General features: G+C 69.7%; 51 protein-coding genes (1 of these 51 running past the window's edge). 19 read left to right on the forward strand and 32 right to left on the reverse strand.

From position 1 onward, the window contains the following. Positions 1–361: 361 nt before the first annotated feature. Positions 362–1,495 carry a glycosyltransferase family 1 protein gene (locus GGR64_RS04405; RefSeq protein ID WP_184644129.1) on the forward strand — a complete coding sequence of 378 codons (1,134 nt, stop codon included), beginning with the start codon at positions 362–364 and terminating at the stop codon, positions 1,493–1,495. After that, on the forward strand, positions 1,479–2,003 hold the full coding sequence (locus GGR64_RS04410; protein ID WP_184448247.1) for a phosphatase PAP2 family protein: 525 nt from the start codon (positions 1,479–1,481) through the stop codon (positions 2,001–2,003). The genes GGR64_RS04405 and GGR64_RS04410 overlap by 17 nt, the downstream gene beginning before the upstream one ends. A 95-nt stretch (positions 2,004–2,098) precedes the next feature. Here GGR64_RS04410 and GGR64_RS04415 read toward each other — a convergent pair whose 3' ends face one another. Beyond that, positions 2,099–3,517, reverse strand: coding sequence for a CoA transferase (locus tag GGR64_RS04415; RefSeq protein ID WP_184448248.1), 1,419 nt, complete (start codon positions 3,515–3,517; stop codon positions 2,099–2,101). Between the two features lie 422 nt (positions 3,518–3,939). Here GGR64_RS04415 and lpxH point away from each other — a divergent pair, with 422 nt between their 5' ends. Further along, complete coding sequence (gene lpxH / locus GGR64_RS04420) at positions 3,940–4,677, forward strand: UDP-2,3-diacylglucosamine diphosphatase (protein ID WP_160966161.1); 738 nt, start codon at positions 3,940–3,942, stop codon at positions 4,675–4,677. Positions 4,678–4,732: 55 nt separating this feature from the next. Here lpxH and GGR64_RS04425 read toward each other — a convergent pair whose 3' ends face one another. The 9 genes from GGR64_RS04425 to GGR64_RS04470 all read right to left on the reverse strand — a co-directional run bounded on the left by GGR64_RS04425 (position 4,733) and on the right by GGR64_RS04470 (position 15,977). Continuing rightward, the gene (locus tag GGR64_RS04425; RefSeq protein ID WP_184644131.1) at positions 4,733–5,224 is read right to left on the reverse strand and encodes a hypothetical protein; all 492 of its coding nucleotides are present in this window, start codon (positions 5,222–5,224) and stop codon (positions 4,733–4,735) included. 141 nt (positions 5,225–5,365) lie between these two features. Beyond that, positions 5,366–6,610 (reverse strand): zinc-dependent metalloprotease, encoded by a 1,245-nt coding sequence (locus GGR64_RS04430; RefSeq protein ID WP_184644133.1) that lies wholly within the window; start codon positions 6,608–6,610, stop codon positions 5,366–5,368. Positions 6,611–6,843: 233 nt separating this feature from the next. Then, a complete protein-coding gene (locus GGR64_RS04435; RefSeq protein WP_184644135.1) occupies positions 6,844–7,650 on the reverse strand; it encodes a ferritin-like domain-containing protein in 807 nt (268 codons plus the stop codon). A 117-nt stretch (positions 7,651–7,767) separates the two neighbouring features. After that, positions 7,768–9,234 carry an amidophosphoribosyltransferase gene (purF, locus tag GGR64_RS04440; RefSeq protein ID WP_160966153.1) on the reverse strand — a complete coding sequence of 489 codons (1,467 nt, stop codon included), beginning with the start codon at positions 9,232–9,234 and terminating at the stop codon, positions 7,768–7,770. Positions 9,235–9,262: 28 nt separating this feature from the next. Continuing rightward, positions 9,263–10,024, reverse strand: a complete 762-nt coding sequence (locus tag GGR64_RS04445) for a CvpA family protein (RefSeq protein WP_160966151.1) — start codon at positions 10,022–10,024, stop codon at positions 9,263–9,265. 95 nt (positions 10,025–10,119) lie between these two features. Further along, positions 10,120–11,217, reverse strand: a complete 1,098-nt coding sequence (locus tag GGR64_RS04450) for an SPOR domain-containing protein (protein WP_184644137.1) — start codon at positions 11,215–11,217, stop codon at positions 10,120–10,122. A gap of 69 nt (positions 11,218–11,286) precedes the next feature. Beyond that, a complete protein-coding gene (gene folC / locus GGR64_RS04455) occupies positions 11,287–12,546 on the reverse strand; it encodes a bifunctional tetrahydrofolate synthase/dihydrofolate synthase (RefSeq protein WP_184644139.1) in 1,260 nt (419 codons plus the stop codon). A gap of 464 nt (positions 12,547–13,010) precedes the next feature. Beyond that, positions 13,011–13,655, reverse strand: a complete 645-nt coding sequence (locus GGR64_RS04465; RefSeq protein ID WP_160966147.1) for a histidine phosphatase family protein — start codon at positions 13,653–13,655, stop codon at positions 13,011–13,013. A gap of 162 nt (positions 13,656–13,817) precedes the next feature. Further along, entirely contained in the window at positions 13,818–15,977 is a 2,160-nt protein-coding gene (locus tag GGR64_RS04470) for a S46 family peptidase (protein ID WP_184644143.1), read from the reverse strand. Positions 15,978–16,159: 182 nt separating this feature from the next. On the opposite strand from GGR64_RS04470, the gene tdh reads away from it, so the two are divergent. Then, positions 16,160–17,191 carry an L-threonine 3-dehydrogenase gene (gene tdh, locus GGR64_RS04475; protein WP_160966143.1) on the forward strand — a complete coding sequence of 344 codons (1,032 nt, stop codon included), beginning with the start codon at positions 16,160–16,162 and terminating at the stop codon, positions 17,189–17,191. 85 nt (positions 17,192–17,276) lie between these two features. Here tdh and GGR64_RS04480 read toward each other — a convergent pair whose 3' ends face one another. Genes GGR64_RS04480 through GGR64_RS04510 form a run of 6 tightly spaced genes read right to left on the reverse strand, consistent with a single transcriptional unit; the run spans position 17,277 to position 22,412 of the window. Then, positions 17,277–17,975, reverse strand: coding sequence for a TorF family putative porin (locus GGR64_RS04480; protein WP_160966141.1), 699 nt, complete (start codon positions 17,973–17,975; stop codon positions 17,277–17,279). Between the two features lie 57 nt (positions 17,976–18,032). Next, complete coding sequence (locus tag GGR64_RS04485; protein ID WP_184644145.1) at positions 18,033–18,266, reverse strand: hypothetical protein; 234 nt, start codon at positions 18,264–18,266, stop codon at positions 18,033–18,035. Between the two features lie 14 nt (positions 18,267–18,280). Beyond that, positions 18,281–19,321 carry a sulfate/molybdate ABC transporter ATP-binding protein gene (locus GGR64_RS04490; RefSeq protein ID WP_184644147.1) on the reverse strand — a complete coding sequence of 347 codons (1,041 nt, stop codon included), beginning with the start codon at positions 19,319–19,321 and terminating at the stop codon, positions 18,281–18,283. Positions 19,322–19,328: 7 nt separating this feature from the next. Next, positions 19,329–20,285 carry a sulfate ABC transporter permease subunit CysW gene (cysW, locus tag GGR64_RS04495; protein ID WP_160966135.1) on the reverse strand — a complete coding sequence of 319 codons (957 nt, stop codon included), beginning with the start codon at positions 20,283–20,285 and terminating at the stop codon, positions 19,329–19,331. After that, positions 20,285–21,385 (reverse strand): ABC transporter permease subunit, encoded by a 1,101-nt coding sequence (locus tag GGR64_RS20790; protein ID WP_260302774.1) that lies wholly within the window; start codon positions 21,383–21,385, stop codon positions 20,285–20,287. Before GGR64_RS20790 ends, cysW begins: the two co-directional genes overlap by 1 nt. 4 nt (positions 21,386–21,389) lie before the next feature. Beyond that, positions 21,390–22,412: a sulfate ABC transporter substrate-binding protein gene (locus GGR64_RS04510; RefSeq protein WP_260302775.1), complete on the reverse strand. Its 1,023-nt coding sequence runs from the start codon at positions 22,410–22,412 to the stop codon at positions 21,390–21,392. 193 nt (positions 22,413–22,605) lie between these two features. Between GGR64_RS04510 and kbl the strand changes: the two genes are divergently transcribed. Both kbl and GGR64_RS04520 read left to right on the forward strand, forming a co-directional pair. Further along, positions 22,606–23,808, forward strand: coding sequence for a glycine C-acetyltransferase (gene kbl / locus GGR64_RS04515; RefSeq protein WP_184644149.1), 1,203 nt, complete (start codon positions 22,606–22,608; stop codon positions 23,806–23,808). Between the two features lies 1 nt (position 23,809). Next, positions 23,810–24,202 (forward strand): HNH endonuclease, encoded by a 393-nt coding sequence (locus tag GGR64_RS04520; RefSeq protein ID WP_160966129.1) that lies wholly within the window; start codon positions 23,810–23,812, stop codon positions 24,200–24,202. Here the strand turns inward: GGR64_RS04520 and GGR64_RS04525 are convergent. From GGR64_RS04525 to GGR64_RS04540, 4 genes are all read right to left on the reverse strand, one after another. Then, the gene (locus tag GGR64_RS04525; protein ID WP_326520299.1) at positions 24,153–24,941 is read right to left on the reverse strand and encodes a pseudouridine synthase; all 789 of its coding nucleotides are present in this window, start codon (positions 24,939–24,941) and stop codon (positions 24,153–24,155) included. The genes GGR64_RS04520 and GGR64_RS04525 overlap by 50 nt on opposite strands. A gap of 91 nt (positions 24,942–25,032) precedes the next feature. Then, on the reverse strand, positions 25,033–25,527 hold the full coding sequence (locus tag GGR64_RS04530) for a hypothetical protein (protein ID WP_160966125.1): 495 nt from the start codon (positions 25,525–25,527) through the stop codon (positions 25,033–25,035). A 292-nt stretch (positions 25,528–25,819) separates the two neighbouring features. Continuing rightward, on the reverse strand, positions 25,820–26,917 hold the full coding sequence (locus GGR64_RS04535; protein WP_160966123.1) for an OmpA family protein: 1,098 nt from the start codon (positions 26,915–26,917) through the stop codon (positions 25,820–25,822). A 277-nt stretch (positions 26,918–27,194) separates the two neighbouring features. Then, on the reverse strand, positions 27,195–28,106 hold the full coding sequence (locus GGR64_RS04540; protein WP_184448258.1) for a LysR family transcriptional regulator: 912 nt from the start codon (positions 28,104–28,106) through the stop codon (positions 27,195–27,197). Positions 28,107–28,205: 99 nt separating this feature from the next. Between GGR64_RS04540 and GGR64_RS04545 the strand changes: the two genes are divergently transcribed. The 5 genes from GGR64_RS04545 (at position 28,206) to GGR64_RS04565 (ending at position 35,541) form a co-directional block, all read left to right on the forward strand. Beyond that, the gene (locus GGR64_RS04545) at positions 28,206–29,456 is read left to right on the forward strand and encodes an MFS transporter (RefSeq protein ID WP_184644153.1); all 1,251 of its coding nucleotides are present in this window, start codon (positions 28,206–28,208) and stop codon (positions 29,454–29,456) included. After that, positions 29,453–30,757 carry an SGNH/GDSL hydrolase family protein gene (locus tag GGR64_RS04550; protein ID WP_184644154.1) on the forward strand — a complete coding sequence of 435 codons (1,305 nt, stop codon included), beginning with the start codon at positions 29,453–29,455 and terminating at the stop codon, positions 30,755–30,757. The genes GGR64_RS04545 and GGR64_RS04550 overlap by 4 nt, the downstream gene beginning before the upstream one ends. A gap of 42 nt (positions 30,758–30,799) precedes the next feature. After that, positions 30,800–31,834 carry an aldo/keto reductase gene (locus GGR64_RS04555; protein WP_184644157.1) on the forward strand — a complete coding sequence of 345 codons (1,035 nt, stop codon included), beginning with the start codon at positions 30,800–30,802 and terminating at the stop codon, positions 31,832–31,834. A gap of 42 nt (positions 31,835–31,876) precedes the next feature. Continuing rightward, the gene (locus tag GGR64_RS04560; RefSeq protein ID WP_184644159.1) at positions 31,877–32,899 is read left to right on the forward strand and encodes a zinc-binding alcohol dehydrogenase family protein; all 1,023 of its coding nucleotides are present in this window, start codon (positions 31,877–31,879) and stop codon (positions 32,897–32,899) included. 593 nt (positions 32,900–33,492) lie between these two features. Continuing rightward, entirely contained in the window at positions 33,493–35,541 is a 2,049-nt protein-coding gene (locus tag GGR64_RS04565) for an NADPH-dependent 2,4-dienoyl-CoA reductase (protein ID WP_184644161.1), read from the forward strand. 168 nt (positions 35,542–35,709) lie between these two features. Here GGR64_RS04565 and GGR64_RS04570 read toward each other — a convergent pair whose 3' ends face one another. Beyond that, positions 35,710–36,120, reverse strand: coding sequence for a Rap1a/Tai family immunity protein (locus GGR64_RS04570; protein ID WP_184644163.1), 411 nt, complete (start codon positions 36,118–36,120; stop codon positions 35,710–35,712). Between the two features lie 98 nt (positions 36,121–36,218). On the opposite strand from GGR64_RS04570, the gene GGR64_RS04575 reads away from it, so the two are divergent. After that, a complete protein-coding gene (locus tag GGR64_RS04575; protein WP_184644165.1) occupies positions 36,219–37,550 on the forward strand; it encodes an MFS transporter in 1,332 nt (443 codons plus the stop codon). Positions 37,551–37,680: 130 nt separating this feature from the next. On the opposite strand, the gene GGR64_RS04580 is transcribed toward GGR64_RS04575, so the two are convergent. Then, positions 37,681–38,802, reverse strand: a complete 1,122-nt coding sequence (locus GGR64_RS04580) for an ROK family protein (RefSeq protein WP_184644167.1) — start codon at positions 38,800–38,802, stop codon at positions 37,681–37,683. Positions 38,803–38,913: 111 nt separating this feature from the next. Between GGR64_RS04580 and GGR64_RS04585 the strand changes: the two genes are divergently transcribed. From GGR64_RS04585 to GGR64_RS04610, 6 genes are all read left to right on the forward strand, one after another. Further along, positions 38,914–41,412 carry a TonB-dependent receptor gene (locus GGR64_RS04585; RefSeq protein WP_184644169.1) on the forward strand — a complete coding sequence of 833 codons (2,499 nt, stop codon included), beginning with the start codon at positions 38,914–38,916 and terminating at the stop codon, positions 41,410–41,412. Positions 41,413–41,435: 23 nt separating this feature from the next. Continuing rightward, on the forward strand, positions 41,436–42,332 hold the full coding sequence (locus tag GGR64_RS04590; RefSeq protein WP_184644171.1) for a glycerophosphodiester phosphodiesterase family protein: 897 nt from the start codon (positions 41,436–41,438) through the stop codon (positions 42,330–42,332). Between the two features lie 211 nt (positions 42,333–42,543). Continuing rightward, positions 42,544–43,698 carry a glycerophosphodiester phosphodiesterase family protein gene (locus GGR64_RS04595; RefSeq protein WP_184644173.1) on the forward strand — a complete coding sequence of 385 codons (1,155 nt, stop codon included), beginning with the start codon at positions 42,544–42,546 and terminating at the stop codon, positions 43,696–43,698. A gap of 291 nt (positions 43,699–43,989) precedes the next feature. After that, a complete protein-coding gene (locus GGR64_RS04600; protein ID WP_260302788.1) occupies positions 43,990–45,279 on the forward strand; it encodes a hypothetical protein in 1,290 nt (429 codons plus the stop codon). Between the two features lie 299 nt (positions 45,280–45,578). After that, positions 45,579–46,040 carry a cell wall hydrolase gene (locus tag GGR64_RS04605; RefSeq protein WP_019797714.1) on the forward strand — a complete coding sequence of 154 codons (462 nt, stop codon included), beginning with the start codon at positions 45,579–45,581 and terminating at the stop codon, positions 46,038–46,040. A gap of 124 nt (positions 46,041–46,164) precedes the next feature. After that, positions 46,165–46,773: a glutathione S-transferase N-terminal domain-containing protein gene (locus GGR64_RS04610; protein WP_184644175.1), complete on the forward strand. Its 609-nt coding sequence runs from the start codon at positions 46,165–46,167 to the stop codon at positions 46,771–46,773. Positions 46,774–46,821: 48 nt separating this feature from the next. On the opposite strand, the gene prpE is transcribed toward GGR64_RS04610, so the two are convergent. From prpE to GGR64_RS04660, 10 genes are all read right to left on the reverse strand, one after another. Continuing rightward, complete coding sequence (gene prpE / locus GGR64_RS04615) at positions 46,822–48,693, reverse strand: propionate--CoA ligase (RefSeq protein ID WP_184644177.1); 1,872 nt, start codon at positions 48,691–48,693, stop codon at positions 46,822–46,824. 163 nt (positions 48,694–48,856) lie between these two features. Next, complete coding sequence (locus tag GGR64_RS04620; RefSeq protein WP_184448270.1) at positions 48,857–49,141, reverse strand: hypothetical protein; 285 nt, start codon at positions 49,139–49,141, stop codon at positions 48,857–48,859. A 62-nt stretch (positions 49,142–49,203) separates the two neighbouring features. Then, positions 49,204–49,470 carry a hypothetical protein gene (locus tag GGR64_RS04625; protein WP_160967047.1) on the reverse strand — a complete coding sequence of 89 codons (267 nt, stop codon included), beginning with the start codon at positions 49,468–49,470 and terminating at the stop codon, positions 49,204–49,206. A 70-nt stretch (positions 49,471–49,540) separates the two neighbouring features. After that, positions 49,541–49,849 (reverse strand): hypothetical protein, encoded by a 309-nt coding sequence (locus GGR64_RS04630; RefSeq protein ID WP_184644179.1) that lies wholly within the window; start codon positions 49,847–49,849, stop codon positions 49,541–49,543. Between the two features lie 22 nt (positions 49,850–49,871). Continuing rightward, the gene (locus tag GGR64_RS04635) at positions 49,872–52,385 is read right to left on the reverse strand and encodes a prolyl oligopeptidase family serine peptidase (RefSeq protein ID WP_184644181.1); all 2,514 of its coding nucleotides are present in this window, start codon (positions 52,383–52,385) and stop codon (positions 49,872–49,874) included. Positions 52,386–52,485: 100 nt separating this feature from the next. Then, positions 52,486–53,106 (reverse strand): glutathione transferase GstA, encoded by a 621-nt coding sequence (gstA, locus tag GGR64_RS04640; protein ID WP_160967041.1) that lies wholly within the window; start codon positions 53,104–53,106, stop codon positions 52,486–52,488. Between the two features lie 77 nt (positions 53,107–53,183). Next, the gene (locus GGR64_RS04645) at positions 53,184–54,062 is read right to left on the reverse strand and encodes a LysR family transcriptional regulator (RefSeq protein ID WP_184644183.1); all 879 of its coding nucleotides are present in this window, start codon (positions 54,060–54,062) and stop codon (positions 53,184–53,186) included. A 70-nt stretch (positions 54,063–54,132) separates the two neighbouring features. Next, positions 54,133–55,119, reverse strand: a complete 987-nt coding sequence (locus tag GGR64_RS04650; protein WP_184448276.1) for a malate dehydrogenase — start codon at positions 55,117–55,119, stop codon at positions 54,133–54,135. Positions 55,120–55,155: 36 nt separating this feature from the next. After that, complete coding sequence (locus tag GGR64_RS04655; RefSeq protein ID WP_184644185.1) at positions 55,156–55,533, reverse strand: glutaredoxin family protein; 378 nt, start codon at positions 55,531–55,533, stop codon at positions 55,156–55,158. Positions 55,534–55,623: 90 nt separating this feature from the next. Continuing rightward, positions 55,624–56,118: a peptidylprolyl isomerase gene (locus GGR64_RS04660; RefSeq protein WP_048490063.1), complete on the reverse strand. Its 495-nt coding sequence runs from the start codon at positions 56,116–56,118 to the stop codon at positions 55,624–55,626. A gap of 199 nt (positions 56,119–56,317) precedes the next feature. On the opposite strand from GGR64_RS04660, the gene typA reads away from it, so the two are divergent. Beyond that, positions 56,318–56,349, forward strand: partial view of a translational GTPase TypA gene (gene typA, locus GGR64_RS04665; RefSeq protein WP_160967035.1) — the beginning only. It continues 1,798 nt past the right edge of the window; only the first 32 of its 1,830 coding nucleotides appear in the window; it begins with the start codon at positions 56,318–56,320; the stop codon falls past the right edge of the window.

Consider the following 56,349-nt stretch of genomic DNA (forward strand, 5'->3'; position numbering starts at 1 on the left):
GACGGCAGCATGCTGTCCGCGGTCAAATCGCGGTCAAGCGATTTGATGAAAAAAGTGCCGGTTTTTGAAAGAAAAAGCCGCACTCCCTGAAGCCGCGACACCGCGGCTTTTTTGTGGGAGGGGCTTCAGCCCCGACGCCTTACCGATACCGCGTCGGGGCTGAAGCCCCTCCCACAGAAAAGCGGCACGGCGACGAACTTGCGAAAATCCCGAATCCCGAATCCCGAATCCCGAATCCCGGCTTTCAACAGCCGCAGGCTGGTCATCCCGAATCCCGGCTTCTGGCGTCATCGTTCCTACATGCGCTGGACATGTTCGCTTCACCGCCGTGCGCGAGGCTTTGCCAAACCGGAGCCCCCGCATGCGCTACGCGATCGTCACCGAGACGTATCCCCCTGAGGTCAACGGCGTGGCGCTGACCGTGCAGGGGCTGGAACTGGGGCTGCGCGCGCGCGGCCATAGCGTCGACGTGGTGCGCCCGCGCCAGGCCGGCGATGCCGACCCGGCGGATCTGCGGCTGGTGCGCGGTGCGGCGCTGCCGCGCTATCCCGGATTGAAGTTCGGCCTGCCCGCGCCGCGGCGCCTGACCCGGCTGTGGCAGGCGGCGCCGCCAGATGCGGTATACATCGCCACCGAGGGTCCGCTGGGCTGGTCGGCGCTGCGCAGCGCGCGGCGCCTGGGCATTCCGATCGCCACCGGCTTCCATACCCGCTTCGACGAGTACCTGCCGCAGTACGGCGCGGCCTGGCTGCAGTCGACCGCGCTGCGCTGGATGCGGCGCTTCCACAACCAGGCCCAGGCGACCCTGGTGCCGACCCGCGAACTGCGCGACTTCCTCGCCACCCAGGGCTTCGAGCGGGTACGCCTGCTGGCGCGCGCGGTGGACAGCAAGCAGTTCGAGCCGCAGCGCCGCGATCCGCAGTTGCGCCAGCAGTGGGGGCTGCAGGACGACGATTGCGCGGTGCTGTACGTGGGCCGCATCGCCTCGGAGAAGAACCTGCCGCTGGCGGTGCGCGCGTTCCGCCAGTTGCAGCAGCTGCGCCCGCGCGCACGCTTCGTCTGGGTCGGCGACGGCCCATTACGCGAGCGCCTGGCGCAGGAGAATCCCGACTTCATTTTCTGCGGCGTACAGCGCGGCGATGCGCTGGCGCGGCATTTCGCCAGCGGCGACCTGTTCCTGTTCCCCAGCCGCAGCGAGACCTTCGGCAACGTGACCCTGGAGGCGATGGCCAGCGGCCTGGCCACGGTCGCCTTCGACTACGGCGCGGCACGCGAGTACCTGCGCGACGGCAGCAATGGCGCAGCGGTGGCCGACGACGACGCCTTCATCGCCGCCGCCCTGCACCTGGGCAGCGACGAGACGCTGCGCCGGCGCCTGGGCGCGGCCGCCTGCGCGTCGATCCAGCAACTGCGCCCGGAGCGGGTGGTGGCCGATTTCGATGCCCTGCTCAACCAACTGGCGCAGACCCGGAGGACGCATGTCGACGCGGCTTGAGATCCTGCGCGGGCACGAGACCCGCTGGTGCCGGCGCGCCAACCACTGGTGCCGGCGGCGTTCGGTGCGGCGCTTCTTCTCGGTGATCAGTCGACTGGGCGACGGCGTGTTCTGGTATGCGCTGATGACCCTGCTGGTGCTGTGCGACGGCATGGACGGCGTGTTCGCCTCCGCGCACATGGCCGCCACCGGCGTGGTCGCGCTGAGCCTGTACAAGGGCCTGAAGCGCTGGACCCGGCGTCCGCGCCCGTACGCCGCCGACCTGCGCATCCGCGCCTGGGTGGCGCCGCTGGACGAATTCAGCTTCCCTTCCGGCCACACCCTGCACGCGGTGTCCTTCGGCATCGTCGCCCTCGCCTACTACCCGTGGCTGGCGCCGCTGCTGGTGCCGTTCATCGCCTGCGTGGCGCTGTCGCGGGTGGTGCTGGGCCTGCACTACCCCAGCGACGTCCTCGCCGCCACCGGCATTGGCGCGCTGCTGGCGGGCGTGTCGCTGTGGTTGGTTTAAAGCTGGGAGTGGGGAATCGGGAATAGGGAGTGGGAACAGCCGGCGCCGTCCGGCCCCATGCGCTCTCTCTCCATCCTGACGCTCTCAAGACTGCTTCATCGTGCCTTGGCCGAGTCGCTTGCCCATGCGCATGGAGACGCGCCAAGAGGCTCGGCGCCACGGGCGAGAGACGGGCGAAGGTCCGAGTAGTTGATCTGGGTTGGCAGGTACGTCGTTTCGCCGAACGGTCCCGGCACCGTCACACGTCGATTCTTCAGCCGCGCGGGATCGGGCGGCGGCAAGCCGATCACCTGTGCACGAGACAGCAGGCCGAGATCCTGGATCCACATGCAGACCCGCGCCAGGTCGAGATGGACATGGTAGGCGCCGCCTTCCACTGTGCGCCGCCGAAGGGCCTCGGTCACACCGGCCGCTCCCAAGATCGCGGCCAGATAGTCGTTCAGCAGATAGGTCGGCGGCAAGCGGGGGCCATCGAACGCCCCCTCCTCCGCCGAAAACCCCGTGGCGGCGCAGGCGAGCTGATCGAACCCGCCGCGCTGAGACCAAGGCCCCGCCTTGCCCCAGCCATGGAAGTCGAGCACGACAATCCCCGGCCGGCGCTCGGCAAGCGCGAGCGGCCCGTACCCCTTGCGATCGAGGGAAAGATAGCTTCCAACATAGATGTCGGCATCGCCCAACAGCCGTTCGAATGCCGCGCGTCCCGCCGGCTCGTTAAGGTCGCACCAGGCGCTTCGCTTTCCAATATTGGTCTCGACCTGCATCGCCTGCGGGTCGGGATAACGCGGTGTCGAAAGATGAAGGACCTCCGCTCCATGTTCAGCCATCAGTCGCGCCGCGATCGGCCCTGCTATGACATGGGTGTTGTCGAGGACGCGCAATCCATCCATCGGCAGCGCAGCCCTTCCCTCGGGCAGGGGCACCGGTGGGGTATCGCCGATCCTGGTGATCTCGATCAGCGGTCGGTCGGCAAGGTAGAGCCCTTGGGGATGGCTGCGCCATTCCGCCCGCGTCCGGACGGCAACGCATGTGCCCCCTACCCCGCTGATGGCGTCCTCCAATGCGAAAGCGTCCCAACGTGCGATCGCGTCGGCAAAATGCCGACGTGACGGAGGACAACCGAGCACCTGGCAGGCCAGCATCCGCAGATGCGGATAGGTCAACAGCAGATAAACGTAACGGCCGTCGCCTGCACGATAGAAGTCGCTGTCCGCGAACAGGGAGGGATCCTCGAAGAGTCGTTCGGCAGGCACGCCGTTCAAGGTCGTCAGGAACACCGCCATCAGCTGCGCGATCGCATCCTCGACGTCGACGGTGACGGTCTGTCGTGTCCCGCCCCTCAACTCGCCGAGACTGCTCATGCCCGCGCCCAGCAAGCCGAGGGCCGCGGCGGCACCGTCCCCAATACGATGGACCGATGGCGTCACCGGGTCGTGGCCCGTCAGGACCACCGTGGTGCCGGCGTCAATTCCGATGGAATCTCTCAGATCGGCGTAGACCCCCTGTACGGTCCTCATGACGACCTCCTTCAAACGTTGAAAGACGATTCACGGCCGGAGCGCGCGATGGCGCCAGCAATGCGGTCACGCTAACAAACATTTCTATGTTGATGGCGTGAGATGCGTCGGCGTATCAAACAGTGCCTTGGCCGCGCTCACCTCGGCAAACGAAGGCCCTGCACTACCGACCAGAATCGCAGCGCCGCACAAAGCGACAAGAGGACGGCAACGGGCCGCGACCCGGTAGAAAGAGGAACCGTAGTTCAACGTGAACGCTCACTGGTCGCCAGCCACCAGGGCGGTTTCGGTTCCAAGGCGGCGGCTGAAGCCGCTCCTACGCCAGGCACAACGACGCCAGTGCTCGCGGCTTCATCCAATCCCCAATCCCCAATCCCGATTCCCCAATCCCGATTCCCCAATCCCGGCCGTACAATGGCCGAATGACCACGCTGTTCATCTCCGACCTGCATCTGGATCCGGCACGGCCGGCGATCACCGCGCTGTTTCTCGACTTCCTGCGCGGGGAGGCGCGCCGGGCCGAAGCGCTGTACATCCTCGGCGACCTGTTCGAGGCCTGGATCGGCGACGACACGCCGTCCGAGGCGGCCGATGCGGTGGCGCTGGAGCTGCACGCGCTGCACGCGGCCGGGGTGCCGGTGTTCTTCATGCACGGCAACCGCGACTTCCTGCTCGGCGCCGACTACGCGCAGCGCGCCGGCCTGCGCCTGCTGCCCGATCCCTGCGTGATCGATCTGTACGGCGAGCCGACCCTGCTGCTGCACGGCGACCTGCTGTGCACCGACGACACCGCCTACCAGGCGTTCCGCGCGCAGACCCGCGACCCGGCGTTCCAGCAGCAGTTCCTGGCGCAGCCGCTGGCCGCGCGCATCGCCTACGCGCAGCAGGCGCGTGCCGCCAGCCAGGCGCGCCAGGCCGACCTGAAACAGGGCGACCGCACGCAGTTCGAGACCGTCACCGACGTGGCGCCGGCCGAGGTCGCCGCCACCTTCGCCCGCTATGGCGTGGCGCGGATGATCCATGGCCACACCCATCGGCCGGCGGTGCATGCGCTGGACGTGGAGGGTCGTGCCTGCACCCGCATCGTGCTCGGCGACTGGTACGAACAGGGCTCGGTGCTGCGCGTGGATGCGCAGGGCTGCCGACTGCAACAGCTCTAGTACACGTGTCCGGCGCGGCCGCGCGCAGCCCGGCGACGCGCACAAGACCCGCCGCTCAGGGCAAGCCGCCACCGGTTTGCTGCTGCCGCCATTGCGCGTAATCGACGAAGTCGCCGTCGACCACGTCGTACCAACGGATCGCGCCGGAGCGCTCGACGCGGAAGCGGTCGCGGACCGGCTCGGTCTGCGGGTCGCCCGGGCAACCGTCGCCATGTTTCTCGCGCACCGCGATCTCGATCGCCGCCGGCGCGGAGGCCTTGGGTGCGGCCGGTGCAGAGGCTGTCGCGGAGGCCGCCTCGTCCTGATCGTCCTCGATGGCATAGCCCAGGCACTGCAGGTCGGGATAGGCGTGATCGGCCGCCAGGCGCGCCTGCAGCAGATCCATCGCGCGGTTTTCGTCGAAGGTGTCGGCCGGCGGGGTCGCCCGCGGCGCGTCGGTCTTGGCCGTCGGCGACGGGCTATCGGCCTGCCGATCGGGGGCGGGGCCGCAGCCCGCGCTCAGCATCGCCAGCAGCAGTGTGGCCAGCAGTCGCATGCGCTTGAACATCGTCGATCCCAGGAAGTCGGTCGGCACCGACCGCGCCGGCGCCACTTCCCAGCATAGCGGAAGCGCACGCCACCGCGCCCGCTCCGCTCGTCTCCGTCACGCGTGGCGCAGGCGTGCGGCCTGCGCCACGCGCACGCCGGCTCAGCGGAACCCGGCCACCGTCGCCTTGGTGTTGACCAGCACGCGCTGGTTGTCGGCGGTGCTGGCGTTGCCCATCGGCACGCCGTTGTAGGACACGTTCGGGTTGGACCAGTAGTTCAGCCGCGGGCAACTGCTGGTGCAGTTGTAGGCCATGATCGTTCGCCAGCTGTTGCCGTAGCGATAACCGTGGCCATAGGCGTACGGCGAGGTGCTGGAGTCGGTGGCCACATCGTGGCGCGCGCTCTGCAGATGGCCGATCTCGTGGGCGAAGCTGTAGTAGCCGGTGGCGCAATCCCAGTACACCGCCGCGAACGCGGTGGCGGCGGTGGAACCGATGCCCGAGGCGAGGCCGCAATAGGCGGAATTGTCGATGATCAGCACGCCCACGTCGGCCGCGGTGCTGTTGCGCGAGGTATGGATGCTGTCCATGTAGCCGTCGCTAGTACCGCGGAAGCGGGTCAGGTCGGTGTTGAAGTCGCCGGACTCGGTGTAGTTGGTGGTCTCGTAGCCGGCCAGTTGCATGGTGATGCCGACGTTGCTGTTGGTGTAGCCCTGGTTGGACTCGGCCACCGCCAGTTGCACCAGCGACTGCATGTTGCCGCCGTAGCTGGTCACCGCCTTGTTGGTCGCCACCACCAGCACGCGAATGGTCGCGGGCGAACCGGACGAGGCGCCGGCGGCGGTCATGCGCTCGTCGATCACCGACTGCGGCATCTGCACGGTCGGCAGCAGGGCGTAGTCGGCCGGATGCTCGGCCGGCATGCGGCGTTCGTCGACTTCCACCAGCACATGGCCGCCGCCGGCGATCGGACGCAGGTGGAACAGCGTGCCGTTGCTGCGGATGCTGCCGGTGATGGTGTCGCCGCTGCGCACCAGGATCGCCGAGTTCAGCGGATCCAGGCCGGAGGGCGCGCGAGTCCGGGCCACCGCGGCATTGCCGAGGTTGCCGTACCAGATGCTGTTGCCGCCTTCCAACTGCTCGGTCTTCAACTGCGTGGCGGTGATGCGCTGGCCCAGCAGGTCCAGCTCGAGTTGCTTCTGCCCGGCGGTGACCGCGGCAGCGTTCACGCCAACGCGCTGCACCGCGCCGGTGGCGGGATTGGCCAGCAGGCGGCTCAGCGCCGGCTCGCCGGCGATGGACTTGGACACGTACTGGCTGCTCTGGAACAGAGGCGTTCCGGCCGCGGAGGCGGAACCGGCGACACACAGGGCAAGCATCGCGGTAAGGCTGCAGATCGACTTCATGTCGGACTCCTGGGTGGTGAGTAGGGACGAACGTCGCCCCGCGCGCGGCCGGAACGGGGGAGGCCGCGCGGGGGAGTTCGATTAGCCGCTCAGCCACCGTTCAGCGCAAGCAACAAATGCGGTCCAGGCATCAGTCGGAGATAGGCATCACGAAATCCACGCGACGCCTCTGGAATGTCGCCCACGTCGGCGCCTCGTTGCAGCACACGCCACGCCCTGTCGGCGGCGGCGCCTCAGCCGGCCTGTTGCTGCAGGGCCTGCAATTCGTCCTCGTCGAACCCGGCCAGCAGGCGCGCCTGCAGGTTGAACGGACCATGCAGGTAGCCGCCGGCGTATTCGCGCAGCAGGGCCGCGAAGCGGGCGCGCGGCTCGATCCCGGCCTGTGCGCAATACCAGCGGTACCAGCGCGAGCCGGCGGCCACGTGCGCCACTTCCTCGCGCAGGATGATCTCCAGGATGTCGGCGGTGGCGTTGTCGTCGAGCGCGCGCAGCTTGGCGATCATGCCCGGGGTCACGTCCAGGCCGCGCGCCTCCAGCACCCGCGGCACCAGCGCCATCCGTGCCAGGCCGTCGTGCGCGGTCTTCTCGCACATCTCCCACAGGCCGTTGTGCGCGGCGAAATCGCCGTAGGCGTGGCCCAGCGCGCGCAGGCGGTCGCGCAGCAGCACGAAATGGCGCGACTCGTCGTCCGCCACCGCCACCCAGTCGGCATAGAACGCCGGCGGCAGGCCGCGGAAGCGGTAGACCGCGTCCCAGGCCAGATCGATGGCGTTGAGTTCGATGTGGGCGATGGCATGGATGAAGGCGGCGCGGCCTTCGGCGCTGCCGAGGCCGCGGCGCGGCAGCTCGCGCGGATGCACCAACAGCGGTCGCGGTGGCCGCCCGGGCATGCGGATCGGCTCGGGCGCCGGCGCCTCGGTCGGCATCGCCAAGTCGCCATGACGCCAGGCCGCGGCATGGCGCTGGGTCAGCGCGACCTTCTCGTCGGGGTCGCCCGCGTCCAGGCAGGCGCGCGCGGCCTGGTACAGGTCGCCGTTCACGGCGCCGCCGGCGGTTGCGCGGCCGCGGTCACCAGCGGCGCGCGACAGCCGCCGCACAACGCGGCCAGGCCCGCCAGCGCGCGCATGCGTCGCGCCCGGGCGCGGCCGCCGCGGGGCTCAGGCACGGCGCTTGCGCTTGGCCTCGTCCGAGCGCAACTGCATGATCCGCTCGAAATAGCCGGGCTCGATGCCGGTGGTGTACTGGCCGTTGAAGCACGAGGAGTCGAACGCCTTCAGTTCCGGATTGCCCTCGCGCACCGCGGTCTCCAGATCTTCCAGATCCTGGTAGATCAGCCAGTCGCAGCCGAGGAATTCCTGGATCTCCTGCTCGCTGCGGCCATGCGCCACCAGTTCGTCGGCGGCCGGCATGTCGATGCCGTAGATGTTGGGATAGCGCACCGGCGGCGCCGCGCTGGCCAGGTACACCTTGCGCGCGCCGGCGTCGCGCGCCATCTGCACGATCTGCCGGCTGGTGGTGCCGCGCACGATCGAATCGTCGACCAGCAGCACCACCCGGTTGCGGAATTCCAGGTGGATCGGGTTGAGCTTGCGGCGCACCGACTTCACCCGCTCGCCCTGCCCCGGCATGATGAAGGTGCGTCCGATGTAGCGGTTCTTGACGAAGCCCTCGCGGTACTTCACCCCGAGCACGTTGGACATCTCCAAGGCGGCGTCGCGCGAGGTGTCCGGGATCGGGATGATGGTGTCGATGTCGTGGTCCGGGCGCAGGCGCAGGATCTTCTCGCCCAGCTTCATGCCCATGCGCATGCGCGCCTTGTGCACCGAGACGTTGTCGATCATTGAGTCCGGGCGCGCGAAGTACACGTACTCGAAGATGCACGGGGTGTGGTCGGTCGGCGAGGCGCAGACCTCGGAGAACAGCTCGCCGCGGCCGGTGATGACCAGCGCTTCGCCGGGGCGCACGTCGCGCACGCGGGTGAAGCCGAGGATGTCCAGCGCCGAGGACTCGGAGGCGACGATGTACTCGTCGCCCTCCACGCTCTCGCGCTTGCCCAGCACCAGCGGGCGGATGCCGTGCGGATCGCGGAACGCGACCAGGCCCAGGCCCAGCACCACGCTGACCACCGCGTAGCCGCCCTTACAGCGGCGGTGCACACCAGCCACGGCGCGGATCGCCGCCTCCGGGGTCAGCATGCGCTGCGCGTCCAGCTCGTAGGCGAACACGTTCAGCAGCACTTCGCTGTCCGAATCGGTGTTGATGTTGCGGCGGTCGGCCTCGAACACCTGCTGGCGCAAGGATTCGGTATTGACCAGATTGCCGTTGTGGGCCAGTGCGATGCCGTACGGCGAATTCACGTAGAACGGCTGCGCCTCGTCCATGCCTTCCGAGCCGGCGGTCGGATAACGGCAGTGGGCGATGCCGACGCGGCCTTCCAGCACCGCCATGCGCTTCTCGTCGAAGACGTCGCGGACCAGGCCGTTGGCCTTCTGCACGCGCAGGCGGGTGCCGTCGGCGGTGGCGATGCCCGCCGCGTCCTGACCGCGATGCTGCAGCACGGCCAGGCCGTCATAGAGTTGCCCGGCCACGTTCTGGGTGCCGACGATTCCGACGATGCCACACATGTCAACGCTCTCCGCGGCGGGGACGCCGCTATTGGGAAGGTGGCCGTGCCTGGCCGTTGGGTTCGACCCGTGCCGGGTCGGATTGCGCCGGACGCGCCTGCGCCGGATCGATGTTCGCGGGCATCAGTTGCGACGGATCGCTCCCGGGCTGCGCGGACCGCACCCCGGGACGTCCCAGGGCCTTGGACATCATCTCCTGCAGCCCACTGGCCTGCAGGGCGTTGCCCAGCGCGGCATTATCGCCTGCCGCGGGCAAGTTGCCCAAATCCATCTGCGACACGTTCAGTTGCGGCATCTGCGACAGGTTCAACTGCGGCATCTGCGGCATGCGCCAGTCCGGCATCTGCGCACGCATCCAGCCCACGCCGGGGCTGAGCACCGGCAGCACCATCGAATGCCGCCAGTCCGGCTCGCGGGTCAGCGGCGTGAAGCTCATCAGGAACGCCAGCACCGCGGCGAAGAAGCCGCCGCGCGCCGCGCCCAGGCCGAAGCCGAGCGCGCGGTCGGTGCCCGACAGCGCGGTCGAGCGCACCGCGGTGCGGATCACCATGCCGGTGATGCCGACCACCGCCATCACCGTCACGAAGGTCAGCGCGTAGCCGCCCAGGTAGTAGCTCATGCTCGGCCGTGAGCCGTTGGCCAACCACTGCCCGGCGTTGCCGCCGAACTGGAACGTGGCCCAGCCGGCCAGGAACCAGGACAGCGTGCCGACCACGATGCCGACGAACCCACGCAGGGCCCCGAGCAGGGCCGAGACCAGGATCACCGTCAACAGCACCATGTCGATCATGCGCGCCTCCCGCGGCCGAGCCGCTGCATCGCGCCGATCGCGCGTCGCGCCTGCCTTCCCTGGACCATCGTGCTACTCCATGGGCCGGGGCCCGATCAAGGATGTGGACGTACCATACCGCTGATACCGACCTTGGCCGCCACCTGGGCGCGCAACTGCTCTGCATCGGCGCGGTTGGCGACCGGCCCGACCCGCACCCGGTTCAGCGCGCCCTTGTCGGTGCGCACCTGTTCGACGAAGGCGCTGAAGCCGGCCGCGCGCACCTTGTCGCGCAGGGCATTGGCGTCCTCGGCCTTGCCGAACGCGCCCAGCTGCACGGCGAAGCCGGTACCGGAAGCGGCAGGCGCAGCCGGCACGCTCGGCGCTGGCTTGGCGGCCGCCGTGGTGGCCGGCGTGGCCGCAGGCTTGGTGGGTTCGGGCTTGGTCACGGCCGGCTTGGCCGGTTCCGGCTTGGGCGCCGGCGGCGTCGCCGGCTTGGCGGTGGCGACCGGCTTGGCCGGCTCCGGCGGCAGCGCCTCGGTCTTGGCCGGGGCGGCGGGCGCGGCGGCGGCGACATGGCTGCCGGCGGCCGGCGTGGCGCTGGTCGGGGTCGCGTTGCTCGGCGCCGCGTCCAGGGTCACCACCTGGGCGTTGACGTCGTTGCGGACCTTGACCGCCTGCAGACGCACGGATTCGGCCTGGGCGCGATCGGCATACGGCCCGATCCGCACCCGCCAGGCCTGGCGTCCGCCGATCGTGGCCTGCTCGCGGAAGCCCGGCAGCTGCGCCTGCTTGAGCCGTGCGATCACCGCATCGGCATCGGCGGCGGTGGCATAGGCGCCGAAGTTCACCGCGTAGTTGCCGGCGGCCACGCTCGGCGGCAACGGCTGCGCGGCGCTGCCGGCGGCCGGATCGGCCAGGTCGGCGGCATCGGGGTTGTTCTGGACCGGCGCCGGCGCGGCGGCGGCCGCGGGCGTGGCACCCGGGGACTTGGCCATGCCCACCGCCCCACCGCTGGGTGCATCGCCCGGGGTCACCAGCGGCAACTCGCGGGTCTGGAACTGGCCGTCGGCCGGCGCCTCGGGCGCCTTCAACGGCACATTGGCCACGCCGCTGTCGGGCGCAGGCCCCTTCACCAGCATCGGCAGGAAGATCACGGCGAGCGCTACCAGGACGAGGGCGCCAATCAATCGCTGTTTCAGGACGGTATCCACGGAAGGGGTGAGGGGGCGGCGTGGCGGAGTGCCGTGTCGATTATAAGGTCGGCCCGCGCGAGGGCGGGATCAGCCGGCTGAATGCAGCCAGTGCAGGGCCTCGGCGGCGGTATGGAACGAGCCGAACACCAGCATGCGGTCGCCCGGCCGCGCCTGTGCCAGCACCGATTGCAGCGCCTGCGCCACGCTCTCGGCAACGCTGGCTTCGGCGGCGGCCGTACCCGCCAGCCGCGCGCGCAACTGCGCACTGCTCTGGCCGCGGCTGCCGCTCAAACCGGCCAGGTGCCAGGCATCGACCTGCGCGGCCAGCGCCTCCACCACGCCGGCGGCGTCCTTGTCGACCAGCGCCGCGAACACCGCGCAGGTGCGGCCGGCGACCGGCTGCGCCTGCAGCGCGGCGGCCAGCTCGCGCGCCGCCTGCGGGTTGTGGCCCACATCGACCAGCACCTCCACGCCATCGCGCACGCACGGCTGCAGCCGTCCGCGCAGACGGGCGGCGGCGATGCCCTCGGCATAGGCGTTGCGCGGCAGCGACCGGCGCAACGCGCGCAGGGCGGCAATGGCGGTGGCGGCGTTGGCGCGCTGCACCGGCGCGCGCAACTGCGGCAACGGCAGCTGCAGTTCGGTGCCGACGTCGCGCCAGCGCCAGCGTTCGGCGTCGATCGGCTCGTGGAAGAAGTCGCTGCCGGCGCGGATCGCGTTGGCGCCGATCGCGTAGGCGCGGCGCAGCACGCTGGAGGGCGGATCGATCTCGCCCAGCACCAGCGGCTTCCACGGCCGCGCGATGCCGGCCTTCTCCGTGCCGATCGCTTCGCGGTCGCTGCCGAGCCAGTCGGTGTGGTCGATGTCCACGGTGGTGATGACCGCCACGTCGGCGTCGACCAGGTTCACCGCGTCGAGCCGGCCGCCGAGGCCGACCTCCAGCACCGCCAACCCCAGCTTGGCCTGCTGGAACAGCCACAGCGCCGCCAGCGTGCCGTACTCGAAGTAGGTCAGCGCGGTCTCGCCGCGCGCGGCCTCCACTGCCGCAAAGGCAGTCACCAGGTCGGCATCGCTGGCCTCTTCGCCCTCGATGCGCACGCGCTCGTTGTAGCGCAGCAGGTGCGGCGAGGTGTAGCTGCCCACGCGCCAGCCGGCGGCACGCGCGATCGCCTCGATGAAGGCGACGGTCGAACCCTTGCCGTTGGTGCCGCCGACGGTGATGACGTGCTTGGCCGGCCGGGTCAGGCGCATGCGCGCGGCGACCGCGCGCACCCGCTCCAGGCCCATGGCGATGTCCTGGGGATGTTGGCGCTCGATGTAGGCGAGCCATTCGGAGAGGGTGTTCATTTGTTTATTTCTACTCTTTCAGGCAAGCGCGTTCGCTCGCCTTCGTCAGAAGCAACAGCTCTGGAAGCGACAGCTTTCGCGCTGACGCGCGAGTCACTTTTCTTTGCTTGTGCAAAGAAAAGTAACCAAAAGAAACGCTTTAACACAGCCGAATGGCTGGTCAAGCACACCCGGGAGCCGCGCCCGCCGCGCTGCGCGCTCCGGGTCCGCACTTGGCCTGGGCATTTTTCGACGGCACATCCATGTGCCGGCGAAAAACGGCGCGCTTCCTGCGCGCCGCCCCTGCGGGGTTTTCGCCCAGGCCAAGTGCCGCGGCTCACGGGATCCCGAAAAGCAGAGCAACGTCAACGGCACCAGCACGGCAAAGGCAACGGCAAAGGCAACGGCCAAGCGGCGCGCATCGGAAGCGCAACGGATCAGCCCACAGATGGGACCGCGCACGCTATACGCGCATCGTGTTCGTCCTACAGCGCCCGATGCTTCGCCTCGCCAAAGAACGGCGTGTGGTGCGCGCAATCGTTCAGCCGCACCACTTCCAGATGCTCCACGTCCGGCCCTTCCAGCAGATTCAGCGTGGTCGGCGCCTGGCGGAAGCTCCACAGCCGCGCGATCGGCAGGCCCAGCACCCGGCACAGGATCACCCGGTTGACCGCATCGTGGGCGACCACCAGCAGCGTGTCGTATTCGCCCAGGCCCTCGGCGGCGCGGGCCAGGCCGCGCCAGGAGCGCTCCAGCACCTGCCGCAGCGACTCGCCGCCCGGCATCAACACCGTATCCGGCTCCTCGCGCCAGGCGCGCAGGCGCGCCGGATCCTTCTCGTTGATTTCGCTGGCCAGCAGACCCTCCCACTCGCCATGGGCGATCTCCTGCAGGTCCGGATCGGTCTGCAGCAGCGCCTCGCGCTCGGCGCCCAGGGCGAAGCGCGCGGTGCGTTGTGCGCGTGCCAGCGGCGAGGCCACGGCGCGGGTCAGCGGCACCTCGCGCAGGCGTGCACCCAGCGCCTGCGCCTGGGCGTCGCCGACCGGCGACAGCGGGATGTCGATCTGGCCCTGGTAGCGGCCTTCGGCGTTCCACGGGGTTTCGCCATGGCGGGCGAGCAGAATGCGCATGCGCTGGATTCCTTGGGGGAAGGGCCCGTCTCGCAAACGAAAACGGAGCGGCATGATACCCGCTCCGTCGCCGGAAACCCTGCGCCGCATCCCGCCCGCCGCCGCAGCGCGCCGGGGCGGACACGCGGACGGCGGCCATGGCCGCCGTCCGTCGGGCCCGGCTCACTTGGCCAGGTTCAACTCCTTCAACAGCCGCGGCGCCGGCATCACTTCCTGCATGATCCAGTGCAGGTAACGCGTGTCGACCGCGATCATCCGGGTCATCGCCGGGTCGAACACCCAGTTCGAACTCACCGACTCCCAATTGCCGTCGAAGGCCAGGCCGACCAGCTTGCCCTGCGCGTCCATCACCGGCGAGCCGGAGTTGCCGCCGGTGATGTCCAGGTCGGACAGGAAGTTGACCGGCACCGTGCCCAACCGCTTGTCTTCCAGCCCGCCGTAACGCTTGGCCTTGGCCGCATCCAGCAGCGCCTTGGGCGAATTGAACGGCTCCACGCCGGTGTCCTTGGCGACCACGCCTTCCAGCGTGGTGAACGGGGTGTAGGCCACGCCATCCTTGGGCACGTAGCCCTTGACGTTGCCGAAGGTGATGCGCAGCGAAGAGTTGGCGTCCGGATACACGGACTCACCCTGACTCTTCTTGTAGTCGGCCACGGCCTGCAGGTAGCGCGGACGCGCCAGCAGTTCCTCGCCCTCGCGGCGCTTCTGGTCCTGCTCGATCTGCAGCAGGGTCGGCATCAGCGCCACCGCATAGCGCAGCGCCGGATCGTCGCTGGCCTCGAACGCGGCACGGTCGGCATGCAGCCACTTCAGGCGCGCATCGGTGTTGCCCAACTGGGTACCGGCCAGGCGCGCGGCGGCGGCCTGCGCATCGGCGCCGGCCAGCCACTGGTCCAGCGCCGGCAGGCGCTGCGCCTTCGGCAACTTCAGGTACTGGTCGAACCAGTAGCGCTGCAACTGGCTGTCCATGGACGCGACGTAGCGGCGCTCCATCTGCTTCATCGCACCCTCGATCTCGGGCAGGTCGCGCTCCTGGTAGCCCGGCTCACGCTCGGCGTCCGGCTTGGCGCGTTCGATCGACAGGCGATACAGCGACACCGCACTGCCGAGCGCGCCGGTACGCTGCATCTGCCGCAGCACCAGGTCGCGATCGCGCGTCGCCTTGGCCTGCTCGCCCAGCGCCAGCAGCTGCGCATGCGCCTGCAGCGCGGCCTTGCCCTCGCCGCCCTGGCGCTTGAGCCAGTCCAGCACCGCGCGTTCCTCGGCGTGCTTCTTGGCCGCCGCATCGATGCGCTTGAAGCCTTCCAACTGGCCTTCGTAGTTCTTGGCGACGTTGTTCCAGCTGGCCATGGTCGCCGCGTACTTCACCTGGATGTCCGGGTTCTGCTTGCCGGCCTGCTCGACCAGCGCGATCAGATCGCGGTATTGGCGCGCGGCGGTCGGATAGCCCCAGTCGGCGGTGGCGTCGAATTCGGAGGCCAGCGCATAGCGGTTGGTGCGGCCCGGGTAACCGGCGACCATGACGAAATCGCCGGCGCCCAGCGGCTGGTCGGCGAACTTCAGGAAGTGCTTGGGCTGGTACGGCACGTTGTCCTTGGCATAGGCGGCCGGCTTGCCGTCCTTGCCGACGTAGGCGCGGTAGAACGAGAAATCGCCGGTGTGGCGCGGCCACATCCAGTTGTCGACGTCGCCGCCGAACTTGCCGATGCCCGACGGCGGCGCGTAGGCCAGGCGCACGTCGCGGATTTCCAGGGTGCGGAACAGACGGTAGGTGTTGCCGCCGGAGAAGCTGTACAGCTCGCAGCGGTAGCCGGCATCGGCTTCGCACGCGGCGACCTGGGTCTTGTCGAAATCCTCCAGCGCCTGCGTGCGCTTGAGCGCGTCCTTGCCGGCGGCGGCCATCGCCGCCTTGGCCTGCGCGGTGACGTCGGTGATGCGGTCGAGCACATAGATGCGCGCGTTCGGGCCGGCACTCAGCTCCGCACCCTGGCTGGCGGCGCTGAAGCCGTCGCGGATCAGGTTCTTCTGCGGGGTCGAGTTGAGCTGGATCGCGCCGTAGGCGCAGTGGTGGTTGGTCACGACCAGACCCTGCGGCGAGACGAAGCTGGCGGTGCAGCCGCCCAGCGAGACCACCGCGCCCATCGGGTCGCCAGTGAGGTCGGACAGCTGCTGCGGCGACAGCTTCAGGCCGGCCTGCTGCAGCGGCCCGGCGATGTCCGGCAACTGCTGCGGGACCCACATGCCCTCGCCGGCCTGGGCGGTGGAGACACCGGACAGGGCGGCCACGGCGGCGATGGCGACAGCCAACGAATTCGAACGCATCGAATAGCTTCCTTGATGACAGACGTTAGAGTGTAACGGCTGTCACCAATCGCCCGGACCGTGACCAATGGCACCCTGGGGCGTGTCGCCCAGTCCCGGGCACGTCCTGACCGCGCCGCAACATGGGCGCACCGGCCGGGCGCTTATACTGCGCGCCCTCTTCCCATCGAATCTGCACCGACATGGCGCAAACAATGAAGGCGCTGGTCAAGCGCGACGCCGCCAAGGGCATCTGGCTGGAACAGGTGCCGGTGCCGGTCCCCGGCCCCAACGAGGTGCTGATCAAGCTGGAAAAGACCGCGATCTGCGGCACCGACCTGCACATCTACCTGTGGGACGAGTGGAGCCAGCGCACCATCAAGCCCGGCCTGACCATCGGCCACGAGTTCGTCGGCCGCATCGCCCAGCTCGGCTCGGCGGTCACCGGCTACGAGGTCGGCCAGCGCGTCTCGGCCGAAGGCCACATCGTCTGCGGCCACTGCCGCAACTGCCGCGGCGGACGTCCGCACCTGTGCCCGAACACGGTCGGCATCGGCGTCAACGTCAACGGCGCCTTCGCCGAGTACATGGTGATGCCGGCCTCCAACCTGTGGCCGATCCCCGACCAGATCCCCTCCGAACTGGCCGCGTTCTTCGACCCCTACGGCAACGCCGCGCACTGCGCGCTGGAGTTCGACGTGATCGGCGAGGACGTGCTGATCACCGGCGCCGGCCCGATCGGCATCATCGCCGCGGGCATCTGCAAGCACATCGGCGCGCGCAACGTGGTGGTCACCGACGTCAACGACTTCCGCCTGAAGCTGGCCGCGGACATGGGCGCGACCCGCGTGGTCAACGTCGCCAACACCTCGCTCAAGGACGTGATGGCCGACCTGCACATGGAAGGCTTCGACGTGGGCCTGGAGATGAGCGGCAATCCGCGCGCCTTCAACGACATGCTCGACTGCATGTACCACGGCGGCAAGATCGCCATGCTCGGCATCATGCCGCGCGGCGCCGGCGCCGACTGGGACAAGATCATCTTCAAGGGCCTGACCGTGCAGGGCATCTACGGCCGCAAGATGTACGAGACCTGGTACAAGATGACCCAGCTGGTGCTGTCCGGCTTCCCGCTGGGCAAGGTGCTGACCCACCAGCTGACCATCGACGAATTCCAGAAGGGCTTCGACCTGATGGAAGAAGGCAAGGCCGGCAAGGTCGTGCTGAGCTGGTAAGGCGCGCGCCGCGGCAACGCGGCGATACCGGAAAAACACGAAGGGCGCCTTGCGGCGCCCTTCGTCGTTTCACGAGACGATGCGATCAGAACGCGATCGTGCCCGAGACCACCACACGGTGACCGGCCAGGCGCTCGGTGAAGTTCTCCGGGCCCTTGTTGTCGGTGTCGTAGTAACCCACGCTCAGCGCCAGCGGGCCGACCATCTTGCCCACGCTGACGTTGTAGTCGGTGTAGTCCTGGTACGCGGTCAGCGCGCTTTCGTAGGTGGTGCGGCCGACGTGCGCGCCGACGCTGAAGCCCTGCGGCAGCGCCCAGTTCCCGTCCAGCGCGTAGTAGAAGCTGTCGCGGTCGAGGTTGTACACGTTGTCGGTGTACGCCACGGTCAGGGTGTAGGTCTTGAGGAACTTGGTCTTGGTGATCAGTTCGTTGTAGTTCGACTTGCCGGCGCCCGGGTAGCCGTAACGGTTGACCATCACGTCGAAGTTCCAGTCCGGCGAGAAATCGACGTTGTAGCCGACGAAGCCGTCCACTTCCCAGTCCGGATCGCCCGCGCCGAAGTCGACGTTGGAGCCCCAGGTGCCCACGTACAGGCCGAACGGCGAGGTGTAGGTGAGGCCGGCCTGGAACGCCGGGCCCTTGTCGGTCTGGGAGACGCCGCGGAACACGTAGTCGCTGACCACGCCGTAGGAGCCGGTGATCGGCGAAGCCGGTTCGTCCTGGGCCAGGACGGTGAACGGCGAAGCGGCCAGTGCGACGGCCAGGGCGAGAGTGGTCTTGTTCACCGGTCATTCTCCTGTGGGTTGACGAGGGTGGGTTGCCGCAGCGGGACGCATGCGCTTTCACGCTTTTTTAACTGCTTTGATCTTGCAGTGCAACAACTTTTCGCCCAGCGCATGCCATGGCCTGACACAAGCCTGTACTTTTGCGTCACGTGCGGACACGGCCGGCGCGCCGGCGTTGGCCTCAAACTCGACAGGCATGGACCCGGCCAGCGACCTGGCGGTCACGTCGAGGCCGATCGGGCCAGCCGCTGGCGGCACCGGCGCGCAGCCGCGCCAATGGGCGATCGGCATGGCGCGATGGCGCCTCAGTCGGGCCGGGCGAACACCCCGAAGCGGCGCGCGCGCAGGTGCAGCGGCTGGCCCGGCGCGTAGTCCGGCACCCCCTCGCCCGCCGGCAGCTCCACCTCCACCTCGTCGTGGCCGTGCGCCAGTTGCGCGCGCAGGCGCAGGCGCGGGCCGCTGCGCTGGATCGACAGCACCGTCGCCGCCCAGCCCTCGCTGCCGGGCGCCAGGTCTTCCGGCCGGACATACAGTTCGACCGGGCCGCTGGACAGCGGCGTCGACGGCGCCGGCAAGGCCAGCCCACCGACCTGCACCGCACCGTCGTGCAGACGTGCCGGCAGCCGGTTCACCGCGCCGACGAAGGCGTACACGAACGGCGAGGCCGGCTGCTCGTAGACCTGCGCGGGACTGCCGATCTGCTCGATCCGGCCGCGGTTGAGGATCGCCACGCGGTCGGCCAGTTCCAGCGCCTCCTCCTGATCGTGGGTGACGAACACCGTGGTCAGGCCGGTGCGTTCGTGCAGTTCGCGCAGCCAGCGCCGCAGGTCGCGGCGGACCTGCGCGTCGAGCGCGCCGAACGGTTCGTCGAGCAGCAGCACGCGCGGCTCGATCGCCAGCGCGCGGGCCAGCGCCACGCGTTGGCGCTGGCCGCCGGACAGTTGCGCCGGGTAGCGCCGCTCCAGGTCGTGCAACTGCACCAGCGCCAGCAGCTCCTGCACCCGCGCACGAATGCGCGACTCGCTCCAGCGCGCCTCGCGGCGCACGCGCAGGCCGAAGGCGATGTTCTCGTACACGCTCATGTGCTTGAACAAGGCGTAGTGCTGGAATACGAAGCCGACCCGGCGCGCCTGCACCGACAACGCGGTGGCGTCCTCGCCGTGGATCAGCACGCGGCCGCGATCGGCGTGTTCCAGGCCGGCGATCACCCGCAGCAACGTGGTCTTGCCGGAGCCGGACGGCCCCAGCAGCGCCAGCAGTTCGCCCTGGCGGATATCCAGGCTGACGTCGTCGAGCGCGGCGAAATCGCCGAAGCGCTTGCCCAGGTGCTGCAGGCGGATGGTCATCGCAACCTCAATGTCGGTGAGTGGCGGCCAGCGCCGCGCCGTGGCGCCAGTGCAGCCAGGACTTCACGGCGAGCGTCAGCAGCGCGGTCAGCGCCAGCAGGCTGGCGCAGGCGAAGGCGGCGCTGTAGGCGTATTCGTTGTAGAGGATCTCCACATGCAGCGGCAGCGTATTGGTGCGCCCGCGGATGTGCCCGGACACCACCGACACCGCGCCGAACTCGCCCATCGCCCGCGCACTGCACAGCAGCACGCCGTACAGCAGGCCCCAGCGGATGTTCGGCAAGGTCACCCGGCGAAAGGTCTGCCAGCCGCTGGCGCCCAGGCTCAGCGCCGCCAGTTCCTCGTCGTCGCCCTGCTGCTCCATCAGCGGCATCAGTTCGCGCGCGATGAAGGGGAAGGTGACGAAGGTGGTCGCCAGCACGATGCCCGGCAGCGCGAACACGATCCGCGGCAGGCGCAGCACCACCTCGCCCAGCAGCGGCAGGGACAGCCGCACGCCCTCGTCGATCAGCGGCCAGGCCCAGCCGTTACGGCCGAAGATCAGGATGAACAGCAACCCGGCGACCACTGGCGACACCGAGAACGGCAGATCGATCAGGCTCACCAGCAGGCGCTTGCCGGGGAAGCGGTGCTTGCTCACCGCCCAGGCCGCGGCCACGCCGAACACCAGGTTCAACGGCACCACGATCGCCGCGACCAGCAGGGTCAGGCGGATCGCCGCCAGCGCGTCCGGATCGGAGATCGCACGCCAGAACACGTCGGCGCCGCCGCGCAGCGCCTCGGTGAACACCAGCAGCAAGGGCAGCAGCAGAAACGCCAGCAGGAAGACGAGCGCGCCGCCGATCAGCAGCCGCTGCACCCAGCGCGGCTCGTCGACCACCGAGGCCTGCGCGTGCGCGGCGACGGCGGCAGCGCCGGCCTGCCCCGGGACGTGCGCGGCGAGCGCGGACACGACCGACGCCATCACGCCACCGCCCTGCCGCGCCGCGCGAACCAGGCCTGTGCCGCATTGACCAGCAGCAACGACAGCAGCGACAACAGCAGCATCGCCGCGGCGATCGCGCTGGCGCCGCCGTAGTCGAATTCTTCCAGGCGGATGGTGATCAGCAGCGGCGCGATCTCGGTGGCGTTGGGCAGGTTGCCGGCGATGAAGATCACCGAACCGTACTCGCCGACGCCGCGCGCGAAGGCCAACGCGAATCCGGTCAGCACCGCCGGCCACAGCGTCGGCAGCAGCACCCGGCGCACCGTCTGCCAGCGCCCGGCACCGAGCGTCGCGGCCGCCTCCTCCAACTCGCGCTCGGCCTCGGCCAGCACCGGCTGCACGATCCGCACCACGAACGGCAGCCCCACGAACACCAGCGCCACCACGATGCCCAGCGGCGTGTAGGCGACCTTGACCCCGCCGGCGCCGCTGCTCTGCATCAGCCCGGCATAGCCGATCAGCAGGCCGCCGACGCCCAACGCGGCCAGGCCGAGCACGGCGACCGTGCCAAGCAGGCGCTGCAGCGCACGCAATGGTGCCGGCAGCAGCGACTGGCTGCGCCGCAACAACGCGTAGCCGATGGCCGACAGCGCCAGCAGCAACGCCAGCCGCGGCCACCACCAGGCCAGTGCCGGCAGGCTGGCCGCCAGCGCCTGCGCGGGCTGCTCCAGCCAGCGTCCGATCCAGCCGTTGCTGCCGTACAGCGCAGTCAGGGCGATGCCGGCCACCGCGGTCGGCAGGGCGAACGGCAGGTCGATCATCGCGTCGAACAGGCGCTTGCCGGGAAAGCGATAGCGCACGAACACCCAGGCCACCCAGGTGCCCATCACCGCATTGAACGCCGCCGCGGCCAGCGCAGTGCCGAAGCTCAAGCGCAACGCCGCCAGCACCCGCGGCTCGCTCCACACCCGCCACACGCCGTCCCAGCCCAGCCCGCTGGTCTTGAGCAGCACCGCGAGCAAGGGGATCAGCACCACCAGTCCCAGCCAGGTCAGGGTGATGCCCAGGCTCAACCCCAGGCCCGGCATCACCCGGCGCTGGCGCGGTGCACGGGCAACGGCGGCGGCGGTCACGGCCATCGCGTCACTTGCTCGCCTGGATCTGGTCGAACAGGCCGCCGTCGTCGAAGTGCGTGGCCTGCGCCTTGGCCCAGGACCCGAACGCCTGGTCGATGGTGACCAGGCGCACCTTCGGCAGCCGCGCCAGATCGGCGCGGTCGGCGTACTCGGGATGGCGCGGCCGGTAATAGTGCTTGGCCGCGATCCTCTGTCCTTCCGGCGAGTACAGGTACTTCAGGTATTCTTCGGCGACCGCGCGGGTGCCGTGCTTGTCGACGTTCCTGTCGACCAGCGCCACCGACGGCTCGGCCAGGATCGACAGCTTCGGCACCACGATCTCGAACTTGTCCTGGCCCAGTTCCTGCTGCGCCAGGAACGCCTCGTTCTCCCAGGCCAGCAGCACGTCGCCGATGCCGCGCTGGACGAAGGTGGTGGTGGCGCCGCGCGCGCCGGTGTCCAGCACCGGCACGTTGCGGAACAGCGCGCGCATGTAGGTGAGGATGCGCTCGCGATCGCCCTTGAAGATGTGGTCGGCGTAGGCCCAGGCGGCCAGGTAGTTCCAGCGCGCGCCGCCGGAGGTCTTGGGATTGGGCGTGATCACCGACACGCCGTTGCGCAGCAGATCGGGCCAGTCCTTGATCCCTTTCGGATTGCCCTTGCGCACCAGGAACACGATGGTCGAGGTGTACGGCGCGCTGTTGTCCGGCAGGCGCGTGGCCCAGTTCGCATCGATCAGCTTGCTCTTGGCGGCGATCGCATCGACGTCGTAGGCCAATGCCAGCGTCACCACATCCGCCTCGACCCCGTCGATCACCGCGCGCGCCTGCTTGCCGGAGCCGCCGTGCGAGGTCTCCACCGCGACCTGCGCGCCGGGATGCAGCTGCGCCCAATGCTTGGCGAAGGCGGCGTTGTAGTCCCGGTACAGCTCGCGGGTGGGATCGTAGGACACGTTGAGCAATTGCGTCTCGGCAGCGGCCGCGGCCCCGGCGAACACGCACAGCGCGAGCGCGAGCAGCGGGCGCCAGCGGCGCGGCGGAAGGCTGGACATGGACGGTTCTCCGAAAACACACAGGCCGATGCCGCGGCCGATGCCCGCCGCGGACCATGACGCATGCTGCGCAGCGGCAGGCGGCGGGTGAAATGACTTCCCGGCAGCGGCTCATGCCATTTGCGCATGACGACCCCGGCCTTCGCGGGCGCCGCGGTAAAATCGCCGTCTCTTTCCGCCGCGCGTGCCCGTCATGACCGACTCCCGCCTCACCCAGCACTACGCCGAGGAACTGGACGCGATCCGCGCCCAGGGCCTGTTCAAGTCCGAGCGCATCATCGTCGGCCCGCAGGCGGCGGAAATCGTCCTCGCCGACGGCCGCCGCGTGCTCAACTTCTGCGCCAACAACTACCTGGGCCTGGCCGATCATCCGGCGCTGATCCAGGCCGCCAAGGATGCGCTGGACACGCACGGCTTCGGCATGGCCTCGGTGCGCTTCATCTGCGGCACCCAGGACCTGCACAAGCAGCTGGAAGCGCAGATCGCCGCGTTCTTCGGCACCGAGGACACCATCCTCTACGCCGCCTGCTTCGACGCCAACGGCGGCCTGTTCGAACCGCTGCTGGGCGAGCACGACGCGATCATCTCCGATGCGCTCAACCACGCCTCGATCATCGACGGCGTGCGCCTGTGCAAGGCCAAGCGCTTCCGCTACGCCAACTGCGACATGGCCGACCTGGAAGCGCAGCTGCAGGCGGCCGACGCCGCCGGCTGCAAGACCAAGCTGATCACCAGCGACGGCGTGTTCTCGATGGACGGCTTCATCGCCCCGCTGGACGAGATCACCGCGCTGGCGAAGAAATACAACGCGCTGGTGCACATCGACGAATGCCATGCCACCGGCTTCCTTGGCGCCAGCGGCCGCGGCTCGGCCGAGGTCAAGGGCGTGCTGGACAAGATCGACATCTTCACCGGCACCCTGGGCAAGGCCATGGGCGGCGCGTTGGGCGGCTTCACCACCGGCCGCCGCGAGGTGATCGAACTGCTGCGCCAGCGCTCGCGGCCCTACCTGTTCTCCAACTCGCTGCCGCCGCACGTGGTCGCCGCCGGGATCAAGGCCTTCGCGATGCTCGACGCCGCCGACGACCTGCGCGCACGCCTGGTCGAGAACACCGCCTACTTCCGCGAGCGCATGGCCGCCGCCGGGTTCGACATCAAGCCCGGTACCCATCCGATCTGCCCGGTGATGCTGTACGACGCGCCGCTGGCGCAGCGCTTCGCCGAACGGCTGCTGGAGGAAGGCATCTACGCGATCGGCTTCTTCTTCCCGGTGGTGCCCAAGGGGCAGGCGCGGATTCGCACCCAGATCAGCGCCGCGCACACCCGCGACCACCTGGACCGGGCGATCGAGGCGTTCATCCGCATCGGCCGCGAGCTGGGCGTCATCACCGCCTGAGATGCGCGCCGCGCTGCGCCAACGGCTGTTGCTGGCGGCGCAGACCGACGCGCAGGCGCAGCCTGCAGCCGGCGGTTGGCATAGCCGCTGCCTGCATTGCCGGCGACGCCTTGACTTGCGCGGCGACGGCGAGCCGCTGGGCCATTGTTCGCTCGAACATGTGGTGCCGCAGGCCTGGTTCGGGCGCCGCGCCGCGGCAGCGTTGTGCGCCCAGGTGGGCGACGATCCCAACGATGCACGCAACCTGGCGCTGGCCTGTGCCGGCTGCAATCACGCCAAGGGTCGCCACCACGATGCGCGCGGGCCGCAGGATGCGCGCGCCCGCGACGTCGTCGCCGCGTTGCTCAGCGCGCGGTTGGCACGCTGGCGTCCGCCGCCGGCGCCAACGCCGTGACTTCGGCGGCGCTGAGTTCGCGCCAGGCACCCTTGCCCAACTCGCCCAGCGCCAGCTCGCCGATCGCCACCCGCACCAACCGCAGCACGTCCAGGCCGAGCGCGGCGAGCAGCCGCCGGATCTGCCGGTTGCGGCCCTCGTCCAGCACCACTTCCAGCCAGGCATGGCGCTCGCCCTGGCGCAGCAGGCGCACCTGCTTGGCGCGGAGCGGTTCGCCATCGTCGACCACGCCGGCACACATCCGTGCCAGCAGCGCCGCGTCGGGCACCGCGTCCACCTGCACGTGATAGGTCTTGTCCGGGCCGCTGCCCGGGTCGGTCACCCGCGCCGCCCATTGCGGGTCGTTGCTGAACAACAGCAGGCCCTCGCTGGCCTTGTCCAGGCGCCCGACCGGTGCCAGCCACGGCAGGCCGGCACCGTCGAAACAGCGATAAACGGTGTCGCGGCCGCGTTCGTCCTGCGCACTGGTGACCAACCCGCGCGGCTTGTTGAGCATCAGGTACAGGCGCGCGGTGTCGGCCAGCGGCGCGCCGTCCACGGCCAGCCGGTGGCGGCCCTGCAGGATCGGGAATTCGGGATCGGTGACGATGCGCCCGTCGACGGTGACACGGCCGGCGGCGATCCAGCGTGTGGCCTCGGTACGCGAGCACAGGCCAAGCTTGGACAGGGTGCGGGCCAGGCCGTGACGCGGCGTGGCTGGCGCGGCGCCGCGCGCGGAAGGGCGCGGACGCGCGGGCACCGCCGGGGACGACGCCGGACGACGGGAACGCGGCGGCTTGGCCCCTCGCACTGCGCGAACGGGCGCGGCCGCAAGCGGCCGCGCGCCGGACTTACTGCTTGTTGGCGTCGGCCGGCGCCGGCGCCTCGGCGGCGGCAGCCGGTACCGGTGCCGGACGCGCCTTGACCACGCGAACGCCGCGCGCCTTCATCCAGGCGTCGAACTCCTCGGCGGTCATGCGCTTGCCGTTCTGGCTCATGTCGAACCGCCAGGGCGTGTTGTCGAAGGCGGTGGCCGGCTTGTACGCGGCCGGATCGTTCGGCTTCACCGCGCCCGGGGTGGCGTTGGCCAGGCTCTGGCAGCCTTCGGCGCGCAACCGCAGCAGCACGCGGTCCAGCGACTGGTCGCTGCTGTAGGACTGGGTCAGCACGCCGCTGGGCATGCCCAGCTGCACGTTGCGGCTGAACAGCTCCGAAGCGACCGGCGCGGCGACCGTGGCCGGCAGCGCCAACGGCTTGGGCAGCAGATCGCCGGAGCAATCCGGTGCGGCGTGGGCCGCAGGAATCAGGGCGAGCGCAAGCAGGCTGGCCGTCACGATACGCAGCATCGGTTTTTTTCCATTCAGGCGAGTCGACGAGCGAGTGTAGGCAGGGCCCGGCGTGCTTTCAACTGTTACCGGCACTACATGCGCTAAATAATTGGGATTGCTGAAAAAATTCAGCTTTGACCGGCGGGCAATGCAGCTCATGTAGGAGCGGCTTCAGCCGCGACAGGCGTTCCTGGGAAGGCCCGTCGCGGCTGAAGCCGCTCCTACGGCAATACCGAAGAATCCATTCGCCGTCCCATAAAAACAAAGCCCGGCACGAGGCCGGGCTTTGCTTGAGACTGGAAGCGTCCGATTAGTTCTGGACGTTCAGCTCGGTACGACGGTTCTTGGCACGGCCTTCCGGATTGTCCGAACCATCCGGGTTGGTGTTCGGCGCAATCGGACGGCTCTCGCCGTAGCCGATCGGACCGACCAGACGCGAAGCGTCCACGCCGTTCTTGGTCAGGTAGTCGTACACGACGCGGGCGCGACGCTCGGACAGCTTCTGGTTGTAGGCTTCGGTACCCTTCGAGTCGGTGTGACCGGCAACCTCGACACGCAGGTCGGGGTAACGCTTCAGGATCTCGGTCGCTTCACCCAGGATCGCCACGGCGTCCGGACGCAGGTTCGCCTTGTTGAAGTCGAAGTTGACGCCCTTCAGGTCGATCGACACCGGCACCGGGCAGCCGTCCGGACCGATGGTCTGGCCAGGCTGGGAGTTCGGGCACTTGTCGTCGCAGTTGTTGACGCCGTCACCATCGTCGTCCAGGTCGGCGCAGCTCGGCGCAGCGGCCGGCGGCGGCGGCGGGGCGACCGGGGCAGCCGGCGGCGGGCCCAGCGGAATCACGACGCCGACCGAAGCCAGCACGTCGCCGAACCAGTTCTGCGACGGAGCGGCAACGCTCTGGTCGTCGAAGTCAGCGCGGTAGGCCACTTCGGCACGCACGGCAACGCGCTTGTCGAAGGTGGTCTGCAGACCGACGCCGGCCTTGGCGGCAAAGTTGCCGTCCTTGCGCTGGCCCGGGGAGACCGGACCGCCGGTGTCGAACTCTTCTTCCGAGCGCTGGTAGCCCAGGCCGAACAGCAGGTACGGGTTCCAGCCGCGGCCTTCCTGGATGAAGTGGCGACGCAGGTCGAACGAGATGCCGTACTGGCTCCAGTTCAGGTCCTGGTTCTTGTCGAAGTTCGGGTTCTGATAGTTCAGCTCACCGTCCAGCGACCAGTTCGGGTTGATGAACTTGCCCAGGCCCAAGGTGACGAAGGGCGCATCGTTGGTGGTGCGATCCTTGTCCTGGAAGTTGAAACCAGCCGAACCGGTCAGGTACCAGCGGTCGTCGAATTCCTGCGCGGACGCTGCCTGGGCGACGGCCAGACCGCCCAGCAACGCGGCGGTGAGAATTTTCTTGTTCATTAATACAACTCCTTGTTTCGGGGAGATAGAAACCGGTAGAGGCATGGTTCAGTACAGATGTCTCGTCACATCCAGACGGCCGTTTCCGCACGCCATCGCCGCGCACATTATGCGCGGCATAGTGAAGATGGCGTTAACGGGCACGTAACATGTGAAAGTCAACGCCAGCCGCTGCAAGGCCGTGGATACACCCTATACAGGTTGATGAAATCCCGCAATGCGGCGGGGAGATGACCGTTTGCGGTCGTAGACAAGCGCCCACAGGGCGACCCAGTTCTCACCGCGGCCGCGCCCAGGGCGGCGGGTCGGCCAACTCGGCCTGCATGAACTCGACGAAGGCCCGGACCCGCGGCGGTACCAGTCGGCGCTGCGGCATGACCGCGTAGATGCCGGTCTCGGTCAGCGGGAAGTCGGCCAGCACCTGGCGCAGCCGCCCCTGCCGCAGGTCCTCGGCCACGTGCCATTCCGAATGCAGGGCGATGCCCTGGCCGTTGACCGCGGCGTCGCGCAGCACCTCGCCGAAGTTGGTCTCCAGCGGTCCGGCCACGCGCACGGCGATCTCGCCGTCGGGCCCCTGCAGCCGCCAGGTGTCCTGCCTTCCGTCGCTGCCGGTCAGCAGCAGGCAGGCGTGCGCAGCCAGGTCGGCCGGCGTGGCCGGGGTGCCATGGCGGCGCAGGTAGTCCGGCGAGGCGCAGAGCATGCGCCGATTGCCGGCCAGACGCCGCGCGACCAGGCTGGAATCGCGCAGGTTGCCGATGCGGATCGCCAGGTCGAAACCTTCGCTGACCAGGTCCACGACGTTGTCGCTCAGGTGCACGCTCAGCCGCACCTGCGGGTGCAGCGCCATGAACCGCGGCAGCAGCGGCGACACGTAGAGCCGCCCGAACGCGGCCGACATCGTCACCCGCAGGGTGCCGGCGGCGGCGACACCGGCCTGGCGCAGGCCGCCGGCCAGCGATTCCAGGTCCTCGACCAGCGGCCGCCCCTGCTCGGCCAGTTGCAGGCCTTCCGGAGTCGGGTGCAGGCGCCGCGTGGTCCGGTGCAGCAGGCGCACGCCGAGCGCGCGTTCCAGCCGCTGCAGCCGCTGGCTGGCCACCGCCACCGAGATGTCCAGGCTGCGCGCGGCGGCGCTGATCGAGCCGAGGTCGAGCACGCGCAGGAACAGGGCGATATCGCCGATCCGGTCCATTGTGTGGATTCCATTGAAAGTCGTTCAATATTTTTACTGTTTTTGCTGAGAACCTGCAGGCCTAGGCTGCCGTCCTCCCGCCACTCTCGGAGCCGCCGCATGGCCGCCTCGCTCGCCCCACCTCCCCACACGCCCGCTGCCGGGCGCACGCCGATCGCGCTGTTCGCACTGACCGCCGGCGCCTTCGGCATCGGCACCACCGAGTTCGTGATCATGGGCCTGCTGCTGCAGGTCGCCGCCGACCTGCAGGTCAGCGTCCCCGCCGCGGGGCTGTTGATCTCCGGCTATGCGCTGGGCGTGTTCCTCGGCGCGCCGCTGCTGACCGTGGCCAGCCGGCGCTGGCCGCGCAAGCGTGTGCTGCTGGCGCTGATGCTGGTGTTCACCGCCGGCAACCTGGCCTGCGCGCTGGCGCCGACCTATGCGGCACTGATGGCGGCGCGGGTGGTCACCTCGCTGGCGCATGGCACCTTCTTCGGCGTCGGCGCGGTGGTGGCCACCACCCTGGTGCCGCCGCAGCGCAAGGCCTCGGCGATCTCGACCATGTTCACCGGCCTTACCGTCGCCACCCTGCTCGGGGTGCCGGCCGGTGCCTGGCTGGGCCTGCAGTACGGATGGCGCGCCACGTTCTGGGCGGTGGCGGCGATCGGCGCCCTGGCCACCGTGGTGATCGCCGCACTGGTGCCGGCCGACCGCGACGCCCCGCCGGCGCCGCCGCTGCGCGAGGAACTGCGCGCGGTCGGTCGCGCCCCGGTGCTGCTGGGTCTGGCGACCACGGTGCTGGGCTATGCCGGCGTGTTCGCGGTGTATACCTATGTGCAGCCGCTGCTGACCCAGGTCACCGGGGTGGCCGACAGCGCGGTGTCGCCGCTGCTGCTGGTGTTCGGCGTGGGCATGATCGTCGGCAATGTGCTCGGCGGACGCCTGGCCGACCGCCGCCCGCGGCAGGCGCTGCCGCTGAGCCTGGGTGCGCTGGCCGTGGTGCTGGCGGCGCTGACCTTCGCCTTGCCGTCGGCACCGGCGATGGCGCTGGGCATCGGCCTGCTGGGCGTGGCCGCGTTCGCCACGGTGGCGCCGCTGCAGGTGTGGGTGCTGGGCAAGGCCGGCGAGGCCGGCCGGCATCTGGCCTCGAGCCTGAACATCGGCGCGTTCAACCTGGGCAATGCGCTGGGCGCGTGGCTCGGCGGCCTGGTACTCGGCCACGGCGGCAGCCTGTCGCAACTGCCGTGGGTGGCGGCACTGCTGACCCTGGCCGGACTGGCGGTGGCGCTGGCCGCACTGCGGCTGTCGCCGGCCACCGCCGTGCCCACGCCCGATACCGGCGCCGGCTGCGCCGCTGGCGGTGCGGCATGAGCCGGGCGATGGCAAGGGCCGCGCTGGCGACGGCCCTGCTGGGCACGCTGGCGCTGCCGGCCGACGCGGCGCCGCGCGACTGGGTCGCGACCTGGCAGGCCAGCCCGCAACCACTATGGGCCGCAGACTTCCCGTTCCCGACACAGACGCCGTTCCACCTGTGGCGGCAGACCGTGCGCCAGGTGGCGCGGGTCAGCCTGGGTGGCAGCGAGGTGCGGGTGGAGCTGAGCAACGCCTATGGCGACACGCCGCTGCACATCGGCGCCGCGTCGCTGGCGCTGGCCGGCGACGGCGCTGCGACCCTGCCCGGCTCGCAGCGGCCGCTGCGCTTCGGCGGCAAGACCGAGGTGACGGTGCCACCGGGCGCGCCGGTGCTCAGCGATCCGGTGGCGCTGAGCGTGCCGGACCTGGCCCGGCTCAGCATCAGCCTGTATCTGCCGCAGCCGACCGCGCCGTCCACCTTTCACTGGGAAGGCCTGCAGAGCGCGTGGCTGGCCGAGGGCGAACGCACTGCCGACGCCACGCTGGCCGACGCCACCGCGCTGCCGGTGCGGCTGTTCGTCAGTGGCATCCAGGTGCGCCGCGCCGATGCCGCCGGCGCGGTGGTGGCGCTGGGCGACTCGATCACCGACGGCGCCGCCTCGACGCCGGGGCAGGACCGGCGCTGGCCGGACCAGTTGGCCACGCGGCTGGCGGGACAGCGGGTGGCGGTGCTCAACGCCGGCATCTCCGGCGGCCGCGTGCTGCGCGACCGCATGGGCCGCAACGCGCTGGCGCGGCTGGACCGCGACGTACTGGCGCAGCCCGGCGTGCACAGCCTGATCCTGTTGATGGGCATCAACGACATCAGTTGGTATGCCACGCCGTTCGCACCCGACGATGCACCGGTGTCGGCCGAGGAACTGATCGCCGGCTACCGGCAGCTGCTGCAGCGCGCGCAGGCACGCGGCCTCCGGATGATCGGCGCCACCCTCACCCCGTTCGAGGGCGCGTTGCCGGACTCGCCGATCCCCGGCTACTACAGCGCGCAGAAGGAGGCCGTACGCCAGCAGGTCAATGCCTGGCTGCGCGCCGGCAACGGCTTCGACGCGATCCTGGATTTCGATGCGCTGCTGCGCGACCCCGCGCACCCCACGCGGATGCGCGCGGACGTCGACTCGGGCGATCACCTGCATCCCGGCGACGCCGGCTACGCGGCCATGGCACAGGCTGCCGCGCAATTGCTCGGCGCCAACGCGCCCGCGCGCCCTCCTGCTCCCGCCGCTGCGGGCGCGGTCGACACCGACACCGCGGCGCGCTGACGCCGTCTCTCCCATCCCCTTCCCCACCATCAGGAGTTCTCCATGGAATACCGTCATCTCGGTGCGTCCGGCTTCAAGGTCCCCGTGCTCAGCTTCGGCACCGGCACCTTCGCCGGCACCGATCCCTTCTTCGCCACTTGGGGCAATTCGGACGTGGACCAGGCGCGGCGCCTGATCGACATCTGCCTGGAGGCCGGCGTCACCCTGTTCGACAGCGCCGACGTCTATTCCGGCGGCGCCGCCGAATCGGTGCTGGGCGCGGCGATCAAGGGCCGCCGCGACCAGGTGCTGCTGTCGACCAAGGCCGGCTTCCGCTTCGACCGCGCGGTGCGCAACAGCGTCGGCTCCTCGCGCTTCCACCTGGTGCGCGCGGTGGAAGCGGCGCTGACCCGCCTGGGCACCGACTACCTCGACCTGTTCCAGTTGCACGGCTTCGACGCGCGCACGCCGGTGGAGGAAACCCTGTCCACGCTCGACGACCTGGTGCGTGCCGGCAAGATCCGCTACCTGGGCGTGTCCAACTTCTCCGGCTGGCAACTGATGAAGTCGCTGGCGGCGGCCGATCGCCACGGTTGGTCGCGCTATGTCGCGCACCAGGCCTATTACTCGCTGATCGGGCGCGACTACGAAGAGGAGCTGATGCCGCTGGGCCTGGACCAGGGCGTGGGCGCGCTGGTGTGGAGCCCGCTGGGCTGGGGCCGGCTGACCGGCAAGCTGCGCCGCGGCCAGCCGCTGCCGGACAGCAGCCGCCTGCACGACAAGGCGGTCACCGAGGCCGGCCCGCCGGTGCAGGAAGAGCGCCTGTACCGGGTAATCGACGCCCTCGAGGCCATCGCCGCCGAGACCGGCCGCAGCGTGCCGCAGATCGCGCTGAACTGGCTGCTGCAACGACCGACCGTCAGCAGCGTGATCATCGGCGCACGGACCGAGGAGCAGTTGCGGCAGAATCTGGGGGCGGTCGGCTGGACCCTCGATGCCGCCCACGTGCAACAGCTGGATGCGGCCAGCGCAGCGGTACCGGTGTATCCGTACTGGCACCAGCGCGGCTTCGCCGAGCGCAACCCGCGGCTGGTCTGAGCCGCGGCCGTGCCCTCCTTTCCCTCACGTCCAGGAGCCTCCATGAAAGCGGTCGCCACTCTCCAACCCCTGCCGATCGACGATCCGCAGTCGCTGCACGACCTCGACCTGCCCACGCCGCCCGCGCCCGGCGGCCACGACCTGCTGGTGCGGGTGGAGGCGGTGTCGGTCAATCCGGTGGACACCAAGGTCCGCGGCAACGCATCGCGCGACGCCCAGCCCAAGGTGCTGGGCTACGACGCCGCCGGCGTGGTCGAGGCGGTCGGGCCCGAGGTCGACGGCTTCGAGCCGGGCGACGAGGTCTACTACGCCGGCGATATCACCCGAGCCGGCAGCAACGCCCAGTACCAACTGGTGGATGCGCGCATCGTCGCGCGCAAGCCGGCCACCCTGGACTTCGCCCAGGCCGCAGCGCTGCCACTGACCACCCTCACTGCCTGGGAGCTGCTGTTCCAGCGCATGCCGTTCGACTTCGACGACGCGCGCAACCGCGGCCGCCGCCTGCTGGTGATCGGCGGTGCCGGCGGGGTCGGCTCGATCGCGATCCAGCTGGCGCGGCATGCCGGCTTCGAGGTGATCGCCACCGCCTCGCGCCCGCAGACCCGCGACTGGTGCCTGCAACTCGGCGCGCACCACGTGATCGACCATCGCCAGGCGCTGGCGCCGCAGCTGCAGGCGCTGGGCATCGACCAGGTGGACGCGGCGCTGAACCTGGCCGACACCGACCGCTACTGGCAGCCGCTGGGCGAGCTGCTGGCGCCGCAGGGCCACGTCGGGCTGATCGTCGAGCCGAGCGGTCCGCTGCACATCGGCGACCCGTACAAGGCCAAGTGCATCGGCATCCACTGGGAAATGATGTTCGCGCGCGCCCGTTTCCGCACCGAGGACATGATCGAGCAACACCGCATCCTGGCACGCACCGCCAGCCTGGTGGACGCGGGCGAACTGCGCACCACCCTGACCGAGACGCTCAACCCGATCAACGCCACCACCCTGCGCGAAGCGCACCGGCGCCTGGAGTCGGGCAGCACCATCGGCAAACTGGCCTTGGTCGGCTGGGGCTGAGCGGCCGCGCAGTGATCGGAACATTCGCACGATCGCCCCGCCGACCGTAACTGCTGTTGCTGTTGCTGTTGCTGTTGCTTCCGCTTCTGCTGATGTTGCTTCTGCGTTTGCTGTGCTTTTGATCTACCCGGGCCCCCTCGGCGCGGCAGACGCGGCGGGCGAATACCCGAAGGGCGACGCGCAGGATGCGCGTCGTTTTCCGCCGGCACATGGGTGAGCCGGACAAAGGCGAAGCACTGCTTCGCCCCGGCGAACGGGCAGGCGCCGTGAGGCGCCTGCCCCGGGCTTGGCCGCGTAGCGGACAAGTGCCGTCGGAAAATGCCCGACGTGGCTGCGGACCCGGAGCGCGCTAGCGCGGAGGGCGCGCTGCGGGGTGTGTTTCTTTTGGTTACTTTTCTTTGCACAAGCAAAGAAAAGTGACCCGCGTCAGCGGAAGCTGTTGCCTTTGCTTCAAAGCTTCCTGCTTCAGAATCCCCGCGCCATAGCCAAGGCAACCTCAAAGTCAGCGTAAAGGCACGAAGGCAACGTCCCTCTTGCCGTAGCCCAAGTTTCACGGCACCCTGCGCGCTTCCGTACGCCTGCGTATCCACGCCATGTCGCCCGCCCCCGGCCAGCCCGAATCCGCCTCCGCCGCCTATCCGCACCTGTTCGCCCCGCTGGATCTGGGCTTCACCCAGTTGCGCAACCGCATCCTGATGGGCTCCATGCACACCGGCCTGGAGGACCGCGCCCGCGACTTCCCCAAGCTGGCCGCGTACTTCGCCGAGCGCGCCGCCGGCGGCGTCGGACTGATCGTGACCGGCGGCTTCGCGCCGAACGTGGTCGGCTGGCTGAAACCGTTCGGCGGCAAGCTGTCCTGGCCGTGGGAGGTGCGCCCGCACCGGCAGGTGACCGCCGCGGTGCATGCGCACGGCGCCAAGATCTGCCTGCAGCTGCTGCACGCCGGGCGCTACGCCTATCACCCCTTGTCGGTGGCGCCGTCGAAGCTGAAGGCGCCGATCAACCCGTTCACCCCGCGCGCGCTGTCGGCGCGCGGCGTCGAACGCCAGATCGATGCCTACGCGCATGCCGCCAAGCTCGCCCGCGAGGCCGGCTACGACGGCGTCGAAGTGATGGGATCGGAAGGCTATCTGATCAACGAGTTCATCGCCCCGCGCAGCAACCGCCGCAGCGATGCCTGGGGCGGCGACGCGGCCAAGCGCATGCGCTTTGCGGTGGAGATCGTGCGCCGCATCCGCGCCGCTTGCGGGCCGGACTTCATCATCGTCTACCGGCTGTCGCTGGTGGACCTGGTCGAGGACGGCAGCGACTGGCAGGAGATCGTGATGCAGGCGCAGGCGATCCAGGCCGCCGGCGCGACCATCATCAATTCCGGCATCGGCTGGCATGAGGCACGCGTGCCGACCATCGCCACCTCGGTGCCGCGCGCCGCCTTCGCCGCGGTCACCGCCAAGCTCAAGCCGCACGTGCGGCTGCCGCTGATCGCCACCAACCGCATCAACATGCCCGACGTGGCCGAGCGCATCCTCGCCGGTGGCGGCGCCGACATGGTGTCGCTGGCGCGGCCGCTGCTGGCCGATCCGGAATGGGCCAACAAGGCGCAGCGCGGCCAGGCGCAGGCGATCAACACCTGCATCGCCTGCAACCAGGCCTGCCTGGACCACGTGTTCGAGAACAAGACCGCCAGTTGCCTGGTCAATCCCCGCGCGGCCGCCGAGACCGAACTGAACTACCTGCCGACGCGCGCGCCCAAGCGCATCGCCGTGGTCGGCGCCGGCCCGGCCGGACTGGCCTGCGCGACCGTGGCCGCGCAACGCGGCCACCGCGTCACCCTGTTCGACAGCGCCAGCGAGATCGGCGGTCAGTTCAACGTGGCCAAGCGGATTCCCGGCAAGGAGGAATTCCACGAGACGCTGCGCTACTTCCGCCATCAACTCGAGGCCACCGGCGTGGAGCTGCGCTTGCAGACCACCGCCGATGCTGCGCTGCTGGCCGACTTCGACGAGGTGGTACTCGCCACCGGCATCGTGCCGCGCACGGTGCAGTTCCCCGGTGCCGATCATCCCAACGTAGTCAGTTATCTGGACGTGCTGCAGGGCCGGGTGCAGGCCGCGGACAAGGTGGCGATCATCGGCGCCGGCGGCATCGGCTTCGATGTCGGCGAATTCCTGGTGCACGCCGGGGAGTCGACCGCGCTGGACCCGGCGCGGTGGATGGCCGAGTGGGGCGTGGACCCGCAGTTCGAAGGCCGCGGCGCGCTGTGCAAGCCGCGTCCGGAGCCGCCGGCGCGCAGCGTGTGGCTGCTGCAGCGCAGCCCGGGCCGGCCCGGCGCGCGGCTGGGCAAGACCACCGGCTGGATCCATCGCGCCACGCTCAAGGCCAAGGGCGTGACCATGCTCGGCGGCGTCGAATACCTGGGCGTGGACGACACCGGTTTGCGCATCCGCGTGGACGGCGCCGAGCAACTGTTGCCGGTGGGTACGGTGGTGGTCTGCGCCGGCCAGGAACCGCGGCGCGACCTGCAGGCGGCGTTGCTGGCCGCCGGCCGCAGCGCGCACCTGATCGGCGGCGCCGATGTCGCCGCCGAACTGGACGCCAAGCGCGCCATCGCCCAGGGCAGCCGGCTGGCGGCGCAGTTGTAGGGCATGCGCTGACCCGGCAGGCCGTCGGCGACCATCGCCGACAATGTCGCGCCGATGCACGCGGGCTAGGCCGGGCGCAGTCGGTGATCGTCCTCGCTACCGGCGCGCAAGGCGGACGTCGTCTGCAGCAGGCATGCCTGTCCGCCACCAACTACGGGCCTGCAAGCCTCAACGTGCCGTGCAGGGGAACGCCGCGTGCAACGCATGCCCCACCGGAACCGCCGCGCGCTGCCGCAACTGCGCCGCCGGCAGCGCGGCCAGCGCGGTGAACACGCGATCGACCAGTTCATGCGCCAGCACGCCCTGCGCGCCGGCGCACCACTGCGTGCCTTCGGTGGCATCGGCGACGCCGGCGATGTACAGCCGCGCCATCGCGCTGGCCTGCGCGCGGCGCTGTTCGGCGCTGCCGACGAGCGGCGTCGCCACGGCCTGCGCATCGCCGCGCAGCAATCGCAGCAGATCGCCAGCTGACAGCTGATGCACCGCCTCCGGACGCGCGGCCACGGACGCGGCGGCAGGCGCGCTGCCGGCGGCAAGACACAGGCACAGCAGCCGGGGCAATGACGATGACAGCGACATCGGCGGACTCCTTTGGCAACCAGGACCAGCGCTGTCGATCCTAGCAAGCCGGCGCGGCGGACTTGGTGCTGTCGCATCGTGCGGCTATAAGCCTGGGCATGCCATGCGCCTCCCCCCTGCCTACCCTGCCCCGCCTGCCGCACGCGGCGCTGGCGGCGTATGCCGGCGCGCATTTCGGCAAGAGCCTGCTGTGGTACGCCGGCGAACTGCTGCTGATCTATTCGCTGACCGAACACGCCGGCCTGCGCGCGATCGCGGCCGGGTTGGTGCTGGCGCTGGGCCTGCTGCTCAGCGCCGCGATCGGCGTCGGCGCCGGCTGGCGCCTGCGCCGACGCCTGCGCGACGTGCGCAACGCCGGACGCCTGCAATGGCACGGCCTGGCCGCGGCCGCGCTGGCGCTGCTGCTGGTGTTCGCTACGCCGTTGCTGCCGTCGCCGTGGCGGCTGGGCTACGTGCTGGCGGTGAGCCTGCTGTTCCGGCTGGCCTACGCGGCTTGCGACGTGGCCCAGAACACGTTGCTCAGCCTGGCGCAGTGGCCGTGGCGCGGCCACGACGGCGCCAGCGCGCTGCGCCTGGCCGGCAGCGGCGCCGCGGCGCTGCTGATCAGCAGCGTGGTCGGTGCGGTGCTGGCCCGCGGCGCCGATGGCGGCGGCCTGGCGCTGCAGGCCAGCGCGGTGCTGGCGGCCGTGGCGATGCTGTGCGCCTGGCAGTTGCAGCGGGTGCTGCACCGTCATGCCGCTGCGCATCCTGCACCCTCCGGCACCATCGCCGCAGCCGCGACCGACACGGCGCCCTCGTGGCGCGCGATTCCCTGGCAGCCGCTGGCGCTGATCGCGGCGGTCTCGCTGACCCTGCCCGCGTTCACCAAGCTCGCTCCATACGTGGCCGCCTACGGCCTGCTCTCGCCCGGCTGGGGCAGTGCGGTCCTGATCGCCTATGCGCTCGGCACGGTGCTGGTGCAGCCACTGGCCGCGCGCTGGGGCCGACAGCGCACGCCGGCGCAACGGCTGGCCTGGCTCGGCAGCGGCCTGCTGCTCTGCGCGCCGCTGTTCGCGCTAACCCTGCCGGCGCAGCCGTTGCTCAGCCTGGCCGCCGCGGCCTGCATCGGTGCGATCGGCGGCAGCGGCGGACAACTGGTGTGGGCCTGGCACGCACAACGCACCGCCACCCGCGCCGTCGCCCAGCACGCGCTGAGCTTCGCCGCGCTGACCGCCGCCGCGCAGGTGGCACTGGCCGCCGGGGTGGTGCTGATCGGCCTGCTGCTGGACGCGCTGGACTACCGCGACGGGCACTGCCTGCTGCTGTGCTGGGCGATGGCGGCCGGTCCGCTGTTGTGCGGGGCGCTGTGCCTGCTGCTGGCGCTGCTCACCGGGCGTCGCCGGCCATTGGCTGCCGACGCCGGCATGGCGGCGACCGCCAACGGCGGTTGAGGCGTTGGCACAGGGTCGGCGGCAGCGCCGACGCCGACGCCGCTGCGGCCCCGAAAGGCCACGGATCTGACGCAGGATCGCCCGCCACGCGGCGGCATCGGCCCTGCGGCGCAGCGCGCCCAGTCGTGCGCTAGGCGAAGAAGGCGCGCTGCAACGGCATCAACGCCGCACCCAGGGTCACCGCGTCGCCGACGGTGCGGGCGATGCACAACTGCGGCAGCGGCGGCGCCAGGCCATGCCGGTTGGGCGCGCGCGGGATGCGGATGCGCTCGATCAGGCGCGCGCCGATCGTGGCCGGCAGGCGCCCGCCGATCACGATCGCCTGCGGATCCAGCGCATAGGCCAGGTAGGCGCACAGCTGCGAGAACGGCGCCTCGGCCATCTCCAGCCAGGCATCCACGCCCGGGGTGTGCGCGTCGATCGCGCCGAGCATCTGCTCGACGCCGGCGTAGTCCTGGCCGGCGGCGCGCACCAGGGACAGCAACGCATCCAGGTTCGGATAGGCCATGCCGCCGACGGTCCAGATGCCGCCGAACTCGCCGGCATTGCCGCGGTAGCCGCGGAACAGCCGGCCATCGGCGATGATGCCGCCGCCGAAACCGTTGGTCAGGTGCAGGTACACGAAGTCGCGACACTCGCGGCCGACGCCATACAGGCTCTCGGCCACCGCCGCCGCCGCGCCGTCGTTCTCGACCGTCACCGCACAGCCCAGCGCCTCTTCCAGGATCGGCACCAGGTCCACCTGGGTCCAGTCCTCCAGCGCCGGCGGCCCGGCCATCTGCCGGCCCTGCCCGGTGAAGAACGCCGAGATCGCCATGCCCACGCCGACCACCCGCGCCGGGTCCACCCCGGTCTCGGCCAGCAGCTCGGCACGGAATCGCTGCAGTTGCGCCAGCACCGGCGCACGGCGCATGTCGGCCAGGCCGATGCGGCGCTGACCACGCACGTTGCCGGCGAAATCCACCAGCGCCAGCGCCACCACGTCGCCCATCAGGCCGATGCCGAAGGCGTAGGCGTAGTCCGGCGCCAGCCGCACGTCGACGCTGGGATTGCCGCGGCCCTCGGCGGCACGGGCGCTGAGCTGGACCATGCGGTCCTGCACGAAACCCTGCAGCAGGCGCGCCACGGTGGGCTGCGACAGATCCAGGTCGCGGCTCAGCGCCGCCTGGGTCTGTACCCCGGTCTTGAACACACGGTCGAGCAACTGGCGGCCGCCGGCACTGACGCGCGGCGGGAAATCGAGATGCGGCATAGGCGGACAGAAGCGTGATGGATGCACAACCGCAACAACCTAGCATGTGGACACAGAAGTTTCATACATGGTAAATAGTATTACCCCCACATTCTTTTACTGGGGGTCTTCATGCGTACCGTTCATCCGCACCCGAGCCTGCTGGCGCTCGCGCTCGCGTCCATCCTCGGCAGCGCCACTGCCGTCCATGCCGAGGACGCGCCGGCACCGCCGGCCGATGCCACCACCACCCTGGACCAGATCGTGGTCACCGGCACGCCGCAGGGCCAGTCGCAGAAGGACGCACCGTTCGCGATCAGCGTGGTGTCCAAGGAACGCCTGGAGCGCAGCACCCCGAGCAGCAGCGTGGACATGCTGCGGGCGGTCCCTGGCTTCTCCGCCGAACCCTCCGGCGGCCAGGGCGGTGGCCAGAACATCTACGTGCGCGGCCTGCCCGCAGGCGGCTGGTACTACGTGCAGTACCAGGAAGACGGCCTGACCCTGTTCGACGAGCCGCAGGAAAGCTTCTTCAACGTCGACACCCTGTTCGCGCTGGACATGATGACCGAGCGCCTGGAAGTGGTGCGCGGCGGCACCTCGCCGCTGTTCGCGACCAACGCGCCGGGCGGCACGGTCAATGCCATCACCCGCCACGGCACCGCCACGCCCGAGGGCGCGGTGCGCATGACCGTCGGCAGCGACGGCCTGCGCCGCGAGGACGCCTACAGCGCCGGCCCGCTCAGCGAGAACGTGCTGTACAGCATCGGCGGTTATCACCGCAGCGACGACGGCCTGCGCCGTACCGGCTACACCGCCGACCAGGGCGGCCAGCTGCGCGGCAACCTGACCTTCCTGATGGGCGATGCGATCCTCGACGTCGACGCCAAGTACCTCAACGACCGCACCGCCTTCTACAACCCGATCCCGCTCGCCGACCCGCGCAACCCGTCGCAGTCGCTGTCGGCGCTGATCGACCCGCTGGACGGCACGCTGCTATCCAACGACCTGCGCCACACCACCGCGCTCACCTTCGACGGCAATGGTCCGCTGGCGCGCAACCTGGACCTGGCCGACGGCATCCACAACAAGGTCAAACAACTCGGCACGCACCTGGAATGGGACCTGGGCGATGGCCTGACCCTCAACAACCGCATGCGCTTCGTCGATGCGGAAGTGGACTACACCGCGCTGTTCTCCGGCGCCGCGCCCTACGATGCCGGCGCCTACCTCAACACCCAGCTCGGCCGCGCGCGCAGCGGCTTCGGCGCGCGCGTGGCGCGGGTCGGCTACGTCACCACCCGCGACGGCGCCGCCTACGATCCGGCCACGGCCGACGGCCTGGTGCTGGAGAGCGGCCTGTGGAATGCGCGCACCCATCTGCGCACGCTGTCCGACGACCTGCGCCTGAGCAAGGCGTTCGACGACACCGCGCTGGGCAAGCACACGCTCACCGCCGGCCTCAACGTGCAGCACGTCGAATTCCGCCAGGACCGGCTGCAGAACACCGTGCTCACCACGCTGCAGAACAACGCGCAGCGCCTGGACGTGCTGGCCTACGACGCCGCCGGCAACGTGGTCGGTTCGGTCACCCAGAACGGTTTCGTGCGCTACGGCAACGGCGTCACCAGCGGCTTCGCCAACGCCACCTACCTGTCGCCGTACCTGTGGGATTCGGTGCGCTTCGGCCGCCTCGGCCTGGATGCCGGCGTGCGCTACACCCGCTACAACGCCAACGGCGGCGTGTACGCCAACACCACGCGCAATCTCGGCGATCCGAGCACGCTGGCCGACGACAACGTCGGCGGCCTCAGCGGTGCGTTCAGTCCGCGCACCGATCACCGCCATGCCACGCAGTGGACGCTGGGTGCCGAGTTCGCGCTGACCCCGCAACTGCAGACCTTCGCCCGCTACACCCAGTCGCAGCGCCTGCCGCGGCTGCAGAACGTCTACCAGACCCAGAACGCGGACGTCACCGACATCGACCAGGCCGAAGCCGGCCTGCGCGGCAGCTTCGGCGACACCTTCTCGTTTTCCACGGTCGGCTTCTGGAGCCGCTTCAACGACCTGTCGATCAGCGCCATCGTGCTCGACAACACCGGCGCTGTGCAGAACCTGGCACTGGTCGGCAAGACCCGCACCCTGGGCCTGGAATCGGAGTTCACCTGGCGGCCGTCGCCGCTGTTCGGCATCACCGGCTCGGCCACGCTGCAGGATCCGCAGACGCGCGGCCTGAGCAATGCGACCACCGGCCTCAGCTACGGCGACCTGGACGGCAAGCAGATCTCGCGCATTCCCAAGTTCATGGCGTCGATCAGCCCGACCCTGTACTTCGACATCGACGGCCGGCCGGTGGAACTGTCGGCCACCGCCTATCGCATGGGCCAGCGCTACGTCGATTACACCAACGCCACCGCCCTGCCCGCCTACACCACCTACGACCTGGGCCTGTTCGCGCGGCTGAGCGAGCACCTGGAACTGCAGCTGCACGCGGCCAATGTCAGCAACGCGCTTGGCCTGACCGAAGGCAATGCGCGGGTGGACACCTTGTCCGGGCAAGGCACCGCCGACGCGATCTACGCGCGGCCGATCTTCGGCCGCAACTACAACGCATCGCTGACCTGGAGGTGGTGAGCATGCACTGCCGGAGACTGTTGATGAGCGCAGTGCTGTCGCTGCCGATCCTGGCCCTGGCGGCCACGCCGAGCCTGCCCGACCGCCTGCGCGACCCGCACGGGCCGCCGCTGGTGGTCTCGCACCGCGCCTGCTGGAAGTTCGCGTCCGAGAACACCCTGGACGGCATTGCTGCCTGCATCGCACGCGGCGTGGACATGGTCGAGATCGACGTGCGCACCACCCGCGACGGTGGGCTGGTGCTGATGCACGACGAGACCGTGGACCGCACCACCGACGGCCACGGCGCGGTGGCCGATCTGACGGCGGCGCAGATCGCCGCCTTGCGCGTGCGCAGCCAGGGCGGCGGGCGCGACAGCACGCTCACCGCGCGGCATCCGCCGACACTGGCGCAGGCGCTGGCCGTGGCGCGCGGCAAGGTGCTGGTGAACCTGGACATCAAGGCCGCGGCGCTGGACCAGGTGATCGACGCGGTGGAGGCCGCCGGCGCGCAACGCGACGTACTGCTCAACGTGCCACTGGACGTACCGGCGGCGGTGCTGCAGCGCGCGCGCAAGGCCGATATCGCGGTGCAGGCGCTGTACCTGCAGCGCGATTCGGCGCTGTCGCCCGAGCAGGCCTTGCGCCGCGCCGCGCGCCTGCGGCCGGCGGTGGTGCAGTTGATGTTCGACGACCCGGCGGTGCTGGACATCGCGCAACGCGAACTGGCGCCGCACGCGCGGCTGTTCGTCAACACCATGACCAACGACATCGCCAGCGGCAGGCCGATGCGGCTGTCGGCCAACTACACCGACCAGCGCGCACTGCGCGATCCGGCCGCGGTCTGGGGCGGGCTGCGCAAGCACGGCGTGAGCATGATCCAAACCGACGAACCGTTGGCATTGCAACGCTACCTGCACGGCACGGACACGCCCCGGTAGCCGGTCTCGTTCCCAATCCTGGCGACGCGGCGCGATCGCCACGCGCCGCGTCGCCAGGAGTCCAGTTTCAGACGGGCGGCATGCACTGCCAGGACGATGCCCGTCGCTTCGAGCACTGCACCACTGACGACCGCGCTCACTGGCATGGCGGCGGCGGCGGCGCGTTGCGTTCCTTCACTTCATTCCATCAACCCCGAACGGAAGAGAGCACATGAAACTGCCCAAGAAACCCGCCAAGGCCCTCGCCCTGGCGCTGGCCTGCGTCTCGCTGAGCGCGCTGTCCGGCATGGCGTCGGCCGCCAGCAACTGGAACCCGGAACACATCCTCAACGTGATGAAGAATCCCTACCAGGGCAATCACGCCGACGTCGTGGTGATCTCGCATCGCGGGCTGGTCGGCAACGGCTGCGCCGAGAACTCCACCTGCTCGATCCTCGACACCTACAACGAGAACATCGAAGCGATCGAACTGGACGTCAAGCAGGCCTCCGATGGCGTCCTGTGGCTGTTCCACGACCAGAACGCCGGCCGCGTCATCGACCACAACCCCGGCTTCAACATCTTCCAGCCCGCCGCCAATCCGTCGGGCTGGAATCCGGACATCAGCACCCTGAGCAGCCATGATCTGATCAACATGTACCTGCGCGACAAGAACTTCGCCAAGACCAACGACCATCCGGCCTCGCTGGGCATCGCACTGGATGCGGTGAGCCACTATGCCAACCACATGGTGGTGGTGCTGGATCTGAAGTCGCTGGACGCGGTGTCGCGCGCGGCCGACCAGGTCAATGCGTTCAAGATGCAGAACCAGGTGGTGCTGAAGTTCAGCGCCTCGCTGCTGCCGAAGACACCCAGCGACATCACCCGCTTCACCAAGGGCGTGCCGTTCGCACCGACCGTCTATGCGGGCGACATGGACAGGATCGCCGACAACTACGTCGGCCTGTGCGGCTTCACCGCGCCCAATACGCCGCAGTGCCGGGTCAGCGCGTGGATCACCGAAGTGCGCAAGCAAGGCGGCTTCGCCTGGCTGGAAATCGGCAACAAGCAGCCCCGCCGCGGCGACCCGACTGCCGAGCTGCTGGCCGCGAACCAGGCGCAGAAGCAGGCGATCGGCGCCTTCTCGCCGGTGCCCGAGTACCGCCTGAGCAGCCATGACGGCCAGCACTTCGTGCGCAGCAACGGCACCTGCTGCGCATCGCTGGACGACTACCTGACGAAAACCAAGTACTTCGGCAACGAGACCGCCGACGACCGTCCGAACTTCCGCGCGCAGGTCACCGCCGGCTTCACCAGCATCATCACCGACGATCCGCTCGGTGTGATCCGCGCCAACGTCCCGCGCAACACCGCGCGCTACAACTGACCACTGGATGGTCGCGCCGGGGAGTGCGCTCTCCGGCCCTGCACGGCGCCCATGCGCCGTGCAGTCCGTCGTCCGCCTTCAGGAGCTCCCATGCGTTCCGCCCCACGTCCCCGCCATCTGCTTCTCGCGCTCCTGGTCGCCGGCGCGTGCGTGCCGCTGCTGCAACGCGCGGCCACCGCTCACGGCGCGCAAACCGCAGCGCCCGCCTCTCTCGCAACGCACGCGCCTGCCGACCCGGCGAGCGCACAGACCCCGCTGCACACCGACGTCCCGTCGGTGAACCGCAATGCCATGCCCGGACCGCCCGCAAGCGCGGTGCTGGCCGCGGCGCAGGCGCTGCCCGCCGACTTCCAGGCCGATGTGCTGCTGCGCCTCGCCGTCTCCCCCGATCTGCAAGCCGATGGCGACCGTGCCACTGCCGCGCAACGGCTGACGCAACAGGCCGTGGCATTGGCCGAGCGCGCGCAACGGCGCATGCCCGGCCTGGCCCGTGTCGGCTACGTCAGCGAAGAGAACCCCGACGAACTGCGCGCATTGCGCACCGCCGGCCTGGACCGGCTGACACTGCAGACGCGTGCCGCGCAGCGCGCCACGCCGGCACAGGCGCAGGCGCTGTTCGCGGCACTGCCGACACCGCAACCCGGCAGTTGCGATGCGGCCTACCTCGACGATCCCAGTCCGATCTATGCGTTGACTACTGCACTGCAGCCGACACAACCGACGGCGCGCGCAACCGCGGTGAGCGCACGTGTGGACGCGGCGCAACACGAAACCGACACCGCGCCGGCGCTGAAGATGGCACTCGCCGCTGCGCCGCTGGACAGCGCAGGACAGGCACAGCTCGCCGACAGCCTGACGCGCATGCTCGCGCGCATCCGCGGCGACGATGCCGGCTTCACCGCAACCGAACTGAGCGTGGCCGGCGACATGCCGCTGGTGCTGCAACAGCTCTCCGACACCGCGCTGCGCGAGCGGCTGCACAGTGCCTACCGCGGCTACGTTGCCGCGCACCTGGCGCAGACGCGGTGTCCGTCCAGCGTGCTCGGCAACCACTGGCTGCTGGAGCAGCGCTTCGTCGCCGAGCTGCCCAGCGAACGCATCCTGCCCGCGCAACCGGTCACGGCCCAGCCGGTCGACGAAGACGCGATCTCGCTGATCCGCCAGGCCGGCTACAACATCCGCACGCAGTTGCTGGATCCTGATGCTGGCGCCGACGCCCTTGCTACGGAAAAAGCCTCGCTGGAGTTCCTCGACCAACTCGACCACGGCGTGCTGCAACAGACCGCGGCCAGCGACGACAGCGGCCGCGTGCAGCGCGCGCGCCTGCGCGAACTGCTGCGCTATCTCGAGTATGCGCCGGCCGGCACCGCGCGCGACCGCGGCATGAACCTGCTCGCCACGCTGTTGAGCGGACCGTACTACGCGCGCGATCACGACACCTGGTTCGGCGATCTGCACGTGCTCGCCGAGCAAGCGCAACGTTGGCCCGATCGCGAACAGCGCCTCGCGCAACTGAGCGGACATGCCGACCCGGTGGTCAAGGTGTACGCGATGCTGATGCAGCGCAAGCAGTTTCCCTGAGCCTGATGCGCCGCATCGCGGCGCTGCACCATGCCGTCGTGCGGCCAGGCACGACGGCGTTGCCACAGTGCGAGATGTGAACCCTGTCAAGACTCGGGGTTCAGTTGCGATTCGGGAAGCGGCGCCTATTGTGCGCCCCTCTTCCGACCCGCCCATCTTGGCGGGTCCCGCCGGACTTCAGATTGCCGGCACCCGGGCGGCCCGTGACAGGCCGCCTCCCCATGACGCCAAGCCGCATCGCTTGCCGCGCCACTCCGGCGCGTCACCTCGACGACGGCCCATACGGAGCAAGGAGTACGATGAAACTGGCCTGGATCCTCTGGCTATCGCAATTGTTGCCGCAACCCGCTGCCGATTCGCTTTGCCTCAGCACCACCGTGTACCTGGAAGCGCGCGACCAGACGCTGCGCGGGCAGCAAGCCGTCGCCGAAGTCGCATTGCGGCGTCTGGACAGCGGTCTGTGGGGCGATTCGATGTGCCAGGTGGTCACCGCGCGCAAGCAGTTCGCGCCAGGCCTGGTGAAGCCGGGCACCGAACTGAAGAACGACGACGCCTGGGCCGACGCGGTCAAGGTCGCCTTCGCCGCCGAGCGCAACTGGGCGCTGCCGCAGGGCCAGCGCAAGGAGATCGTGCCCGGCGCCAGCCACTTCGCCGCGCATGCCATCGCCAGCCCGAGCTGGCGCAACGCCTATCAGGTCGCGACCATCGGCGACCACACGTTCTATCGCGTGCAGAAGCTGCGCCCGCGCAACGCCTCCTGATCCTTCGCCACGCAGGCACATCCGACGCAGGCTCCCGCACGCCACGCACGGCGTGCCAGTGATCGCCAAGCGCCCCGCGCAGCGGGTACGCTCTGGCGTCCTGAATGATGCGGAGCCGCATGCCATGAAACTCTATTCCAAGCCCGGCGCCTGTTCGCTGGCCGATCACATCGCGCTGCGCTGGGCCGGATTGCCGTTCGAACTGAAGCTGCTCGATGCCGCCGCGATGAAGGCGCCTGCGTATCTGGCGATCAATCCGGCCGGCGCGGTGCCGGCGCTGCAGGTGGACGACTGGGTGCTCACCCAGAACTCGGCGATCCTCAACTACATCGCCGATCTCGCGCCCGACGCGCACCTGGCCGGCGACGGCAGCCCGCGCAGCCGCGCCGAAGTGCAGCGCTGGCTGGCCTTCCTCAACGCCGACCTGCATCCGGCCTTCCATCCGCTGTTCGGCAGCACCCGCTATCTCGACGACGCCGCGGTGATCGCGCGCACCCAGGAACACGCACGCGAGCGTGTGCGCACGCTGTATGCGCGCGTGGAGGCCGCACTGGAACAGCAGACCTGGCTGGGCGGCGCACGCCGCTCCATCGCCGACGCCTACCTGTTCGTCACCCTGCGCTGGGCACGCGCGCAGCAGATTCCGCTCGGCGCCAACCTGCAACTGCATTTCGAACGCATGTCCGCCGATCCGCAGGTGCAGGCCGCGCTGCAGGCCGAAGGCCTGAGCTAAGCGTTGCTGCAAACGCCGGCGCATCTGCGCCGGCGTCGTCATGCGGCGTCAACCGCGCAAGGCGCGGCGAATCTCCTCCAGCGCACCGGGATCGTCCAGCGTCGACAGGTCGCCCGGATCGCGCTGCTCGGCCAGTGCCTGCAGCGAACGCCGCAACAGCTTGCCCGAGCGCGTCTTCGGCAGTGCCTGCACCAGATACACCTGCGCCGGCCGCGCCACTGCGCCGAGCCGCTGCACCACGCACTGGCGCAGTTCCTCGACCACCGCCGCGGCATCCGGCGCAGCCTGCTTCAGCGTCGCGAACACCACCGGCACCTGCCCTTTCAATTCGTCGTGCATGCCGATCACCGCGACTTCGGCCACGTCGGCGTGGCCGGCGATGGCTTCCTCGATCTCGCGCGTGCCCAGGCGATGCCCGGCGACGTTGATCACGTCGTCGGTGCGGCCGAGGATGAAGGTGTAGCCGTCCTCATCGCGGATCGCCCAGTCCAGCGAGCTGTACAGCAGCGTGTCGAAGTGGCTGAAGTAGCTGCGCAGGAAGCGCGCATCGTCGTTCCACACCGTGGTCATGCAGCCCGGCGGCAACGGCGGTTCGATCACCAACACGCCCTTGCGCCCGGCCGGCACCTCCACGCCATGCTCGTCGACGATGCGCGTGCGGTAACCGAGATTGGGAAAGCCCGGCGAACCCGGTTTCACCGGCCGCAGCTCGACGCCCGGCAACAGGGTCAGCACCGGCCAGCCGGTCTCGGTCTGCCAGTAGTTGTCGATCACCGGCTTGCCCAGCGCTTCGCCGATCCACAGTGCGGTCGGCTCGTCCAGCGGCTCGCCGGCCAGGAACAGATAGCGCAGCGCGCTCAGGTCGCGCTCGCGCAGGTAGCGCGCCGGGTGCTTCTTGAGCACACGGATCGCGGTCGGCGAGGAGAACATGGTGCGCACGCGGTACTTCTCGCACAGCGCCCACCACACACCCGGATCCGGTTGCACCGGCAGGCCTTCGTACAGCAGCGAGGTCGCGCCGACGATCAGCGGGCCGTACACGTTGTACGAGTGCCCCACCGCCCAGCCCACATCGGAGGTGGAGAACATGGTCTGTCCGGGGCCGCAGTCGAACACCGTGCGCATCGACAGTGCCAGCGCCACCGCATGACCGCCGACGTCGCGCTGCACGCCCTTGGGTTTGCCGGTGGTGCCGGAGGTGTACAGCAGGTAGCTGGGCTCGTTGGATTCCAGCCACACCACGGGTACCTGCGTATCGCCGACCTCGGCGCGCAGCGCGGCATAGTCGACGTCGCGCCCGGGTACGCGCGGCTGCGCCGGATCCAGCCCACGCGAGACGATCAGCACCGTCGGTGGCGGCGCACTGGCTTCGGCGCACGCGGCATCGACCAGCGGCTTGTAGGGGATGCGCTTGCCGCCGCGGCTGCCGGCATCAGCGGCGATCAGCAGCTTGGGGCGCGCATCGTCGATGCGCAGCGCCAGGTTGTGCGCGGCGAAGCCGCCGAACACCACCGAGTGCACCGCGCCGATGCGTGCGCAGGCCAGCATCGCGTAAACCGCCTCGGCCATGTTCGGCATGTAGATGACCACGCGGTCGCCGCGCTGCACGTCCAGCCGCTGCAGCACCGCGGCGAAGGCGTTGACCTCGCGGTGCAGCTGCGCGTAGGTGATTTCCTGGGTCTGCCCGGTTTCGCTGGACACCGCGACCAGCGCCAACTGCGCGGCGCGCGCGGGCAGGTGCCGGTCCACCGCGTTGTGGCACAGGTTGGTCAGCCCGCCGACGAACCAGCGCCGGAACGGCGGCGTGTCGTACTCCAGGATCGCCTGCGGCGGCCGCTCCCAGTGGATCGCCTGGGCCTGCTCGGCCCAGAATTCCTCGGGTTGCTCGATCGAACGTCGGTACAGCGTCGCGTAGTCCATGCCGCCCCTCCCAAGGCCGGTGCGCCGGCTCCGAGCATAGTCCTTTGGCGGGGAGGGCGTCGTTCCGACCTTGGTCGAAGGGGCCTAGACGGAGAACGCGGATCCGGCCTCGGTGCAGCACGCGCTATCGCACCTTTCAACGAAAAACTGCTGCGACGCCGCGTCAGCTCGAGGTGTCCTTGGCGAGCCAAGCCCTCATCGGCGCTATCGTCTCAGCGAAGCTCTGGAACCGTTCTTCGCGAATGAAATCGTCGTCGGGATATCCGAACCAGTAATGCACTGTCACCTGCTCGCCGCGACGCCGCACGTCCACAGAGTGCGTCTTCTTTTCGCCGAGAGCGAACAAGAGCGGCACCGTGCCATCCCACCTGCAATATGCGAAGTACCCTTCTGCAACCAACACGTTTACAAGGCGCTCGATCTCAACCGCGTCATCAGCGTGATGCATGCAGAACTCCTTAGCCACGATCCACGAGTGCTGCGAAACAGCATCGGCTCGAACGAGCTTCGTCAGGCGCGCTCATCGACCGCACGCAGCAAGACGATGTTCACACAGTCTTCCGACTCAAGTACCCAACCCGCGGCAGGCGTGTCGATCATGATGCCTTCGCCGAACTCGGACCGAAACCACTCTCTTGAGGCGACGTCTTCTTCCGGCGGAAAGTCGCCAGTGCTGACGACAAAGAGCACTTGCGATGGGCGTTCGTCGTCATGCCACCTGACCAGGTCCCCACGACGGACGGGAATCGTTGTACCCGGATAGCAGGGTCTGGTCATGCCTTGCCTCACGCCTGAATCGAGCCGCGCCGCAACGCGGCGTCGGCTGGACGAATCGCCGGATGCGGCACTACTTCCCCGGCACCGTAAACGTCACCACCACATTCTTCGGCGCCTGCTCGAAGCGCGCGACCACCGAGGCCTTGCTGAGTTGCACGATCTGCTCCAGCGGCTTGTGCGGGACGCCCTGGAAGTTGATCGCGACCTGGTCCAGGGCGCCGTTTTTCCAGTTGAAGCCGACCTGGGGCTTGCTGCCGACCGACGCTTCCAGGTCGGCAGCCACCTTCCGCGAATGCGCGTACGCATCCTTCACCGTGTCGACGGCATCGCATGCCGTGAGCGCCAGTAACAGCGGCGCCAGGAACAGGATCGATCGCATCGTACGCTCCCGGACCGCCCGGCTACTGCTTCTGCACCGCCGCGCTCGCCGCCGCCGCACGCGGCGGCGCCTGCTTCACGTAGCGGTCGAACCACTCCAGCATTTCTGCCACCACGTCCTCGTTGGACTCGCGCGCGGTGTACCAGTGCGGTTCGAACGGCAGCAGCACCAGCCGCGCGGTGCCGCCGAGGCCGCGGATGGCCTGGAACATGCGCGGCGCCTGGGTGGTCTCGGTGCCGGGGTTGGCGTCGTCCATGCCGTGCACCAGCAACAGCGGCTCGTTGATCTTGTCGGCGTGGAAGAACGCCGAGGCCTGCGCGTACACCTCCGGCGCGGCCCAGAACGAACGCCGCTCGTTCTGGAAGCCGAACGGGGTCAGGGTCTTGTTGTAGCTGCCGCTGGTGGCCACGCCGGCGCGGAACAGGTCGGTATGCGCCAGCAGGTTGGCCGCCATCAGCGCGCCGTGGCTATGCCCGGTGACGCCGATGCGGTCGCGGTCGACCACGCCCAGCGCCACCGCCTTGTCCACCGCCGCCTGTGCATTCTCCACCAGTTGCTGCAGGTAGGTGTCGTAGGCGGTCTTCGGGTCGCCGACGATCGGGAACGCGGCATCGTCGATGATCGCGTAGCCGGCCAGCAGCAACAGTTGGTAGGAATGCAGGCGGGTGAAGTCGCGGTCGTTGGCGCCGCTGACCTGGCCGGCCTTGGAGGCATCGGCGTAGTCCAGCGGATAGGCGTAGAGGATCGCCGGCACCCGCGTGCCTTCCTTGTAGCCGGGCGGCGTGTACAGGGTGAAGGACAGTTCCACCCCGTCCTTGCGCTTGTAAGTCACCAGGCGTTTCTGGATCTGCCGCACCACCGGGGTCGGGTCGGGGAAGCGGGTCACCGGTGCCAGGGTGGAGGCGACCACTGCCTCGCCGGCCGCCGCGGCCGGCTGCGCCTGGCCCAGCGTGCGCAGGTACACGTTGGGCGGGTCGCTCGGCGACTGCCGCCAGGTCAGCAGGCGGCTGGTGTCGTCGCCGGCGAATCCGGCAAAGGCTTCGTCGACGTCGGCGCCGCTGCGGAACAGGCGCTGGGTCTTGCCGCTCGCCAGGTCGTAGCGGTCCAGGAACGGCCGGTCGCCGGCCGGGGTGGCGCCCTGTCCGCTCAGGAACAGCGCGCCGTTGTCCTCGCGCAGCACGTACTCGCCGTTTGGCAAGCGACGCAGCTCGGGCGTGCCCGGATCGGCGTACAGATCGTCGGTGGACAGGTCGAACAGCACCCGTCCGGCGCTGCCGGGGCGGTCCGCGTCCAACAGCGTGGTGCGGCGCCAGTGGCGGTTCTCGTCGTACTCGTCCAGCAACACCTGCCCACCCTGCGCGAACCAGCTCAAGCCGGCGTAACGCTGGGTCACCTTGGCCAGTTCGCGCGGCTTGCCGGTGAACGGCGCCGACAGGGTCAGCAGCTTGTCGCGGGCAGGAACGCTCGTCTTCCAGTCGCCGCCGTCCAGCGCCTCGGCCCAGACCAGGGTGGCCGGCTGGTTGGAACGCCAGCCGTAGGCACGCGGCCCGGTCGGCACGCCATGCACCGGCACCCGGTCGGCCACCGGCAGGTTGGCCAGCACGCGCTCGCTACCGTCGGCCAGGTCCAGCACCGTCACGTCGTGGGCGAAGCGGCCGTAGGTGGTGACGTAGGAATACGGGCGCTGCAGGCGCTCCACGCGCACGTGGCGGCCGTCCGGCGCGCCGTCGACCACCGAGTACACCGCCGGCTTGGCGATCGTGCGCAGTTTGCCGCTGGCGGCATCCACGGTGACCAACTGCGAAGTGGCGTAGTAGGTGAACTGGGCCTCGTCCTCGGGACTGGACAGGGTGTCGCGGGCCTCGTAGGTGCTGCTCTCGCCCTTGCCGCGGATCGCTTCCTTGACCTCCGGCCCCGGCGGCACCGCCGCCTTCACCGGCGCCGGGCCCAGATCCTGCGGCACCGTGCGCACCAGCAGCGTGTCGCTGCCGCCCAGCCACTGGATCTCGCCGCCCAGCACCGGGTTGAGCTGCACGCCGTCGATGCGGCGCACTGCGCCGGTGGCGACGTCGCCCAGCCACAGTTCGACGCGGTCGGCCGCGGTGTTGTTGAAGGCGAAGCGGCGGCCATCCGGCGACCACACCGGTTGTGCCGGACAGGCGCCGGCCGGCAGGGTGACCGCGGTCTGCTTGCCGCTGGCCACGTCGACCAGGCTGAAGCCGTCCAGGCAGGCGCGGATGCCGTAGCCGTTGGACATGTCGTGGCGGGCGTGAGTACGCGGCTCCACGCGCACCCCGGCCAGTTTCAGGTACGGCTCGGCGACGCGCGCGATCGGCGGATAGGCCTGGCGCTCCACCAGCAGCAGGGTGCGCCCGGTCGGGTCCAGTCGCGGCGACGGATTGAGCGGCGCGCGCATCACGCCCAGCAGCGGCTCGGGCGGTTGCCGGTAACCGCTGTCGGCGGTGGCGGCATGGGCGGCAACAGGCAACGCACTGGCGAGCGCCAGCGCGCCGACCCAGCGGAACGGCATGAGCATGATCGAAACCCCCTTTCGAATGGCCCCGGCAACGTAGCACGGCCGCCGCGCAGCGGCCGAGCGCCGAAGGTCATGCCCGGCCGGACCGCGCCGCCCCGGCTCAGGACGGCGCCAGCGCCTGCTCGGCGGCCAGCGCCGCCACCACGCTGGGACGCTGCGCGATGCGCGCCGTGTAGGCGGCCAACGCCGGATGCGCGTCCAGCGACAGGCCGAACCGCGGCAGCCAACCGAGTACGGTGAACAGGTAGGCATCGGCCACGCCGAAGCGCTCGCCGAGCAGGTACGGCCGCGCGCTTAGCGCGGTCTCGGCATGGCCATAGCGCTGCAGCAGGCGGGCGGCGACCGCGGCGCGCCGCTCCGGCGCCAGCCCGGCATCGAACAGCGGCACGCTGCCGGCATGCAGTTCGCTGTTGATGAAGGCCAGCCACTCGTACAGGCGATAGCGCGGCAAGGCGCCTGCCTCCGCCGGTGGCACCAATGCCGCCTGCGGACAGCGGTCGGCCAGGTACAGCAGGATCGCCGGCCCCTCGGTCAGCACCTGGCCGTCGTCCAGTTGCAGCGCGGCCACATAACCCTTGGGATTGATCGCCCGGAAATCCTCGCCATCGGCAGTACGCTTGCTGCGGTTGTCCACCCGCACCAGCCGGAACGGCAACTGCAGTTCGCGCAGCACGATGTGCGGCGCCAGGGAGCACGCGCCAGGAGCGGCATAGAGGTGCATCGGAACGGTCTCGCAGGAACACCGGACAATCGGCGCGCGCAGTGTGCGCGGCACGGGGCCTGTCGAGAACAAGAATGTCAGGGCGCGCCAGTAGCGCTGCTAATGGCTTCGTCCAGGAACCCGCGCAGTTGCAACGCGGCCGGTGCCACGTGTGCAGCAGCGACCAATGCGAAGCGGCGCTGCAACCGCGGCTGCAACGGCAGGACCTGCACGCCGTCGCGCGCGGCCGGCAGCACCGACGCCGGCAGCAGGCTGGCGCCCGCGCCATCGCGCACCAGGGTCCAGGCGCTGGACCAGTCGCGCACCTGCAGGCGCAGGTCGGCGATCGTCAGTCCCTCACGCTCGGCCAGGCGCTGCGCATGCAACCAGCAACCGCCGGTAGCCAGTACGAACGGCAGCGCCAGCAGCTCCGTCAGGGCGATGTCGCGCGCCTGCGGACGCGCCAGCGCCGGCGGCAGCACCGCCAACCATTCGTCCGTGCCGAACACCGTAGCGTCGCGCTCCGGCGCCGGATCCAGCACCACGCCCAGGTCGACGTTGCCGGCCGCCAGCCAGGCCTCGACCTCTTCGTCGCTGCCTTCCAGCCAGACCACGCCCATGTCCGGATGCGCCCGCTCGAACGCGCGCAGGCGCGGCGCCAGCCAGGGCCGCGACGAGGCGAACCCGGCTACCCGCAGCGACGGCGCGGCGGGCGCACGTTGCGCCCTGGCCAGCGCCTGGACGTGCGCCAGCTCGGCCAGCATCGCCCGCGCATGCTCCAGCGCATGCGCTCCGAACGGCGTCGGCTGGATCCGCCCGCGCTCGCGCAGCAGCAGCGCTGCGCCCAGCACGTGCTCCATCTGCGCGATGGCCTGGCTGGCGCCGGACTGGGTGATGCCGCAGCGCGCGGCGCCTGCGCTGATGCTGCCGCACTCGACAACGGCGACGAACAGCCGCCAGTGGATCAGATTCATCATGTCGGTCTTCCCACAACGCGAAACGCCGGGCAGGGCCCGGCGTTCCGTGACGACGCGATCGCGGTGGCGATCAGCCCAGCAGGTGGGCCACGCCGCTGCGCTCTTCTTCCAGTTCGGCCAGGGTCTTGTCGACGTACTTCTGGCTGAAGTCGTCGATCGGCAGATCCTTGACGATGGTGTACTTGCCGTTCTCGGTGGTGACCGGGAAACCGAAGATCACGCCTTCCGGGATGCCGTAGGAGCCGTCGGACGGCACGCCCATCGTCACCCACTTGCCGTTGCTGCCCAGCACCCAGTCGCGCACGTGGTCGATGGCGGCGTTGGCGGCCGAGGCGGCCGAGGACAGGCCGCGCGCTTCGATGATCGCCGCGCCGCGCTTGCCCACGGTCGGGATGAAGGTGCCGGCGTTCCATTCCTGGTCGTTGATCGCATCGGCGATGGAGGCGCCGTCGGCGGTGGCGAAGCGGTAGTCCGGGTACATGGTCGGGCTGTGGTTGCCCCACACCACCAGCTTCTCGATGCCGCCGACCGGCTTGCCGAGCTTGAGCGAGAGCTGGCTCAGCGCGCGGTTGTGGTCCAGGCGCAGCATGGCGGTGAAGTTCTTCGGGTTCAGGTCCGGCGCCGACTTCATGGCGATGTAGGCGTTGGTGTTGGCCGGGTTGCCGACCACCAGCACCTTGACGTCGCGCTTGGCCACCTTGTTCAGCGCCGCGCCCTGCGCGGTGAAGATCTTGGCATTCTCCAGCAGCAGGTCCTTGCGCTCCATGCCCGGGCCGCGCGGACGCGCGCCGACCAGCAGGGCGATGTCGGCGTCCTTGAACGCGACTTCGGCGTCGTCGGTGCCGACCATGTCGGCCAGCAGCGGGAACGCGCAGTCTTCCAGCTCCATCATCACGCCCTTCAGCGCGGCCTGGGCCTTCTCCATCGGCAGTTCCAGCAACTGCAGGATCACCGGCTGGTCCTTGCCCAGCATTTCGCCGGAGGCGATACGGAACAGCAGGGCATAACCGATCTGGCCGGCGGCGCCGGTCACGGCAACACGAACGGGTGCTTTCATGGGGGATTCCTCTGCTAAGAAAGTGGGTGGGGTGGATCAGTAGACGCGATAGCCCAGCGGCTGCAGGTGCAGGTCCAGGGCGGCGGTGTCGTAGCCTTCGACCACGTGCTGGCCGATCACGGTGATCGGCACGCCTTCCAGGCCCAGCGCGGCGGCGGCCTGGCGGCCGGCCTCCTGCTCCACGTCCAGGACCGTGTAGCGGACCTGGGCGAGGGCGAAATCGGCCTGTTGCCGGCGGCAGTAGCCGCACCAGTCGGCGGCGAGCATGACGATGCCGTCGTCGCCGGTCAGCAGACGCGGGTCGCCGGCAGCCAGTGCGGCCGACGGTGCCGAGGCCGCGCTGCGCCACCACGCGTGCACGCCGCCGCCGATCACGAGCAGCAGCAGGCACAACACAAGGGGGCGCATCGTCATCGGCGGTCGGGTGCGGCAATCAACCGGGAAATGGTAGCACGCAGGGTCTGCGCGCCCGGCCGCAGGACCGGACGCGCGGACAGCGCCGGATCAGGCGTCGAGCGTGCGGTTCCACTCGGCGACGCGGTCGGCCTTGGCCGCCAGCACCGCGTCGGCGTCGCCTTCGATGGTGATCTTGTTGATCACGTCGCCCTGGGCGACGCTGTCGACCACATCCAGGCCCTCGAGCACCTTGCCGAACACGGTGTGCTTGCCGTCCAGCCACGGGGTGGCGGTGTGGGTGATGAAGAACTGGCTGCCGTTGGTGCTGGGGCCGGCATTGGCCATGGACAGCACGCCGCGGTCGTGGCGCACGCCGTTGTTGGTTTCGTCCTCGAAGCGGTAGCCCGGGCCGCCGCGGCCGGAGCCTTCCGGGCAACCGCCCTGGATCATGAAGTCGGCGATCACGCGGTGGAAGTTCAGCCCGTCGTAGAAGCCGCGCTTGGCCAGGTTCACGAAGTTGGCCACGGTCAGCGGGGCCTTGTCGGGATACAGCTCGATCTTGATCGGGCCGCGGGCGGTGTCGAAATGGGCGATCAGGGACATGGGATTCCTTGGAAACGGGGGCGTCATGAGGGGCGCATAGGATACACGGCGCCTTGTTCAGGCTTCGCCCGTGCCCACCGCCTGCGCCTGAATGGGCCTGCCCGGCCTGCCGCCGCCGGGCGCCGGCAAGCGCCACGGGATCCGGGTATACTAGGTGGCTTCCTTTCCTTCCTTCTGGCGCCGGCTGGCCCCCTTTCGCATGTCCATCGAAAATCTTCGCAATATCGCCAT

The sequence above is a fragment of the Xanthomonas sp. 3307 genome (genome assembly GCF_014199735.1).
Taxonomy (GTDB): domain Bacteria; phylum Pseudomonadota; class Gammaproteobacteria; order Xanthomonadales; family Xanthomonadaceae; genus Xanthomonas_A; species Xanthomonas_A rydalmerensis.

What these genes read in the sequence shown, in the direction of transcription:
- GGR64_RS04405 (WP_184644129.1), top strand. Translation starts at nt 362, where the DNA reads ATGCGCTACGCGATCGTCACCGAGACGTATCCCCCTGAGGTCAACGGC.
- GGR64_RS04410 (WP_184448247.1), top strand. Translation starts at nt 1,479, where the DNA reads ATGTCGACGCGGCTTGAGATCCTGCGCGGGCACGAGACCCGCTGGTGC.
- GGR64_RS04415 (WP_184448248.1), bottom strand. Translation starts at nt 3,517, where the DNA reads ATGAGGACCGTACAGGGGGTCTACGCCGATCTGAGAGATTCCATCGGA.
- lpxH (WP_160966161.1), top strand. Translation starts at nt 3,940, where the DNA reads ATGACCACGCTGTTCATCTCCGACCTGCATCTGGATCCGGCACGGCCG.
- GGR64_RS04425 (WP_184644131.1), bottom strand. Translation starts at nt 5,224, where the DNA reads ATGTTCAAGCGCATGCGACTGCTGGCCACACTGCTGCTGGCGATGCTG.
- GGR64_RS04430 (WP_184644133.1), bottom strand. Translation starts at nt 6,610, where the DNA reads ATGAAGTCGATCTGCAGCCTTACCGCGATGCTTGCCCTGTGTGTCGCC.
- purF (WP_160966153.1), bottom strand. Translation starts at nt 9,234, where the DNA reads ATGTGTGGCATCGTCGGAATCGTCGGCACCCAGAACGTGGCCGGGCAA.
- GGR64_RS04445 (WP_160966151.1), bottom strand. Translation starts at nt 10,024, where the DNA reads ATGATCGACATGGTGCTGTTGACGGTGATCCTGGTCTCGGCCCTGCTC.
- folC (WP_184644139.1), bottom strand. Translation starts at nt 12,546, where the DNA reads ATGAACACCCTCTCCGAATGGCTCGCCTACATCGAGCGCCAACATCCC.
- GGR64_RS04465 (WP_160966147.1), bottom strand. Translation starts at nt 13,655, where the DNA reads ATGCGCATTCTGCTCGCCCGCCATGGCGAAACCCCGTGGAACGCCGAA.
- GGR64_RS04470 (WP_184644143.1), bottom strand. Translation starts at nt 15,977, where the DNA reads ATGCGTTCGAATTCGTTGGCTGTCGCCATCGCCGCCGTGGCCGCCCTG.
- tdh (WP_160966143.1), top strand. Translation starts at nt 16,160, where the DNA reads ATGGCGCAAACAATGAAGGCGCTGGTCAAGCGCGACGCCGCCAAGGGC.
- GGR64_RS04485 (WP_184644145.1), bottom strand. Translation starts at nt 18,266, where the DNA reads ATGCCGATCGCCCATTGGCGCGGCTGCGCGCCGGTGCCGCCAGCGGCT.
- GGR64_RS04490 (WP_184644147.1), bottom strand. Translation starts at nt 19,321, where the DNA reads ATGACCATCCGCCTGCAGCACCTGGGCAAGCGCTTCGGCGATTTCGCC.
- cysW (WP_160966135.1), bottom strand. Translation starts at nt 20,285, where the DNA reads ATGGCGTCGGTCGTGTCCGCGCTCGCCGCGCACGTCCCGGGGCAGGCC.
- GGR64_RS20790 (WP_260302774.1), bottom strand. Translation starts at nt 21,385, where the DNA reads ATGGCCGTGACCGCCGCCGCCGTTGCCCGTGCACCGCGCCAGCGCCGG.
- GGR64_RS04510 (WP_260302775.1), bottom strand. Translation starts at nt 22,412, where the DNA reads ATGTCCAGCCTTCCGCCGCGCCGCTGGCGCCCGCTGCTCGCGCTCGCG.
- kbl (WP_184644149.1), top strand. Translation starts at nt 22,606, where the DNA reads ATGACCGACTCCCGCCTCACCCAGCACTACGCCGAGGAACTGGACGCG.
- GGR64_RS04520 (WP_160966129.1), top strand. Translation starts at nt 23,810, where the DNA reads ATGCGCGCCGCGCTGCGCCAACGGCTGTTGCTGGCGGCGCAGACCGAC.
- GGR64_RS04530 (WP_160966125.1), bottom strand. Translation starts at nt 25,527, where the DNA reads ATGCTGCGTATCGTGACGGCCAGCCTGCTTGCGCTCGCCCTGATTCCT.
- GGR64_RS04535 (WP_160966123.1), bottom strand. Translation starts at nt 26,917, where the DNA reads ATGAACAAGAAAATTCTCACCGCCGCGTTGCTGGGCGGTCTGGCCGTC.
- GGR64_RS04540 (WP_184448258.1), bottom strand. Translation starts at nt 28,106, where the DNA reads ATGGACCGGATCGGCGATATCGCCCTGTTCCTGCGCGTGCTCGACCTC.
- GGR64_RS04545 (WP_184644153.1), top strand. Translation starts at nt 28,206, where the DNA reads ATGGCCGCCTCGCTCGCCCCACCTCCCCACACGCCCGCTGCCGGGCGC.
- GGR64_RS04550 (WP_184644154.1), top strand. Translation starts at nt 29,453, where the DNA reads ATGAGCCGGGCGATGGCAAGGGCCGCGCTGGCGACGGCCCTGCTGGGC.
- GGR64_RS04555 (WP_184644157.1), top strand. Translation starts at nt 30,800, where the DNA reads ATGGAATACCGTCATCTCGGTGCGTCCGGCTTCAAGGTCCCCGTGCTC.
- GGR64_RS04560 (WP_184644159.1), top strand. Translation starts at nt 31,877, where the DNA reads ATGAAAGCGGTCGCCACTCTCCAACCCCTGCCGATCGACGATCCGCAG.
- GGR64_RS04565 (WP_184644161.1), top strand. Translation starts at nt 33,493, where the DNA reads ATGTCGCCCGCCCCCGGCCAGCCCGAATCCGCCTCCGCCGCCTATCCG.
- GGR64_RS04570 (WP_184644163.1), bottom strand. Translation starts at nt 36,120, where the DNA reads ATGTCGCTGTCATCGTCATTGCCCCGGCTGCTGTGCCTGTGTCTTGCC.
- GGR64_RS04575 (WP_184644165.1), top strand. Translation starts at nt 36,219, where the DNA reads ATGCCATGCGCCTCCCCCCTGCCTACCCTGCCCCGCCTGCCGCACGCG.
- GGR64_RS04580 (WP_184644167.1), bottom strand. Translation starts at nt 38,802, where the DNA reads ATGCCGCATCTCGATTTCCCGCCGCGCGTCAGTGCCGGCGGCCGCCAG.
- GGR64_RS04585 (WP_184644169.1), top strand. Translation starts at nt 38,914, where the DNA reads ATGCGTACCGTTCATCCGCACCCGAGCCTGCTGGCGCTCGCGCTCGCG.
- GGR64_RS04590 (WP_184644171.1), top strand. Translation starts at nt 41,436, where the DNA reads ATGAGCGCAGTGCTGTCGCTGCCGATCCTGGCCCTGGCGGCCACGCCG.
- GGR64_RS04595 (WP_184644173.1), top strand. Translation starts at nt 42,544, where the DNA reads ATGAAACTGCCCAAGAAACCCGCCAAGGCCCTCGCCCTGGCGCTGGCC.
- GGR64_RS04600 (WP_260302788.1), top strand. Translation starts at nt 43,990, where the DNA reads ATGCCCGGACCGCCCGCAAGCGCGGTGCTGGCCGCGGCGCAGGCGCTG.
- GGR64_RS04605 (WP_019797714.1), top strand. Translation starts at nt 45,579, where the DNA reads ATGAAACTGGCCTGGATCCTCTGGCTATCGCAATTGTTGCCGCAACCC.
- GGR64_RS04610 (WP_184644175.1), top strand. Translation starts at nt 46,165, where the DNA reads ATGAAACTCTATTCCAAGCCCGGCGCCTGTTCGCTGGCCGATCACATC.
- prpE (WP_184644177.1), bottom strand. Translation starts at nt 48,693, where the DNA reads ATGGACTACGCGACGCTGTACCGACGTTCGATCGAGCAACCCGAGGAA.
- GGR64_RS04620 (WP_184448270.1), bottom strand. Translation starts at nt 49,141, where the DNA reads ATGCATCACGCTGATGACGCGGTTGAGATCGAGCGCCTTGTAAACGTG.
- GGR64_RS04625 (WP_160967047.1), bottom strand. Translation starts at nt 49,470, where the DNA reads ATGACCAGACCCTGCTATCCGGGTACAACGATTCCCGTCCGTCGTGGG.
- GGR64_RS04630 (WP_184644179.1), bottom strand. Translation starts at nt 49,849, where the DNA reads ATGCGATCGATCCTGTTCCTGGCGCCGCTGTTACTGGCGCTCACGGCA.
- GGR64_RS04635 (WP_184644181.1), bottom strand. Translation starts at nt 52,385, where the DNA reads ATGCTCATGCCGTTCCGCTGGGTCGGCGCGCTGGCGCTCGCCAGTGCG.
- gstA (WP_160967041.1), bottom strand. Translation starts at nt 53,106, where the DNA reads ATGCACCTCTATGCCGCTCCTGGCGCGTGCTCCCTGGCGCCGCACATC.
- GGR64_RS04645 (WP_184644183.1), bottom strand. Translation starts at nt 54,062, where the DNA reads ATGATGAATCTGATCCACTGGCGGCTGTTCGTCGCCGTTGTCGAGTGC.
- GGR64_RS04650 (WP_184448276.1), bottom strand. Translation starts at nt 55,119, where the DNA reads ATGAAAGCACCCGTTCGTGTTGCCGTGACCGGCGCCGCCGGCCAGATC.
- GGR64_RS04655 (WP_184644185.1), bottom strand. Translation starts at nt 55,533, where the DNA reads ATGACGATGCGCCCCCTTGTGTTGTGCCTGCTGCTGCTCGTGATCGGC.
- GGR64_RS04660 (WP_048490063.1), bottom strand. Translation starts at nt 56,118, where the DNA reads ATGTCCCTGATCGCCCATTTCGACACCGCCCGCGGCCCGATCAAGATC.